Below are 57,671 nucleotides of genomic sequence, written 5' to 3'. Positions count from 1 at the left end.
GGCCATCCCTGCATTATAGGGTTTGCCCATTGTCCCGAATTGCGCCTTAAGGCCCGCCGCGCGGGTCGCCGTCAGTCCCAGCACCTGCCGCATCTGACCCGCGCTGAACCCCAGAATGCGCCCAACCGCAACCGCTGCCCCAAAGGCCCCTGCTGTCGCCGTTTGATGAAACCCGGTCTGATAGTGACCACGGCCCAGCCACAGCCCGATACGGATTGACGTCTCCATCCCAACCAAAGCCGCTTCGAGAAGATCGACCAGGATACGATCATCCCACTCTGACGCCGCCAATGCAGCGGGTAGGACAGCGACCGAAGGATGGCCGATATGGGCAAAATGGGTGTCGTCATAGTCCAACGCATGGGACACCGTTCCATTGACCAAAGCCGCAGCACGTAAGGGCGCGGCACCGCTACCGAACAGATGCGCCTGCGCTGCGCCTTTCTCATCCATCGCCATGTCGCGGACGATAGTCGAAACGGGCTCGTCAATACCGGCCCGACCGACGGCGACCCAATCCAGAACAGAAAGCGATGTGACGATGCGCGCCTGCGCGGTTGTCGTGATCGGGCCTGCGGCAAATGCCGCCAGTGTTGAGGTGAAATCTGACATGAGGCGCAGTCTAGCGTGCGCCAAGCGCGGGTAAAGCCTTAGCTGTAAAGCGCCGCGGCGCGCGCCTCGAAGGCGCGCACGATGCGCAGCATGGCTTCGTTAAAAACAACACCGATGATGCCTTGCAAGATAGCGTTCTTGAACTCAAAATCCACGTGGAATGAGACATTGCACCCACCTTCAGGCGCGTCCTCGAACTGCCAATCGGATTTCATGTATTTGAACGGGCCATCCAGATACTCGGTATCGATCTTCTTCTGATCCGGATAGAGGGTCACCCGGCTGCCAAATCGTTCACGGAACACCTTGAACGAGATGACCAGATCGGCCTCCATCACTTCAGCCTCGCCCACCGCATAGGTTTTGCGAATACGGGCAGCCGCGCACCAGGGCAGAAACTGCGGATACTGGGCGACATCCGCGACCAGATCATACATCTGTTGGGCGGTGTATGGCAGGTGGCGCGTTTCCGAGTGAATTGGCATGGCATTCAGGCATTAAAAGGTGACATTGGCGCGTCATGTCGTATGTTGCGCGCCAAAGATCAAGGGGGCAGCGATGAGCGACCGCGCATATGTGATAGATGAGATGATCTCGGCCAAGGCCATCGCGGCGCGGATCGAAGAGCTATGTCGCGAAATCACCGAAGAGTTTGGCAATACAGACAAGCTGGTTGTGGTCGGCCTGTTGCGCGGTAGTTTCGTGTTCATCGCCGATCTGGTGCGCGAGCTGGACCTACCGATCGAGGTGGATTTCCTTGAGGCCTCGTCTTACGGCGATTCGATGGAGAGCAGCCGGGAAGTTCGCATTCTCAAAGACTTGCGTGGCGCAATTGAAGGGCGTGATGTGCTGGTTGTCGAAGATATCGTCGACACCGGCCATACGCTGAACCACGTCACAAACCTGCTGCGCAGCCGCGAGCCAAATCGCCTGAAATCCATTGCTCTTCTGGATAAACCCAGCCGGCGAGAGGTCGATTTCCGCTCAGACTGGATCGGGTTTGAAATCCCGGATGAATTTGTTGTGGGCTATGGCATCGACTATGCGCAGCGCAATCGCAACCTGCCCTTTATCGGCAAGGTCAGGTTCACCGAAGACGCGTAAGCAGCGGTTTCAGCCCAGAATCTGACGGATCGCGTTCAGGAAGATATCCGTTCCGACCGGGATTAAGGCGTCCGGGAAATCGTAGTCCGGATTGTGGAGTTGCGGGTGATCGCGCCCTGCCCCCAGCCAGAACATCGCCGTTTTCGCACCTTTGCTAAACTGTCCGAAATCCTCAGAAAACCGCTGCGGTTGGTCGGTCAGGTCACAGGTAGTGTTTTGTGCGGCGCATGCATGGGATAAAATATCGACGGCATCCGCATGATTGGTGCAAGCGTCAAAGACATCTTCGTACGTGATCGAGGCGCTAAGCCCGTCGGATCGCGCGATCTTTTGCACCAGCGCTTCGGCGTCTGATACCAGCTTGTCCATGCGTTGATCAGATACCGTGCGTAACGTCACCCACAATTCGGCCTGCCCTGGGGCAACGCCAAATGTTTGCTCTCCTAAACGCGCATGGGTGATAGTCGTGAGCGCGTAGTCCTCGCTTAGGTCGCCACCCATACCAAGGCCCGTGAGCCTGGGAATCAGGGCTGATACCGCACCCGCCGGGGATACCCCATCCTGAGGCACTGCGGCGTGCGAGGTTTTACCCGTCAACCCAATTCGCATCCCGCGTGAGGCGCAATTGGCAGGGCCTTTGCACAACTCGACCCGACCAAGCGCAAGACCCGGCAAGTTGTGCAACGAAAACACATAGTCGGGCGCGACCTCGGCAAAACGCGGATCAGCGCGAAACGCTTTGGCCCCCTGCCCGGTTTCTTCGGCGGGCTGGAAGATCAGGGCAACACGACCGCGCAGTGGGCGTTGCTGTTGCAAGGCCAGCGCCAGGCCCAGAACCATCGCCATATGACCATCGTGACCGCAGAGATGCCCCTTACCCTGCACTTGTGATTGATATGGAAGATCCGAAAGCTCCTGTATCGGCAACCCATCCAACTCACACCGGATCGCAATGCAAGGACCGCTCTGGCCGCTGTTGAAGATGGCGGCAACGCCATGCCCCCCGAACCCCGTTAGAACCCTGTCCGCGCCTGCGTGCCGCAACTCATTTGCCATCCGCGCAGCGGTGGCCTGTTCCTGTCCGGACAGTTCGGGCTGTTGGTGCAGTTCGTGGCGCAGCTGCGTGAGCCGCGCCAGATGGTCTGGCGTCACGCCTGCCCCAGCTTTTCTTGCCGAGCAGCGCGCAGGCGGGCGAAATCATCACCGGCATGGTAGGAAGAGCGCGTCAGCGGTGTAGCCGAAACCATCAGGAATCCCTTCCCATAGGCCGCCTTTTCATAGGATTCGAACTCTTCGGGTGTCACGAAACGATCCACCGCGTGATGTTTAGGCGTCGGCTGCAGATACTGCCCGATGGTCAGGAAATCGATGTCGGCTGCGCGCATGTCATCCATGACCTGGGCAACCTGCTGCTTGTCTTCGCCTAGTCCAACCATGATGCCGGATTTGGTAAAAATCGACGGGTCCAATTCTTTTACCCGCTGCAACAGACGCAGAGAATGGAAATACCGCGCGCCAGGACGCACCTCGGGATAAAGGCCCGGAACGGTTTCCAGATTGTGGTTGAACACATCCGGTTTCGATTCCACCACGGTCTCCAGAACTTCCGGATCACATTTCAGGAAATCCGGCGTCAGAATTTCGATGGTTGTCTTAGGCGAACGATGACGCACCGCGCGAATGGTCTGCGCAAAATGATCGGCACCACCATCCTTGAGGTCATCTCGATCGACAGACGTGATCACCACGTGGTTTAGACCCAATTTTTCAACTGCATGCGCCACACGGCCTGGTTCGAAAACGTCCAGCGTGTCCGGACGCCCGGTGGCGATGTTACAAAAGGTGCAGCCACGGGTACAAATCTCACCCATGATCATCATGGTGGCGTGACCCTGGCTCCAGCACTCGCCCACATTGGGGCAGCCAGCCTCTTCGCAGACAGTGACCAGATTGTTTTCGCGCATGATCCGATGAGTTTCGGCATAGCCTTTACCACCGGGCGCCTTGACGCGAATCCATTTGGGTTTTTTCGGCTGCGCATTGTCCGGGCGGTGAGCTTTTTCCGGATGACGTTGTTCTGGGATCTTCAGATCTCGCACGGGCCGCTTTCCTAGCATTGGGTCAACTTTGTGTACCTATAGCATAGTGCAGTGAAGCCGGTTACGCCAGCACTGCATAGCCGCTATGCATGCACACCGCGCAAGCGCAGAATAAGACGGGAATCAAAGCAATATCGCTTTGTTTTTTCGTTTATTTCCTGCTGCTTAGAGATAACTCGCATACGCAGCATTTCTACGATTGAAGGCCCGGATCAACTGTTTTACTCCCAAGCCAATTCAATATGAATCACAGGAGATCCAGCATGAAATCCGGCGCAAAACTGCCTGATGTCACCTTTCACACTCGCGTCCGGGATGAGGCCATCGAAGGCCCCAACCCCTATCGCTGGCAGGATGTCACCACAGCGGATTACTTCGCTGGCAAGCGGGTTATCCTGTTCTCGCTGCCCGGTGCGTTTACCCCGACCTGCTCGACCTACCAACTGCCGGGTTTCGAGAATGGCCATGGCGACTTCGTCGCCAAAGGCGTTGATGCCATCTACTGTATGTCGGTCAACGACAGCTTTGTGATGAACAAATGGGCGCAGGATCAGGGGCTGAAAAACGTCAAGGTCATCCCGGACGGGTCCGGTGAATTCACCCGCAAGATGGGCATGCTGGTCGACAAAGACAATCTTGGTTTTGGCATGCGGTCCTGGCGCTATGCAGCGATCATCAATGACGGTGTGGTCGAAGCTTGGTTCGAAGAACCGGGCCTGATGGATAACTGCCCCGAAGACCCGTATGGGGTTTCCTCGCCCGAGAACCTGATGAGACACTTGGAACAGGCGGCAGAGCCTGAATTGGCCTAAGCCAACTTCAACACCCAAGAACTGGCCTGCCCATTGGCGGGCCATTTCATGTTCGGGTGGCCGTTACGATCTGTTCACCCACATCGCGGATCACGTGCTCCAGCCTTTCGGCCCAATCGGCCTTGCCGCTCGAAGCACGGTGGACCAGCCCGACAGTCCGGGCCGGTTGTGGGCTGCCAAACCGCAACAGTCGCAGGCCTGGAACGGCCTCAGCCTCCGCGTGGGCAGCGAGTTCAGGCATCAGGGTCAAGCCAAATCCTTCGGCTACCAACCGCGACAACGTCGCTAGGGATGAGGCTCCCATGTTGATCTGCCCGCTGCCTCGGTCCTGACCGCAAACCTCGAGCGCCTGATCGGTCAGGCAATGCCCATCTTCCAGCAGCATCAATTGAGCAGATTGCAGATCAAGCGGGCGCAGCATATCTGGGCTTGCTGATACCTTTTCAAGACGCGCAGCACTGCCTGCCAAAAGGAACTGATCCTGAAACAGAGGTGTTTCCCGGAATTCGGTGCCACCAACCGGCAAGGCCAGCACAGCCGCATCAATCTCTCCCGCGCGTAGCAAGGCCAACAGACGCTCGGTTCTGGCCTCACGTATCTGCACCCGCAGCGAAACATCACCCGAACGCAGACCAGCCAGAACGCCAGGCAAAAGATAAGGTGCAATCGTTGGGATAATGCCAATGGATAAGGACCTGTGCCCACCCGAATGATCACGCGCAAACTGATCCAACCGATCAGCGGCGCCAAGGATCAGCCGCGCGCGCTCTAGCACATCGCGCCCCAGTGGCGTCAGCAGAATGTCACGGGCCTGCCGTTCGAACAGAACACCGCCCATGATCTCTTCCAGCGCCTTGATCTGAAACGATAACGCGGGTTGGGACACATTGCAAACCTGAGCCGCACGACCAAAGTTGCGCTGTTCGGCGACGGCCTGAAAATACTGCAATTGTCTGAGGGTAAAGCTCATAACTCTTGCTTATCAATACCGGGCAATTCCGCAAGGGTCATATATGGCCACTATCCGATCATCTGGTCCTGTTCCGTCTGATCTTCGTAGTGGCGTTTCAAGCGCTGCAAGGCGATGCGCAGAACGATCTTGCCGGACCGTGCAGACCAACCCATTCGCTTCTCTGCTGCCTCCAGCCCTTCGAGGTAACAGCAACAGCGCAGGGCCACGTCGCTCAGCCCCGGCCCCAGATCCGACAATGCCCGCGCAACCCGATCTCGTGCGTCCGAAGATCCACGCCCGCCATGCGATTCACTGTCAAAGCTGCCTCGGCCACCCCCCGTCAGGAACCGATCCCAGTTTTGCGCGACCTGCGGCCCGATCTGTGCCAGTTCGAAGTCCTCGCGCAGGCGCTCTCCGGCGCTGACAAGGGTTTCGTCCAGAAAGGGTTTGCCATCGCGATCCCTGCGTCGCGCCAGCGCGACCAAGGGGCTTTCAGCGGCACAATAGCGAATCCGGCGCGCCCGATCCGTCTGTGTCGTTGAAGCTTTGGCCTGAAACGGCATCTGAGCCTCCGCCATTCCAAATTCATTCTTGGTGCGGGCCTCGTTCTCTGCTTCTGCCACCAGACGGTTCAGCGCCGCGCGTCCCGATGCCGAAATCCGGTATCGCGAGATGCGACCAGGATTGTCGCAGCTGATCCAATCCTGCAGCGCAAGCGCCTGCGCAATCTTGCAATCAACAACAGCCGTTCGGGTTGCCGCAGCATCGCCGGTATCCCGAACAACAACCGCCTTATCCATATCTTCCGCAACGGCAAGAACCGATCCGGTTTCGCACAGACGACGCAGGATGCGCAGCGCTTCCTGATCAAACTTCTCTGCGTCTTCTGACTCTTGCCCAACCCGGTGATCTTCCGAGATCGAGAAATGCGTTTCGGCCAGCGATTGCAACGCGGCATCCACAAGTGGATCATCCCGACGCATTTCGATACGTCTGATTTGTCGCAGAATAGTTGATGCATGGCACCCCTCGGATCGTGCGATATCTCGTATCGATCGACCGGTCTCGGTATGCGCAAGGTATCGCTGCGCCCCTTCGGGCACCCAAGCCGGTATGGTGAAAGCCATGTAGTTTTCCATATTCATTTGCCCTCGTCGACAAAATTGACTGCCACTTTTCGCCCGCGGAATTTGAGTTAACCAAATCTAACTAGAGGTGCTTTTGTTACTCGTTCGTTAACCCCAACGGTTGCTAACCAGATTTGATTCAAAAAGATAAACAGTCGTGAAACCATCGTTCGGAGGGAACCCGCACCAAGCAACACCCGCTTAGGTTGTGTGACAAACAGGCCAAATCAAAACCGCGTAAAGGAACACGGAAGATGCAGGACCTGTTGACCATGATCACGACACTTCGCCGCCCACGGCTGCTGACACGGGCGGCAAAACTCGGGGTGCAGGATTACAATCGGGACCGACATCTGCAGCGCATTCTGGGCTATGGATCGCTACCCAGTACAGGTGCGGCGCTTATGCGGCTGATGGATCTTGAGCGAGAGGTAAACACGCAACGAAAAGAAGAAGATGCCGCCTATTCACTAGTGCGGCATCTGGATCTTCTGATCGCGCTGTTGGGTGAGGCGCAGTTGTATCAGGCCAACCGCGCCTCGGCCCTGAACTGATCAGGTAAACGCATCCGGCATCGAGGCTTTCTTCTCAGCGATGTAGGCCTCAAGCGCTGCGGCTGTGTCCGGGTCCATCTGTGGCTGCTGATAGTTGGCCAGCAGATGCTCGACCCGGCTCGACGCCAGCTGCCGGGTATCGCGCGACCCTTCGTCCTGCCAGGTCTCGAACGGCTTGTAATCCAGCACGTCGGTTTTCCAGAAGGCTTCCTTGAAGTTGGCCTGCGTATGCGCGCAACCCAGATAGTGCCCGCCCGGACCAACCTCGCGGATCGCATCCATGGCCTGAGCGTTTTCATCATAAGCCACGCCTTTGGCCAGCCCATGCAAAACGCCCAACTGGTCGGCATCCATGACAAACTTCTCAAAGTCGGCCACCAGACCGCCTTCAAGCCAGCCACAGGCATGCAGCATGAAGTTCACACCAGCCATCAGACCCATGTTCAGCGAGTTCGCCGTTTCATAGGCCGCCTGCGCATCCGGCAGTTTCGAGCCGCAGAACGACCCGGCAGAGCGGTACGGCAGGTTCAGGCGGCGGGCCAATTGACCTGCGCCATAGGTGATATGCGCCGCCTCTGGTGTGCCGAATGTCGGCGCGCCCGAGTTCATGTCGATCGAGGTCACAAAGGCCCCAAAAATTGCTGGTGCGCCGGGTCGAATGATCTGGCTGTAAGAAATACCCGCCAGCACTTCTGCCAGAACCTGCGTCAGCGTGCCCGCAACCGAAACAGGCGCCATTGCACCACCCACGATAAAGGGCGAAATGATGCAGGCCTGGTTGTTCTTGGCATACACCTCCAGCGCGCCCATCATCACGTCATCAAATGTCATGGGTGAGTTGATGTTGGTCAGCGAGGTCATGACTGTGTTGTTCTGAACGAACTCTTTGCCGAACAGAATCTCGCACATCTCAACCGAATCCTGCGCCCGGCTAGGATCAGTGACTGATCCCATGAACGGCTTGTCAGACAGGGTCATATGCGCCTTAAGCATATCCAAGTGTCGCTTGTTCACCGGAATATCAGTCGGCTCGCATACAGTACCGCCCGAATGATGCAGCCACTTGGACATATAGGCCAGCTTCACGAACTTGTTGAAGTCATCCATGGTCGCATAGCGGCGGCCACCTTGGGCATCCCGCACAAACGGCGGGCCATAGACCGGAGCCAGCACCAGATTGCGGCCGCCAATCACCACCGATTTCTCGGGGTTGCGGGCGTGTTGTGTGAACTCGCTGGGGGCGGTCTTGATCAGCTCACGAGCTAATCCACGGGGGATTCGCACGCGTTCGCCGTCAATATCGGCGCCGGCATCGCGCCAGCGTTCCAATGCAGCCGGATTGTCCACGAAGTTGACGCCGATCTCTTCCAGCACGGTTTCCGCGTTGTGTTCGATGATCTCCAACGCTTCTTCGTTGAGGATCTCGAAATTCGGAATGTTGCGTTCGATATACTTCGCCGTTTCGATACGAACTGCGGTGCGCTCGGCACGGCGGGCGGCGCCACCGCCACCTCTCGCCCTGCGTCGGGTGCTTGCCTCTGCCATGAGAAAATCCCGTCTGATGTGTTTAGATTGACAGCTTAGTTACAGGATTGAGCACCCACAGGCATATGGTTTACGGCGCTCTGGGGGGAAAAGCGACATTGGGCGCAGCGTTCGCAACCATCTGTGCCGTCGCGGCGATGGCGCTATGCTTCCGAGATCGTATCCCACTCGATACTGTCGATACTTGGCTCTAACATCAGTGGGGCCACAACCTTATGCTGCAGTTCTTCGGGATGATCCTCCATCGAAACAAGAACAGCAATTGTACGCTTGCCTTCAATTGCGTCGCCTTTTTCAAAGCCCACGATCCGAACATTGTTCTGCGCCAATGCCTTGAGAACAGCGACACGCGCATCTGCCTGCGCCTCTTCCAAGCATTGAAGAACAACCTTGAACTCCTGAGTCAGAGGCACCCCGGCTCGCGTCGTGCGTTTTAGCCACTTCACCAACGGCCTGAGGCCAAGGTTCACGAAGATGACAAAGCCCGTCATCATGACGGCAAACACCCAGGCACCCGCCCCTGCCATCATTCCAACTGCTGCCGAACACCACAGCGTCGCCGCGGTATTGAGGCCATGAATCGTGAACCCGTGCCGGAAGATTATCCCGGCCCCCAAAAAGCCGATGCCCGAAACAACCTGAGCCGCAACACGCGTTGGGCTGACCTCATCGGGAAAGAGCGCTGAGAATACAACAAAGGCGGCGGCACTTAGTGCAACCAGGGCATTGGTGCGCAGCCCGGCCATTCTTTGGCGCACCTGACGCTCTGATCCGATCAAAGCGCCACAAAACAGCGCCAATCCCAGGTTCAATGCGGCTATTTCGATGGAAATCGGCAATTTCTGTCCCTTGTCTTATCGGGGCATTCCTTGACCCAGCCGAGCTGTCATATTTTCGTTACAAAACTTTTACAATTCCTTTTTTTTGGTTCGCAGAACTTACCCGAGGATCAGAGGTTGCTCTTGCGAAACTGATGCGCTTGGCCTAAGGCGCGGATATGACCCAAGACACCCATGACCGCCTTCTGATCATCGACTTCGGCAGCCAGGTGACGCAGCTGATTGCACGCCGCCTGCGCGAGCTGAATGTTTATTGCGAAATTCACCCTTATCAGAATGTCACGATGAACCTTGTGCGAGAAATGGCCCCGCGAGCCGTGATCTTCTCGGGCGGGCCCGACAGTGTGACGCGCGATGGATCACCCCGCGCCCCGCAAGAGATTTTCGACTACGGCGTTCCAATTCTGGGCATCTGCTATGGCCAGCAGGTGATGATGCAGCAACTGGGTGGGAAGGTCGAAGGTGGTAAAATTTCGGGAGGTGGAGGCACTGCGGAATTCGGCCGTGCTTTTGTCAGCCCGAAGGGTGCCTTGTCCCTACTCGACGATTGGTTTGCCGAGGGTGACGAACAGGTCTGGATGAGCCACGGTGACCATGTCAGCCAGTTGGCCCCAGGGTTCGAGGTTTACGGCACTTCACCCAATGCTCCTTATGCGATCACCGCCGACACCACACGCCATTTCTATGCGGTCCAGTTCCACCCCGAAGTGCACCACACCCCAAAGGGCGCCAAGCTGTATGAGAACTTCGTAAAGCTTGCGGGCTTCAAAGGCGATTGGACCATGGGTGCCTATCGCGAGGAAATGATCCGCAAAATCCGTGAACAGGTCGGCGACAAAAAGGTCATCTGCGGCTTGTCCGGCGGCGTCGACAGCTCGGTCGCGGCGATCCTGATTCACGAAGCCATCGGCGATCAGCTGACCTGCGTTTTTGTCGACCACGGATTGCTGCGGAAGAACGAGGCCGAAGAAGTCGTCGGCATGTTCCGCGACAATTACAATATTCAGTTGATCCACGCCGACGAATCCGAATTGTTTCTAGGCGAGTTGGACGGTCAATCCGACCCGGAAACCAAACGCAAGATCATCGGTAAGCTGTTCATCGACGTGTTCCAGAAGCATGCCGATACCATCGAAGGGGCCGAATTCCTGGCCCAGGGCACGCTGTATCCAGATGTGATCGAGTCTGTTTCTTTCTCGGGCGGCCCCTCGGTGACGATCAAATCGCACCACAACGTGGGCGGTCTTCCTGAAAAGATGGGCCTGAAACTGGTTGAACCCCTGCGGGAGCTATTCAAGGATGAGGTCCGCGCCTTGGGTCGCGAACTGGGTCTGCCCGCCAGCTTCATTGGCCGACACCCCTTCCCCGGCCCCGGTCTGGCAATCCGTTGCCCCGGCGAGATCACCCGAGAAAAGCTGGAGATTCTGCGCGAAGCAGACGCCATCTATATCGACCAGATCCGCAAACACGGGCTCTATGATGATATCTGGCAGGCCTTTGTCGCCATTCTGCCCGTGCGCACCGTGGGCGTGATGGGCGATGGCCGCACCTATGACTACGCCTGCGCGCTGCGCGCGGTCACTTCAGTCGACGGCATGACGGCGGATTATTATCCGTTCAGCCATGAGTTTCTGGGCGAAACCGCCACACGGATCATCAACGAGGTGAAGGGCATCAATCGCTGCACCTACGATATCACTTCGAAGCCGCCCGGAACGATCGAGTGGGAGTAGTCCCAGATTAAACGAACGGGAAATCGCGCTGAAAACCCTTTCGCCAGTTCGAGCAATCCACCCTCCTGAGCGCGATTTCTTGCGCTCAGGATTGGCTTGCAATCCAATCTCTGATCACTCACCTTATGAGCGGCTCATCTGGTATGTATGACCCGGCCAATTGATTTTTTGTTACTAGGTTCCGCCCAAGGCTTCGTTTATGGCACTGATCCGAAACGCTTTTCATATTCTTTTCATGACCATCTTCACACTGATCGCGCTTGAAGCGGTCCTGTTTGCCGCGTTTTCGATACGGGACATATTCAGTGGAAATGAAGCCCCCAAAACCTCCGATAATCCCAATCAAGATGAAGAGACCCGGCAGTTCCAAAAGGACGCGCAAAGCTTTCAGGGCTATCCCTATAAGGCTTTTGTGGGGTGGCAATCGCCTCAAATCTCAAGCGAGACGCTGAATATCGACGACAATCTGCGTCGGATCACAGTCAATTCGAACCCGCCGACGGATCACAAGGTGCATTTCTTTGGCGGCTCCACCATGTGGGGGCACAGTGTTTCCGACAAGAACACAATCCCATCCCATTTCAGCAATTTAACGGGAAAGACGGCGATCAACTACGGGGAACAAGCCTATAACTCGCGCCAGAGCCTCAACAGGCTTCTCAACACTCTGGACAGTATCCAACCCGGCGACAACGTCGTGTTTTTTGATGGTGTGAATGACGTCTATCACAACTGTCTCAGCCTGAACTCGCCCGACGGGCATCCGCGCGAAGGGTTTATTAAGGAGAAGCTGCGTGGGAAGTTCGGCGGAATCTCGGGGCTTGTATCATCGACCTCAACCTACCGGCTGGCCCACCGGATCAGTGAGAAGCTGGGCTCGGGAGACAATAGCAAGCGCTTTGCAGATCTGAACCAATGTGGTGATCCGGCCTATGCCGAGCGTGTCGCCGATTTCCTCGTCAGCAGCTGGGCTGCAACCGAAGCCATTGTAAATTCACGGGGGGCACGTTTCTCCTGCGTCTTGCAACCAAACCCGTATACCCTGCCCGACCGTCCGTTCAGCCACAACGAAACATATGCCGCGCAGATTCAACAGGTTTATCCGCTGATCCGTGAAAAGGCGCAAAAACTCGACTGTTTTCAGGACTATTCAGGCATCCTGCAGCAGGATTTCTATATCGATCATTGTTGCCACGTAAACGCACAGGGAAACCTGGAAATCGCCCGGCGTTTTGCGCAGGACCTCAACTAATCCAGGCATTTCTTCCTACACGGAAAGATTCAGAGTGCCAGAGCGGAAAAAATCCGGTTAGTTCCAGTTGCAACGTCAAGAAATTGCGAAGGACACCGGGTGGATAAGGGCTCAATTCAAATCGGCAAGGCGGCCCTTTGGATGACAGGGGCCATTCTGTCATTTTCCTCAATGGCAGTGGCCGGGCGAGAGCTGAGCCTGCATCACGACACGTTCGAAATCATGATGTATCGCAGCTTTGTGGGCATCGTGGTGGTCGCTCTGGTGCTGAGCGTATCCGGCAAATGGCATCAGATTACGACCCAGCGACTGGGCCTGCATGCGGTGCGCAATGTGCTGCATTTCACCGGGCAAAACCTGTGGTTCTATGCAGTCGGAGTGATTCCCTTGGCGCAGGTCTTTGCCCTGGAATTCACGCAACCGATCTGGGTGATCCTTCTGTCGCCTCTGCTGTTGAAGGAGCGTCTGACGCCGCTGAAGATGCTGGCCGCGCTTATAGGCTTTGCCGGTATCCTGATTGTCGCTCGTCCCGGCACCGCACCAATAAGCCCAGGGCTGATAACTGCTGCAGCGTCTGCAATTTTCTTCGCGTTTACAACGATTACCACGAAAAAGCTGACGCGCTTTGCTAGTATCGGCTGCATCATGTTCTGGCTGGCGGTCATGCAGGCCGCACTCGGCGCAGCAGCGGCCGGTATGGATGGTCAGATCGCACTGCCAAACGCCCAGACCGCACCGTTTCTGGTTCTGGTTGGATTGGCCGGGTTGCTGGCACATTTCTGCATTACCAATGCCTTAGCCATCGCGCCTGCAACGGTGGTCGTACCGTTCGACTTTGCCCGCCTGCCCACCATTGCGGTGGTTGGCATGCTTTTGTACCATGAGCCCATTGATCATTGGACCATGCTGGGCGCCTCAGTAATTTTTTCCGGCATCTTTCTGAATGTCTGGTCCGAAAATCGTAACAGTTTAGCAACAGTCCATAAGTCTAGTTGCAATAAGTAACGCTCCGTCACCCGTTGACCTTAAACTAACCGAAAAGAAAGTATCGGGCACTAATCAGCGGGCCAGTGTCAAACACACTCAGTTTTATTCACGAAAACCCGCATCGAAAGCAAGGGAGGACAGCAATGAAAAAGGCACTACTCGCCACATGCGCGCTGTGCGTGGGGGCAACGGCAGGCTATGCAGGTGGTCTGGACCGCAGCGGTCAAGGCATCAATCTGATCTTTGAAGAAGGGACAGTTGTTCAGTTCCGGTTGGGGTACACTGACCCAAGCGTCAGCGGCACGCTCGGTGGCGTAGATTCTGGAAATGTAAGTAACAGCTTCTTTACGCCGCATTTTGGCTACAAGACCTCGCTAAGTGAAAAGCTCGACTTTGCAATCATGTATGATCAGCCATTTGGCGCTGATATCGAATATGCTTCTACATACCCTCTGTCGATCAATCCAGCGGCACCCGGTGACACACTGAACGCCAGCGCGGATACCGATGCGATCACCGGCTTGTTCCGTTACAAGTTCGATAATGGGTTCAGTGCGCTGGCCGGGCTTCGCATTCAGCGTGTCGAAGCCAATGTGAACGTTCCGGTGGTCGCTGGCTACAACGTTCAGACCGATGCAGATACTGCATTTGGTTATGTGGTTGGCGTCGCTTGGGAGAAGCCTGAAATCGCAGCCCGTGTCGCACTGACCTACAACTCAAAAATCTCACATGATTTGTCTCAGACCGAGACCAGTCTTTTGACCGGCTCCGCCGCAACGACCACAGAGATCGAAACACCGCAGTCGGTCAATCTCGATTTCCAAACCGGGGTAGCACCAAAAACACTTTTGTTCGGATCTGTGCGCTGGGTTGACTGGCCTCAGCTGGATTTTGCGCCGCCAACCTATGTAGGCCTTACTGGAAACAGCCTTGTAGACTATGAAGATGATACATTTACCTACACGCTTGGCTTGGGTTACCAATTCAACGACGAATTCTCGGGTGCGGTAACGCTAGGATACGAATCTAAAGGCTCTGAGCCAGTTTCCAACCTTGGACCGACCAACGGCTTCTGGAGCATCGGACTGGGTGGTACGTATTCGCTTGAAAAGGCCAAGATTTCGGGCGGTGTGCGTTACACAGATATCGGAGATGCAATCGTTGACGGTGCTGGTCCCGGCGCTCGGGCCAACTTCACCGGCAACAGCGCTTGGAGCGTTGGGTTCCAGGTTACCTATCAGCTGGACTAATCAACGCAAACGAACCTTGTTAGACCCCGCCCACCCGGCGGGGTCTTTCTTTTTCGCAAGAACCGGGTCGCGGCGTCTGTCATCAAATGACAAGTTAGGGCCATGGAACCACAAAAACATCTCTCACCCCGAGCTTGGGCCGAACTTCTTTTGCTCGGCCTGATCTGGGGCGCGTCCTTTGTAGCGATCCGCATCGCTCTAGACACTATCCCGGTTATGACTTCGGTTCTGCACCGGACCTTCTGGGCCATGGCCGCGCTATGGTTGATTGTCTGGATCAAAGGCATTGAGATCCCCAAAAGCCCAAAGGTTTGGCTCGCGTTCCTGATCATGGGCCTTTTGAACAACGCCATCCCGTTTTCACTGATGGCCTGGGGGCAGCTTCATATCGACACCGGCCTGACTGCAATATTGAACGCCGCAACAGCAGTCTTCGGCGTATTGGTCGCCGCGCTGTTCTTTAAAGACGAACGGCTGACGCCAAACCGGTTGATCGGCGTGGTCCTGGGGTTTCTCGGCGTCTCAATTGCCATTGGATTAAACAGCTTCACCGGTTTCAATCTGCAAAGCCTTGCCCAATTGGCTGTACTGGCGGGCACGGTCTCTTATGCATTTGCCAGCGCGTGGGGCCGCAAACACTTGTCGGGTCTGTCTCCTATCCTCGCGGCTGCTGGAATGCTGACGGGGGCAACCTTGCTGATCCTGCCAATCAGTATAATACATGACGGGCTGCCCACACTTGCCCTTCCGGCTGTGACATGGGCTGCCATCGGATACTATGCGATCATCGCAACGGCGGCGGCCTATCTGCTCTACTACCGCGTACTTGCCATGGCAGGCAGTGGAAATCTGATGCTGGTAACCCTTGTGATCCCTCCGGTTGCCATCGTTCTTGGCTCGCTTTTGCGGGACGAAGCGCTTGGCGCAAACGCCTATATCGGCTTTGCGATCCTTGCACTGGGTCTGCTGATCTTGAACCGCCAAGGCAAGCATGATTGACGCGCCCCCTCGCCCGTTCTAGCAAAGGCGAAACAAAGGGACAGCGGATCATGATCTACGGCTCGGCAAAAGACTGGCGCACCGCTGCGCGCAAGAAAGTGCTGTTTTTCGGCATGTCGGGCTTGGGCAAAACCTACGTGTCCAACATTCTGCGCGATTCAGGCGATTGGTTCCACTACTCGATCGATTATCGGATCGGCACACGATATATGGGCGAATACATCACCGACAACGCCAAGGCCGAGGCGATGAAAGTGCCTTTTCTGCGGGACCTGCTTCTGTCGGATTCCATTTATATTGGCTCGAATATTTCGTTCGAGAATTTGACCCCCGTGGCCGCCTATTTGGGAAAACCGGGCGATCCGGCCAAGGGTGGGCTCGAAATGCCCGAATACCGGCGCCGGCAGGAACAGTTTAGATTGGCCGAAATTCACGCCTTGCTGGATACCGAATATTTTATCGATCGCGCTCAGCGCCTGTATAACTATCCTCATTTCATCTGCGACACCGGCGGCTCGATCTGCGAATGGGTCGACCCCGACGACCCTTCAGATCAGGTGATGACTGAGTTGTCAAAGCACACGTTGATGATTTGGCTCAAAGGTGATGAAGAGCACACGGCCGAGCTAATTCGCCGCTTCGACAAAGCCCCCAAGCCGATGTCCTATCAGTCCGAGTTCCTGACCCGCAGTTGGACTGAATACCTGGATCAGCAAGGCTGTTTCGAGGCTGAGGTCGATCCCGACGCCTTCATCCGCTGGACCTATGCCCAGGCGCTGGCCCACCGCCAGCCAAGATATGCCGCGATGGCCAAAAACTGGGGCATCGCCCTCACTGCAGCCGAGATCGGTGGCGTGCGTGACGCATCTGATTTCGATGAGTTGATCGAAGGCACCCTTGAGGCTCAGCCCAGGAAAGCCTAGTTAGCAGTTTCCGTTACACTTATTGAAGCCTGAACCGATGCCGATCAAAATCCCATCTGACCTGCCCGCCTATGATGTCCTGACTGAGGAAGGCGTCATGGTCATGGCCGAGGATCAGGCGATGCGGCAGGACATCCGGCCCTTACGCATCGGGTTGTTGAACTTGATGCCCAAGAAAATTCAGACTGAAAACCAATTTGCACGATTGATCGGGGCGACACCGCTGCAGATCGACCTGTCGCTGATCCGCATGACGGAACACCGGACCAAGAACACGGCTGCCGCGCATATGGCGGAGTTTTACCGCCCGTTTCAGGAGGTGAAGGATCAAAAGTTCGACGGCCTGATCATTACCGGTGCCCCGATTGAGCATCTGGAATTCAACGATGTCACCTATTGGGACGAAATCAGCGAAGTGTTCGAATGGACGCAAACCAATGTGCATTCCACCTTCGGCGTCTGCTGGGGTGGAATGGCGATGATCAACCATTTCCACGGCGTGAAGAAACACATGCTGGATGCAAAGGCCTTTGGCTGCTTTCGGCACCAGAATTTGAACCCGGCCTCGCCATTTCTGCGCGGGTTTTCAGACGATTGCGTCATCCCCGTCAGTCGCTGGACCGAGATGAAGCAGGCTGAGATAAATGCCGCACCGGGTCTGAACATCCTGTTGGGCAGCGATGATGTCGGCCCCTGCCTGGTTGAAGATCAAAAGCACCGTGCGCTCTATATCTTCAACCATTTCGAATATGACAGCGATACGCTAAAGCAGGAATATGATCGAGACGTGGCCAATGACACGCCAATCAATGTGCCGATCAACTACTACCCGGATGACGATCCTGCACAAACGCCACAGAACAGGTGGCGTAGCCATGCGCATCTTCTTTATGGCAACTGGATCAACGAAATCTACCAGACAACACCGTTCGATATGGATCAAATTGGCCGCTAAAATACTGATATCATTTGCCGTACTCCTGCTGGGCTTCGCCATTTTTACAACTTGGCGCAGCACCCAGATCGAAGCTCGAGCCGAGGCTGCCTTCCCCCCCGAAGGTCAGATACTGGATGTTGATGGGATAGCGGTGCATGCCGTTGTGATGGGCACAGGGCCGGACGTGGTGTTGATTCATGGCTCCAGCGGGAACACTCGTGATATGACCTTTGCGCTGGCTCCGATCCTTGCGCAACAGTATCGCGTGATCGTGTTCGACCGCCCCGGCCTGGGCTATTCGGCCAGCTTCAACCCGGATGGCGAAACTATCATCGAACAGGCCGAAATCCTGCAAAAGGCCGCGGCGCAGCTTGGGGCAGAGAAACCCATTGTCGCGGGGCAAAGCTATGGTGGATCGGTTTCCCTGGCCTGGGCTGTAACACAGCCCGACAACATTTCAGCCCTTGTTCTGATTGCACCTGCCGCAATGCCCTGGGAAACGCCTTTGGATGGCTTTAACCGCCTAGCCTCAACCCCAACTGGCAATGCTCTGGCCTTGCCGTTGATCACATCCTTTGTTCCAAACTGGTATGTGGACCAGGCGATGGATCAAGTCTTTGCCCCGCAATCCACGCCAGAAGGCTATGCTGCGCATTTCGGACCCGAACTGACGATGCGCCGCGCATCTATGCATGCCAATGCCAAGCAGCGAGCAAATCTACTGGACGAAGTTGCCGCGCTACAGCCGCGCTATTCAGAAATTTCGGTTCCGACCGAGATCGTGCATGGGACGGCGGATGATACGGTTGGGCTGGAGTGGCATTCACACCGTCTGATTGACCAGATACCAGGCGCTGAACTCATCGAACTTCCGGGGATTGGCCACATGCCTCAGGTGGTCGCAGCTGATGCGGTCGCAGCAGCAATTGATCGCGCTGCAAAACGCGCGGGTTTGCGTTAAACGGTCAGCTAATCCATAGTAACTTATGGATTTATCATGAGGTGAGGCATGGCCCGGACCGAAAAAGACGCGATCACGGCCTATTTCAACAAGAAAGCCCCCAAGGACGTACGTACGCTGATCAAGACGGCCGAAAAAGGCGATATCCTGAACCCGACCTACCCGTATGCTCAAAAGATTAAGTCGAAAGACTATGAGTCTCAAATCGATGCGCTGCAGATCGAACTGGTCAAGATGCAGTCTTGGGTCAAAGAAACCGGCGAACGCGTAGCGATTATCTTCGAAGGCCGTGATGCTGCGGGCAAAGGCGGCACAATCAAGCGGTTCCGCGAAAATCTAAACCCTCGGGGCGCACGCAACGTTGCGCTGTCCAAACCCTCGGACGCCGAGCGCAGCCAATGGTATTTTCAGCGCTACATCCCTCATCTGCCTGCCGCAGGCGAGATCGTGTTTTTTGATCGCAGCTGGTACAATCGCGGCGTGGTTGAAAATGTCTTTGGCTTCTGCACGCACGAAGAACGGGAACGCTTTTTTCGTCAGGTCATTCCACTGGAAACCGGTTTGGTCAATGACGGCATTCGACTGTTCAAGTTCTGGCTAAATGTCGGCCGGGCCGAGCAGCTCAACCGGTTTTTGGCACGAGAGACCGACCCGCTAAAGCAATGGAAACTCAGCCCGATCGACGTGGCCGGTCTGGACAAGTGGGATGCGTATTCTGAAGCGATCTCCGAAACCCTAACCCGTTCACATACCGAGAAAAGCCCCTGGACCATCGTCCGATCAGACGACAAAAAACGCGCTCGTATTGCGGCCATCCAGACGGTTCTGCATGCATTGGATTATGATCAAAAAGATCGCAAGGCTTTGGGTAAGGTTGACCCAAAGATCTGCGGCGGGGCAGAGATATGGGACGCTTAAACAAAAAAGCACAAATCATCGATATTCGACACCACACCAAGTAGTTGGACGGCAAGCCGCCAGTCGACTATGTCAATGGTTCTGGAATACTGAAAACAACCCTGAGGCCGGGATGACGAAACGCGGGTACCACCACGGAAACCTGAAACAAGCCTTGATCGAGGCCGCGTTGTCCCTGATCGAAGAAAAGGGACCAACTGGCTTTACCCTGTCCGAGGCTGCCAAAACCGCCGGTGTCACACCTGCCGCTGTCTATCGCCATTATCACGGGCGCGAGGACCTGATAGCCGAAGCGGCAAAACAGGGTTTTGAGATGTTCGCGGACCTAATGCAATACGCCTATGACCAGGGTCAACCTTCGGCCTTAGCGGCGTTCGAGGCCACAGGGCGCGCCTATCTGGCTTTTGCCAGAAAACATCCGGGCCACTATATTGCGATGTTCGAAAGCGGTGTTTCATTGAACCGCACGCCCGAGCTGTCGCTGGCCGCGAACCGCGCTAAATCCGTGCTGGAAAAGGCAGCTGCAGATCTGTCTCAGCATATCCCGCCCGAAAAGCGCCCGCCTGCCTCGATGTTCAGCGCACATATCTGGGCGATGAGCCACGGCGTGGTCGAGCTGTATGCCCGCAACACGGGTGCGACATCACCCTTCCCGCCCGAGGATTTGCTGGAAAGCGGCATCGGCATCTATCTGCGAGGGTTGGGTCTTGTCCCTCAGGATGATTGATTGGGTCAGATGCGCCCGCTGCTCTGAGGAACACTTAGCCCAGACGTGACATTGATCAGGTCCATGTCACCCATTCCCTTGATAGCGACACGCCCGATATCTGACACCTGGAACTCGTCAATCAGCGCGTATTTCATCTCTTCCGGAGCAACAATATGCATCGGGTTTGCAAAGACCTGAAGACGTGCAGCTGTGTTCACCGCAGGTCCGAACACGTCGTAAACATATTTCTGAATACCCACGACCGACCCGACAGCCGCGCCCATTCCCAGACCAATCCGGGCCTGCCATTTGTGCGGATGGCTTTCATTTCGACGCTCGAGATATCGCAGAAAGCGTACGGCGCAATGGGCCACAGAGGTTGCGTGATCGGGCGTAGCGTCCGGCATCCCGGAAACAGCCAGATAAGCATCGCCAATCGTCTTGATCCGCTCGCAACCGAACTGTTCGACGATCCGATCAAAGGCCGTGAAGATATCGTTTAATTCGCTGAGTGTGACAGTTGGATCGGTTTTGGCGGCGAAATCGGTGAAGCCGACAAAATCCAGCATTACCACCGAGACTTCTTTGTACAACTGAGGCGTCACAACGCCAAAGGTTTTGAACTCTTCGTAGACCGCGCGCGGCATGACGTTCAGCAGCAGACGCTCGACCCTCTCTTTTTCACGCTCCAACTCACGGGTATTGCGCTCTACCATGGTCGAGTAGCTGTCGATCATGCTTTCAAGCTCACGAATGCGAGTGATGTTCTGGCATTCAACAATCAGCAGTTGATCTGACAGTTCATTGGTCAGCGAAACGGTGACCGCAAAGACCAGTGTCCGGCGCTTTGGTTTGATCTGTAACTCAACAGAGTAGCGTAGTCCGGACTGTTTCACGTCATCCAGTTCACGCAGATCAAGGTCAGGGATAAGGTCCAAAAGCGTCTGTTTCTTTTCGGGCGTGCCAAACCATTCCGAGAAAGGACTGTTGTGAAAGACAAACTTCAGGTCTGACGCCCGCACGATCGCTACGCCGACCCCGATCGCGCGTAAAAGTTGTTCATTGATGGCATGAATGCTCATGCAGCGTGCCGAACCACTATGATCGAACGTTTGTTTTCAATCGCGCCAAGGGCCGTTTGGATATCCTGAGCGGATACACCGTGCATCTCCAAAGCTTCACCAAACAGCGCAGCCATCTCGTCAAAATCCGCATGCGTAATATTGAGATGGCTGTGAACCGCCTTGATCCTGTCATCACTGAATGACGCCGGGCCACCGATCAGAGAGGATACAAACTTGGTCTGATGATCAATCAATCGAGGCATATCGATATCTTCGAAATAGTCCCCGATCTGGTCGGACTCTAACGCCATTTCATAAAATGACATCACCACCCGGCTGATCGTTTTGAAACCACCGTATTTCTCATAAAGCGTCTGTGCCACACGAATACCCGGGTGCTACCTTTGAATAACACCATGAGGCTACATCAAATTAACGGTTTTGTTAACGTTTAACGGGTCAAAGCACTTGCAACCTGTGTATCTGCTGAAAAACGTGACATCGGATTGTGAGTCAGCGCCTATCGGGTTCCGTGTGTTCGATCATATGCGGACACAGTAGGTTGCACATGTGCTGATCGCGCTTCATCGCCCGGATCGTAGACCTCGATCAATAAGGGATAGCAGGCGGCGGTGTCCGACGAATGCTCTGACGAGCAATCCCCGCCTGGACAGGCTGACAGGCCAACGGTCAAGTCGATTTCGGCATAAAATTCAAGATAATCGCCGGGGCGCACCGGGCTGGCCTTCATGAAATACTGCCCGGTTTCCTGTGTGAATCCGGTGCACATGAAAACGTTCAGCACATCATGCACAAGCATCTCGGCTTCGTGCAAGGGCAATTCACAATGCTGGGCCAGCGCGCGTGTCAGGTTCGAATGGCAGCAATAGTGGTAGTCTTGGCCCGACAGCAAACGCCCCGTGTACGGATCGCACCGAGTGCCAATCACATCATGGACCGAGCCGCCAAAAGCGTCGAACCCGTACCAATCCAGCGTATCGTCAACGATAGTGGCTATTGGGCGCAGGAAGGGAAAGCTGGACCACATCCGGTCACCCGTCGACAAATGCGTGCCATGCAACGCGCGGGTTTTGCCGGAATAGAACCGCTCCGACAGGTTATGGGTGTTCCACAGGTTCAAATCCCCGACCTGCGGGCCTTCGACCGAAACGATGCGAAAGAAAGCACCGGCAGGCACGTCGATACAGGCAGCATCGCGCGGCGCAGCTGTCACCTCAGACGATTTACGGGCAGTTTCGCGCAGTGCCTTTAGCCCATTCAGATTTGGCTGCACCAAGCTATCAGAAGGGTAGCAAATGACCGGCTGAATGGCCTGACGCGCCGCCGCATCAAAGGGCGCTGCGTGTTTGGGATTGTCAGATTTCATAGGCTACCTCCGGACCAAGTACCGATTGTTCCTTAGATAGTTAGCTTAGTTTCTGATCGACAACCATGCCAGCATCGAACTGCCGCAAGAAACACCTACCCAACGCCGCCTGCGCGCCAATCGAAGGATCCTATCAGTAAGGGGTGGTGGCGGAGAGACAGGGATTCGAACCCTGGAGACGGTTTCCCGCCTACACACTTTCCAGGCGTGCGCCTTCGACCACTCGGCCACCTCTCCGTGAGCGGGATACTTGAACCATCGTCAGAGGATTTGCAAGGGCCGAATAGCGCGAAAACTCAACCTTTCACAGGCAGCTCTGAAATCTGGCTACAGCTCATCTCCGTCACCGTCAGACAGGTCCGCCTGAGTCAGATCGGCAGGTTTCGAAGAAGCCTGTCTGGGTTGATCCTCAGGCTTGGCGACAGGCGATTGCGCTTGCAGCACCTCAGGGTTCCGCAGCCAGAGGTCACGTTGAGCGAACGGAATCTCGATACCTGCTTCGGTGAAGCGTCGGTTGATTTCGTGGTTCATGTCGGACTTTACTGACAGCACCCAGTTTACATCCCGCAGGATCGCCCGGATTTCAAAATCCAGCGAATCCGCGCCGAACCCCTGGAAAACGACGCTGGGCGCTGGGTTCGCCAGAACCATGGGATGTGCGTTTGCAATCTCACCCAGGATCGTTTCAACCTGCTGTGTATCGGTGCCATAGGCGACACCCACCGGCACGATTACGCGGCCAATTGTATTGCCTCTTGTATAGTTGGTGACCACGCCAGAAATCAGGTCCGAGTTGGGGACGATCACATCTGTACGGTCAAATGTTTCGATCCGCGTTGACCGGACCGAGATGTCGCGCACATAGCCCATCATTCCGTTTACATCGATCCAGTCGCCTTTGGAGATCGGCCGCTCAACCAACAGGATTATGCCCGAAACGAAGTTCGACACGATAGTTTGCAGACCAAACCCAATACCGACAGACAGGGCACCCGCGACAATAGCAAGCGATGACAGATCAAAACCTGCCACCATAATTGCAACCAAAGCCGCCAAGAAAATCCCGACATAGCCCGAACCTGCGACAATCGCGTTCTGCCCACCCGGATCGATACTGGTTTTGGGCAGCAACGAGTTTCGCAGTCCGCTTTGCAGCAATCGTGTCAGTCCATACCCGATCACAAAAACGGCGACAAAGGTCAGGAAGTTACTGGGCGAAATTGTAATCCCACCGATATTGAACCCTTGCAAGAGGCGCGACCAGACTTCTAGCAAGTCCGTTTCACGCGCGCCCCAGTAAATCGCCAAAATCGGCAACGCCAATATCGACAGGGCAAACCCGACCAAAACTGCGAATAGAGAATCCCGCGCGGCATCGCCCTGCCCTGTGATCCAGCCATAAACCTGGCTGATAAAACGTTGGATGATGACCAATGCAGCGATCAGAATAAGTGTTTTAACAGCAGGAAAGACAATGGCCTCGGCTGCGTTTATATAGCCAAAAATTGCCAGAAAAGGCGTTGTGATACCCAACAAGAAAACTGCGCGGCGTAAAAACTCGATCACTTGGGTGAAACCGGCGCTACGCACCGTGCTGGCCTGATCGGAACCCTCAGACCGTATGTCATTGGTTCGAATTTGCCGAACACGTAGCAGCAAAAGTGCAGTGACCACGATCACCGGAAAACTGACAACCGCGCGGGTCGCATCAGAGGTGTTTTCAATCTGCTCGAACAGCAATGCCAACTCGTGCAGGATCAACATGATCGCTAGAAGATCAATGTAGATGCGCAACTCTGTGATTCTGGCAGGGGAAATACGCTTAAAGTCGTTCGCAGCGCTCATCACGTAAATCTGGCGGCCGATCCAATCATAAAACAGAATGATCGCAGCCCAATAGGGAATCTCATCCAGCAGCAAAGTGCCCCTCAGACCAAGAACATCGGTCATGTCGATTGCTGTCACGATAGCGACGACCCCGATCCAGGGCAGAACAATCCGAAGCAGAGAAATCACAAAGGTCCATGCGCCTGCGCCCCTGCCGCCGAGCCTGCGCAAGTAGTCCCCGCCTTTTTCGGACCAATGCTTACCAAAGATCAGCAAAACAGCGGAGAGCACCAGCAATATAAAGATGCCTAAACCACGATCGGTGACCTGTTCGCGAACAACGTCTGTTCGCATGTTCTCGACCGTTTCATTGATGAGGCTGCGGAAGGCCTCTTTGACGTCCACCCACGCCGGACCCCAATAGACCGGATTGATCGGAGACGGCCCTTTTTCAAGCAGTTGCTTTTTCTGACGCTCGCGAAGGATCTGATCAATTTCGCCGATCAGCCCGTTTGCACGACTGAATGCTTCTTCAGATATGATCCTTGGGACCCGCAGCTTGTTGAGCTGGTTTTCGAGATGCTCGCGCAACGCAGCGATGTCTTCAGGTTCTGAGGCATCGCCTTCAGGCTTGGGGCCCAGGGCCTTTAACTGGCTTTCAAGGGTCTGTATCCGCTCTGTGTTGGCGCCACGCGCCCTGTTAAAATCTTCGCGATATCCATTAATTTCCGAGCGCAGATTCTCCATTGCGGCATTCGACGCTCGGTTTGCATCGATCACCGCCTCGGCCCGGTCCGCCGTCTTGATCCAACCCTGATAATACTCACTCTGCCTGTCGGTCAGTTGCGCGGTAGCCGCGCTAACTAGCCCGAACATACAAAAGATCACCAGCGTCAGACACAGGCGGACCTGTTGCAGCATCAGATATCCTCGAACACGCCGGGGATTTTACGGGGCACTTCCGTCATCCAATCAGGCACCGGTAGCTCTTTTTCCCGCAGGAATTCCGGGTTGAACAGTTTCGACTGATAGCGCGTGCCGTAGTCGCATAGAATGGTCACAATGGTATGGCCGGGGCCCAAGTCCTTGGCCAGACGCACAGCGCCCGCCATGTTGATCGCGGTCGACCCGCCCATGACCAGACCTTCTTCGCGCAGCAGATCGAAGATATAAGGCAAGGCTTCGTTATCGGTCATCTGATACGCGAAATCGGGTTTAAACCCTTCGAGGTTCTTAGTGATGCGCACCTGCCCGATGCCTTCGGCGATCGAACCGCCCTCCATCGCGATCTCACCGGTGGTGTAGTAGGAATACAGCCCTGCGCCCATCGGATCGACCAGACCGATCTTCACGCCTTTGGGCTGCAACGCTTCGGCCACACCGGCCAATGTACCGCCCGACCCCACCGCGCAGACAAAACCATCCACCTTGCCATCGGTCTGTTCCCAAATCTCGGGCCCAGTGGTTTCCACATGCGCCTGACGGTTGGCGACGTTGTCGAACTGATTGGCCCAGATCGCGCCATTGGGTTCGGTCTTGGCCAGTTCCTCGGCTAGGCGGCGTGAATAGTGGACAAAGTTATTGGGATTGCGATACGGCGCGGCCGGAACTTGCACCAATTGCGCACCCGCAAGGCGCAGCATGTCCTTCTTTTCTTCTGATTGAGTTTCGGGGATCACGATCACCGTCTTGAACCCCATCGAAGCACCGACTAGTGCAAGGCCAATCCCGGTATTGCCCGCGGTACCTTCGACAATCGTGCCACCGGGCTTTAGTTCACCCCGGGCAACCGCATCGCGAATGATGTAAAGCGCCGCGCGGTCTTTGACGGACTGACCAGGGTTCATGAACTCGGCCTTGCCGAGGATTTCGCATCCGGTCTCTTCACTGATGCGTTTCAGCCGGATCAGCGGTGTTTTCCCGACTGCGTCGGCAAGGTCTCGTGCAATGCGCATGGCGCCCTCATGTCATTTGGTATCAGGCAAGATTTACAGCCGCGCTGCCGCAACCACAAGCGCGATAGTCACCCGCGCAGCCGGTCCCGGTGGCGGGCCAACCAATGGGCTAAGGACAGAAGCGGCAAATCCTTGAACGCATGGCTGTCTACAAGGTCGATGAATTCGGAATAAGGCACGATCCGGGTGCGGATATCTTCGCCTTCGCTCGCCAAACCGCCCGTATCTGTGGTTTGGGTCAACTCCCCTAGTCCGACATAAAGATACAGGTACTCGGTCGAGGATCCGCTGGACGAATAAGCCCCGCCTGCAAACTCCAATGCGTCAAAGGTGACACCGGCTTCCTCCAGCGCTTCGCGATATGCGGCCTGTTTCGGTGTTTCACCCGGATCGATCATCCCCGCGACTGGCTCCCACATCCAGGGTTCTGGGTCTTCGATCAGGAAAATCGGTGTCCGAAACTGTTCAACCAGCAGGACCGCATCGCGCACAGGGTCATAAGGCAAAACGACCACCGCACTGCCCTGCAACAGGCTGTTGCGGTTCAGAACTGGCCCCATTGATCCGTCATGCTGGCGATATTGGAGCCGGATCTCCTCCATTCCGAAATAGTCGACATAGGCGCGGCGGTGGCTGTGGACGATCACGTCCTGTGTGATGTCACGCGGATCACCTGTGCGTCGCTGCCGAGCGAACAGCTTAGCCCAGGCACGGGTCTGGATGGCGGGCATACTGCGGGCCATCTGCTTGGCGTCGACCCTGCCGAAATAGGCCATCTCCTCTTCGGCGGCGAGGGCCGTGACGGGGCCCAGTTTCTCGGCCCATGCTTCCAATGTCCACAAACCTGCGGGAACCCAGGTGCCGGGGGCTGGGAAGAACACTTGAGCCTCAGCCTGAACGCCATCCGGCAATTCTACATTCAGCGTTTGCAGATCATAGTCGAAACCGCCTTCGTAGAACGCAAGCCGTGCCAAATCGACCTCGCTCAGGCCGCGCACCAGCAAACCATAGGCCTGTGCGCCGGGCTTAGGCTGGATCATCGGGAAATCCTGCCCCTGCACCGCGTGAACCGTGTGATCTGCAAGGGTTGCTGGTGTGATGCGCAAATCCTCCGCGGAACGGCCCAAGACACGCTCCAGCAGCGGGACATAGCGAAGGGTGCCGTAAAAGAACAAATCTGACACGGAGAGACTTTCTATTTGGAGTGACGGGTCAGCGCCAGCGGCGGCTAGCGATTTCGGTTGCAAGCCCAGACAAAACAGACCCAACGGCTAGGGTGATCAGGATTTCAGGCACCAGCAGAAGCTTTCCATAATCGACTCCGATCACGAAGATCGCCTTTACAGCCTCGAAGGGGCCATCATACCGGTTGCGCATGGCCAGGCGGAACATCTCGTAACAGCCCTGAACAAACAACGCCCAGAACACCAGCGAGGCCACTCCGGTCAGACCATTGTTGATCCCCGCCGTCCATCCGCGCCCGGCGCGCTTGCCCATGATCTTCCACCCACAGGCAACGGCCAGCGCAATGTTCACAAGGGTGAAATAGCCATAGTCTTTGCCCTCTTCGCCATTCTCGATGATCATGGTCGACACCAGAAAGGCCACCACCACCAGGCAAAGGGCGGCAACTAGACGAGCGGCTGTGGGCATTGCGTATTCCGTTCCTTAACTGGGCTTTGCTATGGTGATCTGTGTCACATCGCAATTGCCTGTGTCAAAGGCAGCGCCACATGCGGTCAAATAATAATTCCACATGCGGCGGAAACGCTCATCAAACCCCATGTCCGAGATCTGATCCCATTTGGCGTTGAACGTGTCATACCAGCGGCGCAAAGTCAGGTCATAGCTTTTGCCGAACTCTTTCGAACGCACCAAGTTTAGTCCCGCCAGATCGATTTGCTCACGTAAAACCGTAGGCGATGGCAGCATACCGCCGGGAAAGATATATTTCTGAATGAAATCAACGCCATTCTTATAGTAGTCCCAGCGGTGATCGCCAACTGTGATAATCTGTAGCGTCGCCTGCGCTCCGGGTTTCAACCGCTCGCGCACCGTATCGAAATAGACAGGCCAGTATTTCTGCCCAACGGCCTCGAACATCTCGATCGAGGCGATACCGTCATATTGCCCGGTTTCATCCCGATAGTCCTGCAGCTTCAGATCAACCATATCGGAAAGCCCAGCCTTTTCCATGCGTTGCTGCGCAAACTTCAACTGTTCTTGACTGATAGTCAGGCCGGTGACCCGAAGGCCACGCTCTTTCGCGGCATATTCGGCAAAACCGCCCCACCCGCATCCGATCTCAAGCACATGATCACCGGGTTTCACGCCCATTTCGTCAATCAGGCTGGCATATTTGGCGGTTTGCGCCTTTTCCAGACTCTCCTGCCCGGTCTCGAACAAGGCGCTTGAATAGGTCATCGTATCATCAAGCCAAAGACCGTAGAAATCATTCCCCAGATCGTAATGATACGAGATGTTTTTCTTGGCCTGAGCCCGGTTGTTCCGATGCAACCAGAACCGCAAACGTTCATAGGCCTGAACAAGGAATTTGCCCGTAAACCCGTCATAAACCGTTTCCGAGCCCAGATGCACCAAATCCATGAAAGAACGTAGGTCCGGCGTGCTCCAATGCCCTTCTAAATAAGCGTCCGAGAATCCAAGCTCGCCTTCGCGGATCAAGCGTGCAAATACATCGGGATCATGAATTTCTACGGCGGCAATAGGGCCCGGTTTTGCACCTTCGGTCCGAAACACACGCCCGTCAGGCAGTGTGATGTCCAATCGCCCGGCCTCCATCTTGCCGAGCATTTTGAAAACTTGAGCAAAATATCTGGGCAGGTCTTTCTGCCCCTCGGTCGATGTCAGGGTCATCCGCTCTCCCCTCTGCGGTGTTTGATGCAGGCTAGGACGGGTTTTTGTTTCTTGCAAGTTTTCAGTTCCTTACTGGTTTTTTCGGCTGTCATACGCAGACAGAGCACGGGCGCGGCCTTCGGCCAGTTCAACAACAGGCGGCGGATAGGATTGCCCCGCATCCAGCCCCCAGGACCGGGGAACCGCATCGAAATATGACAGGGCAGTAGGGGTTGGGTTCGAACGATCTTCGGCGATCCAGCGATCCAGATATTTGCCTTGTGGATCAAACTTTTCCTGCTGGGTCAGCGGATTGAAGATACGGAAGAATGGCGCAGCATCGGGGCCCGATCCAGCCACCCATTGCCAGCCCATCGCGTTGCAGGCCGGGTCCCAATCAATCAGGCAATCCTCGAACCAGCGCATGCCAATCTTCCAATGGGTCATCAAATGCTTGGTCAAATAGCTTGCAACAATCATCCGGGCGCGGTTGTGCATTCGGCCTGTCACATACATCTCTCGCAGGCCTGCATCGACCACCGGAATTCCGGTTCTTGCCTTCTTCCACGCTGTAACCTCGGGGTGGTCCGCGTCTGTGTTCCACGGAAAAGCATCCCATTCAGGCCGCCAGTTTCCGCTGAGCAGATGCGGCGTGTGGTACATCAGATGATAGGCGAACTCGCGCCACACCAGTTGTCTCAAAAAGCTACCAGTGCCCGAAACCCCCAGCATTGCCGCCCGCTGCACCCTGTGCCATGCGCTCCGTGGCCCGATCTCACCCAGCGAAAGGTATTCTGACAGGTTTGAGGTCCCATCGATATCCAGCCGATCCCGGTCATCAGAATAGCGCGCGACACGGTCAAGAAACCCGTCCAAATGATCGAATGCGGCGCTTTCGCCGGGCTGGACATAGGGGCGCACAATCTGCGCACCCTGGTCCATGGGCCTCGCCAAGTTCCAGTCAGCCAGGGTGTCGCTCTGAGGCCAGTGCGACGGTGCGGTCAGGCGCGCAACGGCCGCATCAGGCTCTGGCACCTCTCGGCCCTGCACCGCGCGCCACATCGGCGTGAACACGCGAAACGGTTGTCCGGTTTTGGTGGCAACGGTCCAGGGTTCGAACAACAGATGACCTGAGAAGGACTTCGCGCATACGCCATCCTCGGTGAGCTTCGTCTTTATGTTGGTATCACGTGCAATCGCATCCGGATCGTAAGCGCGAGACCAGTAAATCTCGGACGCCCCTGTCTCGGCAATCACCGCGCGCAACTGCGCCAACACATCGCCGCGCCGAAAGATCAGACGGCTGCCAATCTGTTCTAAGCTTTGGGAAAAGGCATCCAACCCCAGACCCAAACGCCATTTAGGGGCGGCCCCCAGCGCTTCGGCCAAAGGATCAAGGATGTATACCGGCACCACTGGGCGACCTGTTTGCGCAGCAGCGGACAGCGCCGGATGATCGGACAGGCGCAAATCCCTGCGAAACCAGACGATGATCGGAGAGTGCTGTGACGACATAGCCAGCCTGTTGTTTTCTTCGCACTACGAAACAGGTCTGAAAGTGGATCACAAAACGCGGTCAAGCGCCTCCAGTAGTTGATCAATTTCCTGTTGTGAAGTGTAATGCGTGAAGCTGACCCTCAGGACACCCATAGCCGGATCGACACCCATCGCCTGTAACGGGCGCACCGCGTAGAAATCGCTTCCACCAGCCATTACACCATATTTCGCCAGCTCCGCAGCAACAGGCTCTGCTGGCCGTCCTAACGAAAGTGCAACCGTCGGTGCGCGGCGCGTTGCATCCGAGGGGCCGATCAGACGCACGGTGTTGCGGGTTTTCAAAGCATCCAAAACCGGTTGCAGCAACGCTTCTTCATGGGCGCGCATCAGGTCATGCACAAATGCACCTTGCTCTGCCGCGCCTTGTTTTGGGCCACCGTGATGCAGACAAAGCTGGTCAATGTAGTCGGCCATCCCGGCGCTCGCTGCAATCTGCGCGTGGTCCGGCCCAGCCGGTGTGAACCGTTTGTACAGGACATCACCATTGAAATAATGTGCCTGATTGGGCAACAGCTCGCCCAGCCCCCGCCGAATGACCATACAGCCCTGATGCGGGCCATAGGTCTTGTAGGCGGAAAACAGGTAGATATCCGGCCCCAGATCGCCGACATTCGGCAGCCCGTGCGGTGCATAAGACACGCCATCCACGCAGACAAATGCCCCGGCTGCATGAGCAATCGCCGTGATTTCCGTCACCGGATTGATCTCACCCACCACGTTGGAACAATGCGGAAAACAGACAAGGCGCACCTTCTCATCCAGAAGGTTCTCAAGGTCCTTAGGGTCCAGCGCGCCGGTGTTAGGATCGATCTGCCATTCCCGTACTTCGACGCCAGCCTCTGCAAGCCGCCGCCAGGGGCCGGAATTTGCCTCGTGATCCTGATTGGTGACGACAATCACCTCGCCTGGTTTCAACCACTGCCGGAACGCCTGCGCCAGAACATAGGTGTTTTGCGTGGTCGACGGGCCAAAGCTCAGCTCATCTGTCTCAACCCCCAGAATGGCGGCAAGCCGGGCGCGCGCCTCGTCCATCTCGGCGCCCGCGAGTTGACTGACCTGAAACGGCGCATATGGCTGCACTTTGCGCTGGCTATAGAACCGGGTCAGCCGGTCGATGACGGGCTGGCAGGTATAGGACCCGCCCGCGTTTTCAAAGAAAGCCTGCCCCTGCAAACCGGATTCGGAAAAGGCTGGGAATTGCGCCCGCACGAAATCAATATCCAACGGTGGCATGGTCGGTCCCTCCCCTATGTGTTTTCGATTGGTTGCGCAGCGTCAGCCTTGAACCTTAGTATAGGTCCCCTCACCGGCCAGAATGCCCCGGAACCCGCCTGGCTCATCCAGCCCAAACACGATCAACGGCAGGTTATTGTCCCGCGCCAGCGCGATGGCCGAGGCATCCATGACCCGCAAGCGTTTCGCCAGAACGTCATCATAGCTGACCGTGTCATAGCGCACGGCATCCGCGTGCTCTTTGGGGTCTTTGTCGTATACACCATCGACCCCGTTCTTGCCCATGAATATCGCCTGACAGGCCATCTCATTGGCGCGCAGGGTCGCGGCGGTGTCGGTGGTGAAATAAGGATTGCCGGTTCCGGCGGCAAAGATGCAAACCCGTTTCTTTTCCAGATGTCGCACGGCGCGACGGCGGATATAGGGCTCGCATACCTCATCCATGCGAATGGCAGAGATCACACGGGTGAACACTCCAATCTCCTCCAGCGCCGACTGCATCCCCAGCGCATTCATGACGGTGGCCAGCATGCCCATGTAGTCTGCCGTTGTCCGCTCCATCCCTTGAGCTGAGCCGCTGAGGCCGCGGAAGATGTTGCCCCCGCCGATCACCATACAAATCTCAACACCCAGATCATGAACCGACTTCACCTCTTGCGCGATGCGCTGAACAGTTGGCGGATGCAGGCCGAATCCCTGATCCCCCATCAGCGCCTCGCCAGAGATCTTCAGCATAACGCGGTTATACTTGGGTTTCGTGATGTCGGTGGATGAGGTCAGGCTCATATTGCGCTCCGGGCTGGCACGGGTTTATTTTCCGGCGCAAAATGAAGCAAAACCTCCGCAGGTTCAATGCGGTTGGTCAGGAATAAGACACCCCGGTATGGCCCAGCACACCCAAGCACAGATTTGGAACGATTTGCCCCCAATCGAAGACGGCAAACCCGTTCTGATCGCAGGCCCAACCGCATCGGGAAAATCCGAGCTTGCGTTGCGGATTGCCGAAACTTTTGGGGGGGTCATAGTCAATGCGGATGCCAGCCAGGTCTATGACTGCTGGCAAGTCATCTCGGCCAGACCATCGGCTCAGGAAGAGGCGCGCGCGCCGCACAAGCTGTATGGCCACATCGCTTATGACCAAAATTATTCCACCGGACATTGGCTGCGCGAGGTTGTTCCGCTGCTGACGAGCGATGAGCGCCCGATCATTGTTGGCGGCACCGGGCTCTATTTTAAAGCTCTGACCGAAGGCATCGCCGAAATTCCGGCCACTCCGCCCAAGGTTCGGCAACAGGCGGATCAACTGCCCATATCAGACCTGATCAATGGCCTAGATGCGGTTACCCTCGCCGGGCTCGACACCAACAACCGCGCGCGCGTCCAGCGCGCGTGGGAGGTTCAGTGTGCCACCGGTCGCAGCCTGAACTCCTGGCAGGCAGACACCCCGCCGCCGGTCTTGCAGATCGAGCACTGTACCCCCCTGGTCTTTGACGTCGATAAAGCGTGGCTGCTGAATCGGATCGTCTGTCGGTTTGATCAAATGCTGGAAAAAGGCGCTTTGGACGAAGTGGCGGCCATGCGCGAGCGCTTCAATCCTGCCTTGCCAGCCTTCAAGGCGATCGGCGTACCCGAGTTGATGTCGTTTTTAGAGGATCAGATGACCTTGGACCAAGCCCGCGAGCGCGCCACCATCTCAACCCGACAATTCGCAAAACGACAGCGCACCTGGTTTCGGGCCCGAATGAAGAACTGGAATCGGCTATATATCTCAAAGTGATATGACGCGAGTTTGTCATGGGCCTTCTCGCAGATAGAATCAGCGTCTTCCATGATGGCCCCTTAGGTCAAACGTCATCTTAAATCGACACAAGCGGCATCCAGAGCACGCTTGAATCCGGTTATTAACAAAACAATCACCTCCGCCCGTTACCGGAAACAGCCCGTTCCGAAGGGTATAGGATGTCGTTTTTGTACCTTGGATGACGAATTCGAACATTGACGCTGCCATTTTTCTGGTGCCGAATACGCCCATGGGGAGAGACAGAATCCAAAAAACGAGACCCATAGAATTACCTGACGGCGCAAAATGTGCCGCGTAATCTGAATCATCACATCCAAAAAAACTGTAACTCAGGGAGAAGAGTTAATGGCAAATCAATCAACTACCGGAGCAAATGTTCACTGGGCGGCCGAGATGCACGCTCAGGAATGCCGCGACGGTAAGCTCAGCCGCCGCGAGTTCATGGCGCGGGCAACCGCGCTGGGTGTTGCCGTACCCACAGCCTATGGCATGATCGGCCTGCAAACACCTGCGGCTGCGCAGGAACCTCCGCGCGGCGGCACCATTCGCTATCAAATGGAAGTGCGCGCGCTCAAGGATCCGCGCACATATGACTGGACACAGATCGCCACGTTCACTGCAGGTTGGTTGGAGTATCTGGTCGAATACAACAACGACGGTACGTTCAAACCCATGCTTTTGGAAAGCTGGGAAGCCAATGAGGACGCAACCGAATATACGCTGAACGTGCGTAAGGGTGTGAAGTGGAACAATGGCGACGACTTCACCGCCGAAGACGTGGCGCGCAACATCACCGCATGGTGTGATGCAACGGTCGAAGGCAACTCGATGGCCGCACGGATGGCTTCGCTGGCAAATGCGGACACACAGAAAGCAGCCGATGGCGCGATCACCGTTGTCGACAGCCATACGGTTAAGCTGAAATGTAACGCCCCGGACATCACCATCATTCCAGGCATGGCCGACTATCCAGCCGCCATCGTGCACAGCAGCTTTGACGCCAATGACATGCTGAGCAACCCTATCGGAACCGGATTTATGCTGCCGGAAAGCCACGAAGTGGGCGTGAAAGGCGTTCTGGTTCGCAACGAAGGCCATGAGTGGTGGGGCTACGAGGCCGGCAAGGGCGGCTATATCGACCGGATCGAGTTCATCGACTACGGCACCGACCCGGCCGCCTTCCTGGCCGCGTATGAGGCCGAAGAGATCGACATGAACTGGGAATCGGTTGGCGAGTTTGTCGACATCTTTGATGGCATTGGCCTGGTTCGTTCGGAAATTCCATCGGGCTTTACCATTGTCATCCGTCCCAACCAGTTGGCCGAAGATGGGAATGGCAACAAGATCTATGGCGACAAGCGGGTCCGTCAGGCCCTGGCGATGGCCGTGGACAACGAGGTTTGCCTGGAATTGGGTATGTCCGGATACGGTATCCCAGCAGACAACTGCCATGTGGGCCCGATGCACCCCGAGCATGACTCGGCCGTAACCCGCATTCCATACGATCCGGCAGGTGCCAAGGCACTGATGGACGAAGCGGGCATGGGTGATTTCGAACACGAGGTTCAATCCATCGATGACGACTGGCGCCGGAACACCACCGCTGCTGTTGTCGCTCAGCTGAACGATGCGGGCATCAAGGCCAAGCACACCGTTCTTCCGGGATCGACCTTCTGGAACGACTGGACCAAATACGCGTTCTCGTCGACCAACTGGAACCACCGTCCGTTGGGTACACAGGTTCTGGCGCTGGCCTATAAGTCAGGCGTTGCGTGGAATGAATCAGGCTTTGCCAATGAGGAGTTCGACACGCTGCTGGCCGAAGCGAACTCGATCGCTGATGTCGACAGACGTCGTGAGGTGATGGCCAAACTGCAGGCGATCATGATCGATGAAGGCGTGACTATTCAGCCTTACTGGCGAACAGCGATGCGCCACCACCGCGACAACATGGTGGGCGTCGAAAAGCATATTGCGGACCTGCCGCAGATCTACAAGTTTGGCATCCTGTCCTGAGCCAATACCAAACAAGAGGCCGCGCCACATTGGCGCGGCCTTTTCGTCCTGACAGCGACAACCATAAAACAGCTACGCGTGAAGCCAAAAGACACTCACGCCAGCCTACCAACAGGGGCTAACATGGGACTATTTATCCTAAGACGCGTTGGCATCATGCTTTTGACAGCATTGTGCCTGACGTTCTTGGTCTTCTTTCTGACGAACCTCTATCCAAACCTGGAAAAGCTTGCGAAAACGCAGGGCAATTTCCGGATGTCGGATGAGCAGGTTGAGAGTTTTCTGGAAAAAGGCGGCTATCTGCAATCCACGCCGATCAAATACGGCGAATGGCTGGGGGTTCTGCCCTCGTACCGGCATACGAATGAAGATGGCACGGTTCAAGGCCGATGCATCCAGCCTGGTCAGCCTGCGGAAGAAGCCCCCAATTTCTGCGGTATCCTGCAAGGGTATTGGGGATATTCGACGGTCTTCAAAGAAGAAGTATCAACCGTTGTTGGCACCCGTCTGGCTCTGACCGGGCGTCTGATGTTCTGGGTGATGTTGCTGATGGTCCCATCTGCGCTGATCCTGGGTATCCTGGCTGGGATGAAAGAAGGTTCGGCCACCGACCGGACACTGTCGACCTTTGCCATCACCACCACAGCGACACCAGAATATGTGTCGGGCGTGATCTTCATCGCCATTTTCACATCGTCCGCTGTTGGATTGAAATGGTTCAAGGGCACGGCCACGCAAGCGATGGAGAATCCGACGTTCGAGAACTTCTTCCTGCCGGTGTTGACCATTGCGCTTTATGGCATGGGCTATATCGCCCGAATGACCCGCGCTTCGATGACCGAGGTGATGACGGCTCAATATATCCGCACCGCGCGTCTCAAAGGTGTTTCATTCCCGAACATCGTCATGAAACACGCGCTGCGCAATGCGCTGATCGCGCCCTTCACCGTCATCATGCTGCAGTTCCCATGGCTGCTGAATGGTGTTGTGATCGTCGAGACCCTGTTCAACTACAAGGGCTTTGGCTGGGCGCTGGTACAGGCGGCGGGGAACAATGACATCCAACTGTTGCTGGCAATCTCAGTCGTGTCTGTCTTTGTGGTCCTGGTGACGCAGCTGATATCGGATATCGGCTATGTCTACCTCAACCCGCGCATCCGCATTTCTTAAGGAGGGATAGGATATGGAACCACTAACCTGGACCGGCTCTATCGCCTTCCTGAACCCGCTATTGGCTCTGGCTTTGGGGCTTATGGTGCTGTCGATTATCGTCTGGATGTTGGCCAGCATCGTGCTGCCAGAGGATCAGATGACCGTGAACCCGGATGGCACGCTGACCTCAAGTTCGGGCTTGAGAAACCTGATCGGCGCGTCGTTGCGCTATAGCTTCTTGGCCAGTGTCGGGATTGCCGTCGCCTATATTGTACTCGGCATTGTGATGGGCACAGGCGCAGGCATTATCGGCGCCATGTCTCAGCAATTTCTACCTGTCTGGCTTTCGCTGATCCTGCTTTATGCCATGTCGATTGCCTTCAAACGCAAGCTGGGCCTTTATGGCAAGCTGTTTGATAGCCCCATCGGCATGATCGGTTTCGGCCTTGTCATGTTCTGGGTCTTTACAGGGATATTCGGGGCGGTCGACATGATCGTGACCCATGATCCGCTGGCACAGGTCTCGGGGATGAAAAACAAGGTGCCCGGCACCCCATTATCCAATATCGAGGATGGCCAATACGCTTGGTACCTGCTGGGTGGCGACAATCTTGCTCGCGACGTCTTTAGCCGAATGGTCAAAGGCGCCTGGATCGTGGTGCAGATCGCGCCGCTGGCGACGATGTTTGCCTTTATGGTTGGCATCACCTTAGGCCTGCCTGCCGGGTACTATGGCGGTCGGTTGGATACTCTGCTGTCGTTCCTGGCCAACCTGATCCTGGCCTTCCCAGTAATCCTGCTGTTTTACCTGCTGGTGACGCCCGAGATCGTGGCAACCGGAGTGCCGAATTATATGGCGGCTGTGCTGTTCATCTTCCCGATCATCTTTTTGGGAGTGCTGTTGAACTCGCGCTACTACACGCGTCCAAATTTCCGCACACCTCTTCTGATCGGTGTTCTGGGTGTGGCCTTGTGGCTGTATCTGTCGCTGATTTCGACCGGCGGCTATATCATCAACACCGATAGCTATCGCATCTGGGGTCTGCCCACCTATCTGGACCTGTTCGATATTCCGGGCGGCATTCTGGTGGTGTTCGTCTCGGTGGTCTTTGTGAACTCACCCACCGTGTTCCGGATCGTTCGGGGTCTGGCGCTGGATATCAAGACCCGCGACTATGTGGCGGCGGCGCAAACTCGTGGCGAAGGTCCGTGGTATATCATGCTGTGGGAAATCCTGCCCAACGCGCGTGGTCCGCTGATCGTCGATTTCTGTCTGCGGATTGGCTATACAACCATCCTTCTGGGGACTTTGGGTTTCTTCGGGTTGGGCTTGCCGCCCGAAAGCCCGGATTGGGGCTCGACGATCAATGAGGGGCGCAAGCTTCTGTCGATCTATCTGCACCCCGCCCTACCGCCTGCGTTGGCGCTGTTGTCACTGGTTCTGGGTTTGAACCTGTTGGCGGACGGTCTGCGCGAAGAAAGTCTGAAGGACTGATGTGACTGTGGCCGGGGGGCCAGCCCCCCGGACCCCCGGGATATTTATAGCCAGATGAAGGGGACCCCCCGGACTCTCGCGAGGAGAAACACAGATGAATAAATTGGCGGATTATGACGGGCCTATCCTAGAGATCGACAAGCTTTCGATTTCGTTTTTCACCCGGCTGAGGGAAATTCCCGCCGTTATGGATTTCTCGGTCTCTGTGCAGCCTGGTGAGGCTGTCGGGCTGGTGGGTGAATCCGGCTGTGGTAAGTCTACGGTGGCGCTGGGTGTCATGCAGGATCTGGGCAAGAACGGGCGCATTGTTGGCGGATCGATCAAGTTCAAGGGGCGTGATCTGTCTGAGATGACCACCGAAGAGCTGCGCGACATTCGCGGCAACGAGATCGCGATGATCTATCAGGAGCCGATGGCCAGCCTGAACCCGGCCATGAAGATCGGCAAACAACTGATGGAAGTGCCGATGATCCATGAAGGGGTAAGCCAGGAAGAGGCTTATTCCCGTGCGCTGGAAGTTGTGACGGATGTGCGCTTGCCCGACCCCGAGCGGATGCTGAATTCCTTCCCGCATCAGCTGTCGGGCGGCCAGCAGCAGCGGATCGTGATCGCCATGGCGCTGATGTCAAAACCAGCGCTTTTGATCCTGGACGAGCCAACCACCGCTTTGGACGTGACGGTTGAGGCTGCCGTGGTCGAACTGGTCAAAGATCTGGGTAAGAAATACGGCACATCGATGCTGTTTATTTCGCACAACCTTGGTCTGGTGCTTGAGACCTGCGACCGGCTGTGTGTGATGTATTCCGGTGAAGCGGTCGAGCGTGGCTCTATCAAAGACGTGTTCGACGAGATGCAGCACCCGTATACGCAGGCGCTGTTCCGGTCGATCCCCCTGCCCGGCGCAGACAAGAACGCGCGCCCGCTTGTGGCCATTCCAGGGAACTTCCCCTTGCCGCATGAACGCCCACCGGGCTGTAATTTTGGGCCTCGCTGCGACTATTTCGAAGAAGGCCGCTGTGACGCGCAGAATATCCTGATGGAAGCGGTGCCCGGCAATGATCGGCACCACACGCGCTGCCTGAAGTTCAAAGAGATCGACTGGAACGCGCCGATCACAGTGGGCGAGCAGAAGGAAAAGGCCGAGATTGGCCGAACCGTTCTCAAGATGGACAACCTCAAGAAATACTATGAGGTGGCAGCCAACGCCCTGTTCGGAGGCGGTGAAACAAAGGTTGTGAAAGCCAACGAGACGCTGAGTTTCGAGGCACATGAATCCGAGACGCTGGCGATCGTCGGTGAATCCGGCTGTGGTAAGTCGACCTTCGCCAAGGTTCTGATGGGGCTTGAGACCGCGACAGACGGTCAAATACTGCTGGACAATCGAAATATCGAAGACGTGCCCATCGAAGAACGCGACGCGAAAACCGTGGGTGAAGTGCAGATGGTGTTCCAGAACCCATTTGACACGCTGAACCCCTCGATGACCGTTGGGCGCCAGATCATTCGCGCGCTGGAGATTTTCGGCGTCGGCAATTCCGAGGCTGAACGCAAGAAGCGCATGTTGGAACTGCTGGATCTGGTGAAACTGCCCCGCGCCTTTGCGGATCGAATGCCGCGGCAGCTCTCGGGCGGTCAAAAACAGCGCGTCGGCATCGCCCGCGCCTTTGCGGGCGATGCACGGATTGTGGTAGCGGATGAGCCGGTCTCGGCGCTGGATGTGTCAGTACAGGCGGCGGTCACCGATCTACTGATGGAGATCCAGCGCGAGCACAAGACGACACTGCTGTTCATCAGCCATGACCTGTCGATTGTGCGCTATCTCAGCGACCGGGTGATGGTCATGTATCTGGGTCATGTGGTCGAACTGGGAACAACCGATCAGGTCTTCTCGCCCCCCTATCACCCCTATACCGAAGCGCTGCTGAGCGCGGTTCCGATTGCGGATACATCCATCGAGAAAACGCATATCGTTCTGGAGGGAGACATCCCATCCGCGATGAACCCACCGCCAGGTTGCCCGTTCCAGACCCGCTGCCGCTGGAAATCCGAAGTGCCCGACGGACGGTGTGAATCGGATGTTCCACCAGTCAGAACACTGGCCGAAGGTCATCAGGTTAAATGCCACCTGGCCGAGGACATTCTGGCGCGCATGGAGCCGGTGATCAAAATCGCCGCAGAATAAACCGCTGATCAGAGTTGGAAAGGGCCGGTCATCGACCCGCCCTTTCTGTTGGCGCCGCGGTTTGTGGGGAGACAGGCGGCGCGTATTGGTATGCGTGAGTGGCGGAAGCCTTCTGACGTGACCTCAGCCGGTCATGACGTTGTTCCCGAAATGCATGAACTCCTCACTCATTCCGGTAATTTCACCAGCTTCAAGCTGAAGGCTGGCGCTGTCGAGCATCTTGTAACTCTGCTGTCCTTTGACCCAATCATCGGCAGATTGCAGTGTGGTCAGTGTGTAAGACGTGACCTCGTTCAGGTAATGGGTCGGGATGATGACCTTGGGCTTGAGCTTAGACACGATGTCGTTGCCCTGATCAAAGCTGAGAATGTGTTCTGAACCATCCACCGGCAGCGTCAGAACATCGACCTGTCCGATGGCATCCCAGAACTCCTGCGGTGGGTTATGGCGATTGTCGCCCCAGATCAGCGTACGGATGCCGCCGGTTTCGACCAGATAGACCACCATATCCATATGGCCGACATTGTTCGGCGGGCAGGCTTCCACCCCAAACTCGGCGAGCGCATTCGTCCAGTCATACCATCCAGGTGCAACGCAAGCGTGTTTATCGGCAAAGCCCGTGATCTTGACGTCGGCAAACTCGAAATTGCCCACCATCCGGTCCAACACCATGGTCGAGCTTGGACGCTCAATCGCATCATGGTCAAAATGCGCATGGGTCGACAGCGTGATGTCCACAGGGATTTGCGGGAATTCATTGCGGAACCAAAGTCCCCAGGCACCAGACGGATCATCGCGCCAAGGATCAAACAAAACAGTTGCCCCATTGGGTGAAGTGATTTTGATTGCACAATGACCGTAGTAATCGATGCCTACAGCCCCGGTGCTGGCCTGGCCGGTGGACCCCTGAAGATCAATCACATGATTGTTGTTACCCGGCTGTAGCCAGGCCTGCGATTGCGCCTCTGCTGGTTTTGCGCCAAGAACCGAAGCTGTTGCGCCGACGCCCGCTGCGCCCGCTGCCATAAAGAAAGACCGGCGCGACAACCCCGGTGCCAGATGATCCCTGTTCCCTTTCAGGAGGGTGGGTTTCAGATCTTTAGGATCCATTTTGATGTACCTCTCTGTTGGTTGTGTGCAGTTAGTCCGCACCTCTCGGCAGAGGGTAACAAGTCAAAGCATATGGGCTCAGACCGGAAAATTGAGGGTGAAATATGGGGACAAACCCCATATTCGAACATCACGAAATCGAGAGCAGATGGCTGCGTAGGTTCTTATCGCGCCCTTCAAGGCCCAGTTTGCGACGGATGTTGTTGCGGTGAAAATCGATGGTCGACGTTTCCCGCGACAGCGCTTTGGCTATGTCTTTGGTTGTCTTTCCGAACATCACCATCTGTGCGATTTCAATCTCGGTCGGAGTCATCACGGCGAAGGCATCCGTGAGTTCGTCAGAGAGTGATGACGTAATCTCGTTCAGGTTTTTCTCAGCCAATTCAAGGTATACGCATTGCGCTTCGTCCTCTGAAAGCTGAGCACGCACCTTTTCGAGATATGGCAATACGCGGCTACGCACCTGATCGACAATTTCGTGATCTCGGCTTTTACGGTCATCATCCAAACTGGACAACAAAACACGCAATGCTGTGTTCGTTTCTTGCAACTCGCGGGTGCGATCCGAAACGCGGGTTTCGAGCTGCGCCAGTGTCTCGTTCAGTTTTTCTTCCAGGGCGCGGCGCAGGTAAACCTCTTGCAACAAGGCCAAATCCGACTCGACCATACGCGCAAACTGCGTAAGACCTTCGCGGAACAACAACGCGCGCCTGTTTTGCTTGCGGTCCAGAACGCAGATTGTGCCGAACAGCGATCCATCCGGCCATTTCAACGGCAAGCCGATGTAAAATGTCATACCGTGTTCAAGGTCGTCATTGTCTGCCCAGACCGGATCGCAGGTGGCATCCTTGACCACCAGTTCTGCGTCGCGTTGTAGAACGCCGTGACAATAGAGTTTCGGATTAAGCTGAAAACTCATACCGACGGGATACGGGTTCTCTGGATGATCCGATGTGATCAATACCGCATGATCTGGCGCATCGGTTTTCATGATCAGGCTTGCTGGTACATCTGCCAGCTCTGCAACCAGATCCACAAGCTGTTGCCAGTTGGCCAGTGTTTCCTTGGGAATCTGAGGGTGATCAACAGGCATGAAGGGTCTCACCAATTGGTGGGCAATACCCTTTCAGGTTAGTTGGTCCATCGGTGAAAGATCAAGAATGGGGCGCTCTGCGTCGCAGCATCAGGGCTTAACCGCCCCAGATTACTTTTACATAGTTCTGGGTTTCCTTGTACGGCGGGATACCGCCGTGCTTTTCAACCGCTTTGGGGCCAGCGTTGTAGGCGGCTAGAGCCAAGGGCCAGGATTTGAACTTGCGATATTGCCAGGACAAATACCGCGCGCCGCCTTCCAGGTTCTGTTTGGGGTCATGCGGATTCACGCCCAGCAGTTCAGCCGTTTGTGGCATCAGCTGCGCCAGACCCAGCGCCCCTTTGTGCGACTTTGCATGCGGATTCCAGCCGCTTTCCTGTTGCACGAGACGCAAGAACAGCTCCTCGGGGATGCTATGAAGACGGGCGGCTTGCCGCGCCATGGTCAGATATTGGCCACGATAGCTACCGGTATAGCGTTTGGCGAAACTGCCTTGCGAAGTCTTGGGCTTTAGACGTTCGGACCCGCGATATTGCGTGGCAGCGCGGCCATCCAACACTTTGGATTGTTTCAGGAAAATATCCATTCGACTTTTGGTCGACAAGGTATCCGCCTGCGCAGCGCCCGACAGCAGCACAATGCCCAGAACCGTTAAACCAACACACACAGAACGCATCAAAGCTTATCCCGCTCGCTCAAAAATCAGTCGGAGTATAGGTATTCCAGTCAAAAATGAAAGCTTGGTTAAGGCCTGGGTGGGATTTCTTGCCGAACGATAGTGTGATCAATCATGTTTTAACCATGACGCAGGCGATATAGGGTCGCAAAGATATCTGGCGTCAGATTCGGCGCATTCAAAGTAATACAGAACGGGGAAATACATGGCGGGTTCAGTCAACAAGGTCATTCTGGTCGGCAATCTTGGCCGCGATCCCGAGGTGCGGTCGTTTCAGAACGGTGGCAAAGTGTGCAACCTGCGCATCGCCACATCTGAGAACTGGAAAGACCGTAACACTGGCGAGCGTCGCGAACGGACGGAATGGCACTCTGTGGCCATCTTCTCGGAACCGCTGGCTCGCATTGCCGAGCAGTATCTGCGCAAGGGCAGCAAGGTCTATATCGAAGGTCAGTTGGAAACCCGCAAATGGCAGGACCAGTCCGGGCAGGATCGTTACTCGACCGAAGTTGTTCTGCGGCCCTATCGTGGCGAACTGACCCTGCTGGACAGCCGTGGCGAAGGTGGCGGTGGTGGCCAGTCGGGTGGTTATGGCGGCGGTCAGGCCGGTGGCGGCTATGGCGATCCCTATGGCGGCCAATCCAATGCCCCTGCCCCGGCATCCGGCGGAATCGACGACGACGAGATTCCGTTCTAAGCAAAACGGAGGCACCGCATGACATGGTCCTTTTCGCTCGGCCGACTACTCGGGTCCGAACTTAGGGTCCATGTCACCTTCTTCCTTCTGCTCGCCTGGGTCGGGTTTGCGGCCTATTCCAGCGGCGGCTGGCCAGCGGCCGTCGACAATCTGCTGTTTGTGCTGGCCCTGTTTGCCTGCGTCGTTGCGCATGAGTTCGGCCACGCCTTGATGGCCCGGCGTTTTGGCATCAAAACCCCTGACATCACCCTGTTGCCCATCGGCGGTCTGGCGCGGCTGGAGCGGATGCCAGAAAAACCGATACAAGAAGTCCTCGTGGCCCTAGCAGGCCCAGCGGTGAATATCGTCATCTGGCTGGTGCTGGTTCTGCTTGGCGCAGGGATGTCGCTTGGGTCCTTCGCCGATCTGGATACGGCCAGTTCAGGGCTACTGCAGAGGTTGGCCTATATCAATCTGCTGTTGGCGGCATTCAACATGATCCCGGCCTTTCCCATGGACGGGGGGCGTGTTTTTCGCGCCCTTCTGTGTCTGCGTATGGATCGCAGCACCGCCACCCGTATCGCCGCAGTCAGCGGCCAGATCGTCGCGGTTGGCTTCGGGTTCTGGGGGCTGAGTTCAGGCAATCCGGTTCTGGTTCTGATCGCAGTCTTTGTGTTCATCGCGGCCAATTCCGAAAATCAAGACGTCGCGCTTAGGTCAGTGGCACGGCGCGTTCTGGCACGCGACGCCATGATCACCGCGTTTCGCTCTCTGTCGCCTCAGGATACTTTGAACACAACGGCCGAGGCCGTGATCCACACAACTCAGCATGAGTTTCCAGTGCTGGAATCTGACGGAGCGCTGCTGGGCTTTGTCACACGCGATCGGCTGTTTGCAGCGCTGGCCGGGGATCATCCACGATCCGACTCGGCAACATCGATCATGGAGGCTGATATCCCCCAAGTCGCGCTGACCACAGGGCTGGAAACGGTGTTGGGCGAGTTGCACAAAGGCGCGCCTGCGGTCGCGGTGATGAGCCAAACAGGGAATATGATCGGCTATATCACACGCGAGAACATTGCCGAGTTGATGATTATAGGTGGACGCTGAATAGCGCTTCAGCGCGCTGCCAACGCATCCTGCAACACCGACATCACCGCATCGCGCGGTACGTCCGAGGTGACAAAAGCCTGACCGATCCCATGCGCCAAGATAAAGCGCAACTGACCGTCGATCACTTTTTTGTCCTGCGCCATCAGGTCGACCAGAGCCTTGGCATCCGGAAGCTCTCCGGGGATATCGGACAGGTCGGTTTTCATGCCCATGGCCTTCAGATGCGCCCGAACACGGCTTGGGTCTTCCTGCGAACACAGGCCAAGACGGGATGACAGCTCAAACGCCAGTGCACAGCCCATGGCAACGCCTTCGCCATGCAGCAAACGGTCGGAATAGCCGGTCGCGGCCTCTAACGCGTGGCAGAATGTATGGCCGAGGTTCAGCAACGCCCGGTCACCCTGCTCGGTCTCATCCCGCGCGACGATGTCAGCCTTCATCTGTACCGAGCGTGTGACCGCCTTGACTCGCGCGGCCATATCACCAGTCGAAACATCTGGGCCGTTGGCCTCAAGCCAGTCAAAAAACGCGGCATCGCCCAGCAGGCCGTACTTGACGACCTCACCATATCCAGACAGGAAATCCCTCTGGGTCATTGTCCCCAGAACCGAGGTGTCGGCCAGCACAAGCGAAGGCTGATGAAACGCGCCGATCAGGTTCTTGCCCTGCGGCGCGTTGATCCCGGTTTTTCCACCCACCGAACTGTCGACCTGCGCCAACAGAGAGGTTGGGATTTGAACAAACCGTACGCCACGGCGCAACACGGCGGCGGCAAAGCCCGCAAGGTCTCCGATTACGCCACCGCCCAAGGCAACAACAACATCGCGGCGTTCGACTTTTTCGGCCAGCAGCCATTCAACGGCGCGTTCAAAATGCGGCCAGCTTTTGGTCGCCTCACCTGCGGGTAGTGCAAGCGCAGACATCTGAATCCCGGCAGCAGCCAAACCGTCACGCAGCGCATCCAGATGCAGCGCTGCCACGTTTTCATCGGTCAGAACGGCAACCTTGAGGCGATGCAGCAAAGGCGCGATCCGTGCGCCCGATTGCGCCAGCAGATCGTGGCCAATCTCGACATCATATGCGCGTTCGCCCAGCTCTACATGTACGGTTTGATGCATTTATTTTCGTTCCAAAACATCCGGGCGAGCCAACAAGGCCTCGACCACGCGGTCCACCATATTGTCGATTGAGGTTTCGCCATCCGAGTCCGCGATCAGATCGGCCTTGGCATAAATCGGAACGCGATCCTCGTACAGGGCCTTGAGCGTGGCGTATGGATCGGCGGTGTGCAACAAGGGGCGCGTATCCTTGTGACGCACCCGGTTCCAAAGCACAGTCAGATCCGCGCGCAGCCAAACCGCTGCGCCGCGTTCACTGATCATCCTGCGATTTTCGGCAGACATAAACGCGCCACCACCGGTAGAGAGTATCCCCCGCTTCTCATCCAGCAAACGACCAATGACCTGCGTTTCCTTCTGACGAAAAAACGGCTCTCCATCGCGTTCGAATATTTCGGGGATTGTCATGTTGGCCGCCGATTCGATTTCGGCATCGCTATCGAGGAACGGAACGCCCAGCCGTGCGGCCAAGGCCCGGCCCACAGCTGTCTTTCCGGCCCCCATCATCCCTACAAGCACAACCGTTTTGTGCAGATCATATGATGATCCGTCATCCGCAAGTCGCGTGTTATGCTTAATTTCGCTCATTTCATCGTGAATGACGTGATCTTAGAAAAAATGCCAGTTATAACTTGGCCAAAATCAAAAATTGAGGCAGCGTGACGCCATGGGCCGTCTGATCAAGTTCCTGATATATATAATTTGCCTGTGCTTCATCGGGCTCGTTGGCTATGCCTATATCGGCCCGTTCTTTGGGGCCGATTTCTCGGCCCCTCAAAGCGAAATCCGTGAGCCGGTTACTCTGGATGTCGACTAAGCACATTGCGGTGGCAGTGCTGTTGGCCGGGGCCGCGCACGCGCAAGAGCCCCTTTCGGCAATCGAATGGCTGACCGAACCGCCAGAAAACTTACCCGGCACAGTCCTGCTGGAACCACCAGTGACCCAGAATGGCATTCAGCCCGAGGTCGAGGTGACGCCGCTTGAGGCATTGTCTCAGCCGCTGGGTCTTGTGTCATCCTCGGTCACCGGCCTGCCGGTCGACCTATGGCAGGGCAGCGATCCCGCGCGTCTGGCTGAACTGATCGCGCGCGTTCCGGTCAAGACCAACCCGGCCATGCAGCGCCTGCTGTTTACGCTTCTGCTGTCGGAATCCCGTGCGCCTGCTGGGCCAGGTGCTGAGGAAGCCCTTTTGCTGGCCCGGCTGGATCGTTTGATACAGCTTGGCGCCGCCGATCCCGCGCAGTCGCTTGTTCAACTGGCCGGCCCTACTGACACGATGGCGCGATTTCAGCGTTGGTTCGATGCCACGCTGTTGACCGGGGATGAGGATCGCAGCTGCACCGCTCTGATCGCGCAGCCACATCTGTCTTCTGACTATGCGGCGCAGATCTTCTGCAAAGCCCGCCGGGGGGATTGGGCGTCTGCTGCTTTGACGCTTGAGGCCGCACATGCGCTGAGCCTGCTGCCGCCGGAAGAGCTGGATCTACTGGACCGGTTTCTCAGCCCCGAACTCTATGAAGACGCGGCTTATCTTCCCCAACCGGACGACCCGAACCCCCTAACCTTTCGCCTGTTCGAAGCGATCGGGGAGCGGTTGCCCTCGGCGCCGTTGCCGCGCGCCTTTGCCAATGCGGACCTGCGCGATGTGGCTGGCTGGAAAGCTCAGATCGAAGCTGCCGAGCGCCTGACCCGGATCGGCGCGCTGACTCCCAACCAGTTGCTTGGGCTTTATACCGAGCGTGACCCGGCTGCCTCGGGCGCCGTCTGGGACCGGGTTGCAGCGATCCAGCGTTTCGAAAGCGCGCTGAAAACCGGCAATGCCGAGGCTATCGGCAAGACACTGCCTCACGTCTGGGATCAGATGCGTAGCGTCGGGCTGCAGGTTCCGTTTGCCGAGCTGTTCGCCGATCAGTTGGCGCGCGTAACCCTGCCAGTGCCCGCAACAGACGCGCTGCGGTGGCGCATTCTGATGCTGTCCGAGCTTTATGAACAGGCCGCTATGTCCCCGCCAGACACATCGACCGAAACGCAGTTCCTGACCGCCCTTGCGCAAGGCGATCCGGGGCGTGCAATCTCTCCGTCACCCTTGGCGGATGCGGTGTCACAGGGGTTCCAATGGGCAGCTCCAGTTCCGCCGGATATCGACGCTTTGCTGGATCAGGGCCAGTTGGGTGAGGCGCTGCTGGAAGCCATGCAGATGTTCGCACATGGCGCACGTGGGAACCTTGTGGACCTGTCTGCCGCCATCGCTGCCTTTCGCCGTGTGGGTCTGGAGGACACGGCAAGACGCGCCGCACTGACCCTTCTGATCCTGCAACGGTGACCGTGATGAGCGCGCCAGCCTCTCATGAATTGTGGATTTCTGCCTTTCTACAGGCGCAAGCGGCCGAGCTTGGGGCAGCAACCAACACGCTGCTGGCCTATGGGCGCGACCTGAAGGATTTTGCCGCATGGCTGGAGTATCGGAAGATTGCGCTAGGTGACGCAGACCGCGACCAGATCGAAGCCTATCTGATCGATTGCGACGCTCAAGGCCTGTCGAAATCCACCCGTGCGCGCCGTCTGTCAGCGATCAAACAGCTCTTTCGGTTTGCCTTTGAGGAAGGATGGAAAGACGCCAACCCCGCAATTCAGATCAAAGGCCCCGGCCGATCTAAGAGGCTGCCAAAAACGCTGGATGTCGCTGAAGTGGATCGCCTGCTTGAGGCCGCACGTACGACCGGGCGCAGCGCATCAGACCGGATCCGGAACACCTGCCTGATGGAGTTGCTATACGCCACCGGCATGCGCGTGACCGAACTGGTTTCGCTGCCCGTCTCCTCGGCGCGCGGTGACCCGCGTATGCTGTTGGTTCTGGGCAAAGGCGGCAAGGAACGCATGGTGCCGCTGTCCCCACCCGCCCGCGACGCGCTGGCCGATTGGCTGGTGCAGCGCGATGATGCAGAAGAGAGAGCACTTGAGAAAGGCGGGCAGAAATCACGCTTCCTGTTCCCCTCGCGCGGGAAATCGGGGCACCTGACACGGCACCGCTTCTTTCTTCTAGTCAAGGACCTGGCGGTTGCTGGCGGCGTTTCCCCTGCAAAGGTCACGCCGCACACGTTGCGCCATGCGTTTGCCACGCATCTTCTGGCCAATGGGGCTGATCTGCGTTCGATCCAGACCCTGCTGGGCCATGCCGATGTCGCCACGACCGAGATTTACACCCATGTTCTGGACGAAAGACTGGCCGAACTGGTGTTAGAGCATCACCCGCTGGCGAAAGACCCCAAAGATCAGGGCTAAACCCTTGATCCATAGGGGCAGCATCCCCATAACGGGTGCAGAAACACGAACAACCAAGGACCGATGGAACCCACATCCTCTCTGATCGACGGCGCATTCTGGTTTACCACAGGCGCCATCTTACTTTTGCTTTTCCTGTCAGGCTTCTTTTCCGGCTCGGAAACCGCGCTCACGGCCTCATCCCGCGGCAAGCTGCGTGCACAGGCCGACAAAGGTTCTCGCGGGGCGAAAAAAGCGCTGGAAATCACTGAAGATAATGAACGTCTGATTGGATCGGTTCTGCTGGGCAACAACCTGGTGAATATTCTGGCGGCCTCGCTGGCCACGGCCTTGTTCACGCGACTGTTCGGCGAAAGCGGCGTGGCGCTGGCGACGCTGGTCATGACCCTGCTGGTTCTGATCTTTGCCGAGGTTCTGCCCAAGACTTATGCTATCACCAACTCGGAAAAGGCGGCCTCGGCGGTTGCGCCGATCATTGGCGTCGTTGTCACCGTCTTCTCGCCCATCGTGGCCGCTGTACGCTTGTTGGTGCGTGGGGTTCTTCGCCTGTTCGGCGTTCGGATTGACCCCGACAGCAATATCCTTGCTGTAAGGGAAGAGATCGCAGGCGCCCTGCAGCTGGGTCATTCCGAAGGTGTGGTCGAGAAAGAAGACCGCGACCGGATTCTTGGGGCACTCGACCTGGGCGACCGGGTGGTGGAAGAAATCATGCTTCATCGCTCGAACATCGAGATGATCGACGCGGATGCCGCGCCCGAGGCGATCCTGAAGCAATGTCTTGAAAGTCAGCATACGCGCTTGCCCGTCTTTCGGGACGAGCCAGAAAACATCGTGGGCGTCGTCCACGCCAAAGACCTGTTCCGCGCCATGTATGCGCAGGTTGGCGGCACCGATGGTGATGCGGATCGGTTGAAATCCTTTGATATCGCCAAGGTCGCAAATGACCCGTATTTCGTTCCGGAAACCACCACTTTAGATGACCAGATGCGTGAGTTTCTGCGGATGCACAGCCACTTCGCGCTTGTGGTGGATGAATACGGATCACTGAGAGGGTTGATCACCCTCGAAGACATCCTCGAAGAAATCGTGGGCGAGATCGCAGACGAATTCGATATCGAAGAAGATGTGCCAGTGACCCGATCCGAGGATGGGCAATACCTTGTCGAAGGGGCGATGACGATCCGCGACGCGAACCGCGCGCTGGATTGGTCCCTGCCCGACGAAGAGGCCAACACGCTGGCCGGGCTGGTGATCCATGAGGCTCAGATGATCCCTGTTGTGGGTCAGGTCTTCTCGTTCCACGGTTTCCGGTTCGAGGTGACGTCGCGCGAAGGCAATCGGATCACAGAGCTGAAGATCAGACCTCTTTCCACACTGTAACAAGCGCCAATCAGAGCGCATTGGTAAAAACTGATGCGCTCTAACCGACAAACTTTGTCGTATTTTCACATGCAGAACACCACCCTCCGATCAGACTGACCGCAATTCTGACGGAGGTATTCATGAAACTTCAAACCCGTGTGGCCGTGATCGGCGGTGGCGTTGTTGGCTGTTCGGTATTGTATCACCTGACCAAACTGGGTTGGTCAGACGTGATGCTGCTAGAACGGTCCGAGCTGACCTCGGGCTCGACCTGGCATGCGGCGGGCGGATTTCACACTCTGAACGGCGATACCAACATGGCGGCGCTGCAGGGCTATACAATTCGTCTGTACAAAGAGCTGGAAGAGATCACCGGCATGTCATGCGGGCTTCACCATGTGGGCGGGGTGACGCTGGCTGACAATCGGGATCGGTTCGACATGCTGCTGGCCGAACGCGCCAAGCACCGGTTCATGGGGCTGGAAACCGAAATCGTCGGCCCGGATGAGATCAAGAAAATCGCGCCGATCACCAATACCGACGGCATCATCGGTGCGCTCTATGATCCGCTGGACGGGCACTTGGACCCATCGGGGACAACCCATGCCTACGCCAAGGCAGCCCGAATGGGCGGCGCCACGATCGAGACCCATTGCATGGTGCGCGAAACCAACCAGCGTGCGGATGGCACCTGGGATGTAGTCACCGACAAGGGCACGATCCACGCCGAACATATTGTCAACGCAGGCGGCCTCTGGGCGCGCGAGGTCGGCGCGATGGCGGGTGTCTATTTCCCGCTGCACCCGATGGAGCATCAATATCTGGTCACCGACTCGATCCCCCAGATCGAGGCGATCATCGACGCAGGCGGAGAACATCCGCACGTCATGGACCCTGCAGGAGAGAGCTATCTGCGGCAGGAGGGGCGAGGGTTGTGCATCGGGTTCTACGAACAACCCTGCAAGCCTTGGGCCGTGGATGGAACGCCGTGGGAGTTCGGACATGAATTGCTGCCCGATGACTTTGACAAGATCACCGACAGTATTGAGTTCGCCTATAACCGCTTCCCTGTGCTGGCCGAGGCCGGGGTGAAATCGGTGATCCATGGCCCGTTCACCTTTGCGCCCGACGGGAATCCTCTGGTCGGGCCGGTGCCGGGGATGCGCAACTATTGGTCCGCTTGCGGTGTCATGGCCGGGTTCAGCCAGGGCGGAGGTGTTGGCTTGATGCTGGCGCAATGGATGATCGAGGGCGAGCCGGAGCGCGATGTGTTTGCCATGGACGTCGCCCGGTTCGGCAACTGGATCAGCCCCGGCTATACCCGCCCGAAGGTGATCGAGAACTACCAGAAACGGTTCAGTGTCGCCTACCCGAACGAGGAACTGCCCGCCGCGCGTCCGAACCGCACTACGCCGATGTATGACATCTTCAGCGAACTGGGCGCGGTCTGGGGTCAGCAATATGGGCTGGAGGTGCCGAACTATTTCGCGCATGGCGATGAGCCGGGCTTTGAGACCCCCTCTTTCCGCCGCTCGGATGCATTCGAGGCGACGGGCCGCGAGGTCCGCGCCGTCCGCAACGGTGTTGGCATCAATGAGGTGCATAATTTCGGTAAGTACCGGATCGCGGGGCCACAGGCGCGGGATTGGCTGGATCGGATAATGGCCGGGCGGATTCCGCAGCCGGGGCGCCTGTCGCTCACACCGATGTTGTCGCACAAGGGCAAGCTGATCGGGGATTTCACTGTGTCTTGCCTGAGTGAGACCGAATTCCGCCTGACCGCCTCTTATGGCAGTCAGGCCTTCCACATGCGCTGGTTCCAGCGAAACGCAATCGATGGAGTTTCCATCGACAACATCAGCGATCAACTCAACGGCTTCCAGATCGCGGGCCCGAAGGCCGCACAGGTCCTGTCGGCCTGCACACGTGAGGATATTTCGAACCTCAGATTCATGGATGTGCGCCGGATGACAATCGGCATGACCGACTGCATTGTGCAACGGGTCAGCTACACCGGCGATCTGGGATATGAAATCTATTGCGATCCGATGGCGCAAAGGCAGCTCTGGTGGACCTTGTGGCAGGCCGGGCAACCGTTTGGCATAGCACCATTTGGCATGCGCGCCATGATGTCCCTGAGGCTAGATAAATTCTTTGGCTCGTGGATGCGGGAGTTCTCGCCTGATTATACTGCAGCTGAGACCGGGTTGGATCGCTTTATCTCATTTTCGAAGAACGCCGATTTCATAGGTCGCGCTGCTGCAGAAGCGGACCGCGCAGCGGGTGCTGCACGCAAACTTGTGGCCTTCGAAGTCGACGCGGCAGATGCGGACGTCAACGCCTATGAGCCTGTCTGGCTGGAGGGCGCTGTTGTGGGGTTCTGCACCTCGGGCGGCTATTCGCACCACGCGCAAAAATCCATCGCCCTGGGGTTCCTGCCAACTGACCGTGCGCTGGACGGGCTGGAGGTTGAAATCGAAATCCTGGGGGATCTGCGCAAGGCCCGTGTGATCTCGACCCCGCTGTTTGATGCGGATGGCGCGCGCATGAGGGGATGACTTGCCGCCACTGGGGCGGCATGTTGTCCACATGATACAGATACCAATCCTGCTGCTGGCCGCCGGGCAATCAAGCCGTATGCGCGGCGCCGACAAATTGATGCAAGAGATTGACGGTATTCCCCTGTTACGACGCTCGGCTTTGACCGCGATGGCGGCTGGACCGGTCATGGTCGCGCTACCGCCACGGCCTCATCCACGATACGAGGCATTGTCAGGGCTTAATGTGCAGATCGCACCAATCCCTGATGCAGCCGAAGGTATGAATGCCAGCCTACGGGGCGCTTTGGCCCTTGTCAGCCTCGATGCGCCTGCGGCCATGATTATGCTCGCAGACCTACCGGACCTGACGCTAGACGATCTGAAGGCGGTGCTGCGCGCTCGTGAGCGGAACCCAGACCATCTGATCTGGCGAGGTGCTACCCAAAGCGGCAAACCCGGTCATCCGGTTCTGTTCGACCAGAGCCTTTTTGCCACCTTATCGCAATTGACCGGAGATACGGGTGCGCAATCCGTCATACGTTCGAACGGTGCGCGCCTGTGCTTGGTGCCCCTTCCCGGTCGAAACGCGCTGTGTGACCTGGATACACCGGAAGACTGGGCGAACTGGCAAAAAGTTCGGGACGGCAATACCCTGTCCCCCAAATAGCTGCGACCCGGTTGTTGCCAACCGGGCCGCGTACCCAATAAAGGACTACCACTTTCTTCAATCTCAAATGCGCGACCTAACGCCAAACGGGCTGGTCGACTATGCTGCGAAACCTAAACAAGACCCCCTCGTTAACATGCAACATACACTACCTGAGATTGAGAACACCGTCGGCACCCCCTAGTGCTTTCGGCTCCCCCTCACTTGGGTAAGGTTATTTACCCCGATCTGATCTCTCAAAACAATATAAAATTGGGCAAAACGAACCAGTTCAGGACTGCTCTTCTGGCTTTTGAGCAACATCCCGCTTTTGTCAACATTACTATAAGTTGTATCCGAGATCAGGCCCTTGCAACGAAACACCATTTATGAGCACGCATAATTGACCCAAAGGCAATAAAAATAGCCGGTTAGTACATGAATTTCTGCACCAGCAAATTCGACGCTCAACCCAAGGAAGATCACATAATTTTCGGATTTTGGGTGGTGCGCATTGTCCTCAAAAGAAAGGCAATGCAATAGATTTGATTGTTTGACGCCGATTTTGGCAACAATCCACTGATTCTTCGACGCGACCACTTAGGACTCAACGAATCCTCGGGCGGCGATGATCTGCACTCAACTGCTCCTTTGTGGCAAAATTAAGTTTTCTTAACGAAACCATCAGGTAACACCCAGATTATCGGCATATCTCCGGCTTTAACGCGCGGTTGCAATCGCGTGAAACACACAGGAGACCTAAATGAGCATCCGTAAATCCTCGCTTCTTTTGCCGCAGAAATCCGGCTGGATCGGCGCAAGCGCACTGGGCGCCGCGTTGCTTGCATCCACTGCCCTGCCCGCGCTGGCGGATGAAGCGCTGGCTGATCTGGTCGAAACCGTATTCCCTTCGGTCGTGACCATCATCGCCGAACAGGACCCGACCACTAGCCCTGCATCCAGCCAAGACTTTGACCTCGACACCCATCCGTTTGGTGAATTTTTCAAGCGCTTCGGTGGGCCCGAAGGCTTCCAGGCACCACAGCGCGGTCCGGCACAGGGTTTGGGATCGGGATTTGTGCTGGACGAGGCCGGGTATATCATCACCAACCACCATGTTGTTGACAATGCCACAAGCGTGACCGTGCGCCTGAACGATGATCGGAGTTTTGAGGCTGAAGTGATCGGCACCGACCCACTGACCGATATTGCCGTTCTGAAAATCGATGCGGGTGAAGCGCTGCAAGCCGTCGAACTGGGTGATAGTGACATTATCCGTGTTGGCGAAGATGTGGTGGCCATCGGCAACCCGTTCGGGCTCAGCTCGACCGTGACCACAGGGATCGTATCGGCCAAAGGCCGCAATATCTCGCAGGGGCCGTATGCCGAGTTCATCCAGACGGACGCGGCAATCAACAAAGGCAACTCGGGCGGCCCCTTGTTCAATATGGAAGGTGAAGTGGTTGGTGTGAACTCGGCCATCTATTCGCCCAGCGGTGGGTCTGTTGGCCTTGGGTTTGCGGTCACGTCGAACATCGTAGAGCACATCGCTGCCGACCTGCGCGACGATGGTCAGGTCAGCCGTGGCTGGCTGGGTGTTTCGATCCAGAATGTCAGCCCGGAACTCGCGGCTGCCCTTGGCATCGAAAAATCGACCGGTGCGCTGGTTTCAGATGTTGTGGCTGGCAGCCCAGCGGAAGGCGTCTTGCAACAAGGTGACGTTATCCTGAGCTTCAACAACGAAGCCGTTGATAACAGTGGCGATCTGCCGCTTTTGGTCGGCACCACCAAGGTCGGCACTGAAAGCACGCTGACCGTGCTGCGCAATGGGGATACTCAAGAGCTTCAATTGACAATCGGTCAGCATCAGTCGGCATCGACCGAGGCGGATATTCCGGTCGATCCCGAGGTCTCGGGCACCCAACTGGGTGTGACCGTCGCTCTGCTGACCGATACCGCACGGGCCGAGATGGGCGTGGCACAGGGTGTCGACGGCGTGGTTGTGACTGATCTGCAGCCTGATAGCCCGGCGGCTAAGGCTGGTCTGCAGCGTGGTGATGTCATTGTCAAACTGGGCAGCCAGGACACGCTGACACCCGACGCGCTTAAAGCGGCGTTGGACAGCGAAAAAACTGACCCGGCGCTGGTGCTGATCAATCGCGGCGGCAACCAGATTTTCGTTGCGGTCGAGATCGCCTGAACTCAAACCCGCGCACGCCTCATGATGGGGATATTTGGCGTGCGCCTCCCGGCTGGATTGGTTTGTCCGCAATCCGTCGGGCGTGCCGGGTGCGCGAGGCTGCACCCGGCACAGAGTTGTTGAGGCAGCCTCGTCAAAACCATGTGCTTTATACGGAAATTGTGTTTAAATTCCGATAGAAAGGAACCCGATCATGAGCCGACGCCTTCTGATTGTTGAAGATGACGAAGACACACGGGACTTCATCGCCAAGGGCTTTGGCGAAGAAGGATATGTGGTCGAGGTTGCCGCCGATGGCCGCGAGGGTCTGTACCACGCGACAGATGGTGGGTTCGACGCCGTCGTGCTGGATCGGATGCTGCCCGGGTTGGACGGGCTGTCGCTGATCAAATCCATGCGCGCAGCCGGTTTGAAGACACCGGTTTTGATGTTGACCGCGATGAGCGCGGTGGATGAGCGTGTGAAGGGGCTCAATTCGGGCGCGGATGATTATCTGGTCAAACCCTTCTCGTTTCAGGAACTACATGCTCGGATCGAGGCACTTTTGCGCCGCCCTCAGGAATCGGAAGAGACACCAACGCTGACCTGCAAAGACCTTGAAATGGACCTGCTGACCCGCAAGGTCACCCGCGACGGGCATGAGATCACCCTGACCCCGCGTGAATTCCAGATTCTGGAATTCTTCCTGCGCCGCAAGAACCGCGTCGTATCACGTACCATGCTGCTGGAAGGCGTTTGGGATTATCACTTCGACCCGAACACCAATGTTGTCGACGTTCATATCTCGAAACTGCGCCGCCAGTTGGATGAAGGCGGAGAGGCACCGTTGATTGAAACCGTCAGAGGTTCAGGCTACATGATGTCTGATGGATAACCTTCGGCTTTCTCTGAATAATTCCAGAACACGGCTGGTACTGGCCAGTATGGTGCTCAGCATTTTTCTGACGGCAACCGTACTGGCCTTAGTCTACTTCACGGCAAATCGCAGCATTGAATCCGAGACCCGCTCGGTCGTT

At 56.6% G+C, this 57,671-nt stretch carries 53 protein-coding genes and 1 tRNA gene (2 of these 54 running past the window's edge); 29 read left to right on the top strand and 25 right to left on the bottom strand.

Annotation, left to right across the window (positions count from 1 at the left end):
• A protein-coding gene (locus ACR0JX_RS08160) for an MmgE/PrpD family protein (RefSeq protein WP_480542953.1) crosses the window boundary here: on the bottom strand, positions 1–612 show its 5' portion. It extends 684 nt beyond the left edge of the window; 612 of the gene's 1,296 nt are visible here — the first part of the coding sequence; it begins with the start codon at positions 610–612; the stop codon falls past the left edge of the window.
• 38 nt (positions 613–650) lie between these two features.
• Positions 651–1,097: a type II toxin-antitoxin system RatA family toxin gene (locus tag ACR0JX_RS08155; protein ID WP_480542951.1), complete on the bottom strand. Its 447-nt coding sequence runs from the start codon at positions 1,095–1,097 to the stop codon at positions 651–653.
• Positions 1,098–1,170: 73 nt separating this feature from the next.
• On the opposite strand from ACR0JX_RS08155, the gene hpt reads away from it, so the two are divergent.
• Positions 1,171–1,716 carry a hypoxanthine phosphoribosyltransferase gene (hpt, locus tag ACR0JX_RS08150; RefSeq protein WP_480542949.1) on the top strand — a complete coding sequence of 182 codons (546 nt, stop codon included), beginning with the start codon at positions 1,171–1,173 and terminating at the stop codon, positions 1,714–1,716.
• A gap of 9 nt (positions 1,717–1,725) precedes the next feature.
• On the opposite strand, the gene ACR0JX_RS08145 is transcribed toward hpt, so the two are convergent.
• Both ACR0JX_RS08145 and lipA read right to left on the bottom strand, forming a co-directional pair.
• Complete coding sequence (locus ACR0JX_RS08145) at positions 1,726–2,868, bottom strand: amidohydrolase (protein ID WP_480542947.1); 1,143 nt, start codon at positions 2,866–2,868, stop codon at positions 1,726–1,728.
• Entirely contained in the window at positions 2,865–3,815 is a 951-nt protein-coding gene (gene lipA, locus ACR0JX_RS08140) for a lipoyl synthase (protein WP_170530077.1), read from the bottom strand. The genes ACR0JX_RS08145 and lipA overlap by 4 nt, the downstream gene beginning before the upstream one ends.
• A gap of 263 nt (positions 3,816–4,078) precedes the next feature.
• Here lipA and ACR0JX_RS08135 point away from each other — a divergent pair, with 263 nt between their 5' ends.
• A complete protein-coding gene (locus tag ACR0JX_RS08135; protein WP_480542945.1) occupies positions 4,079–4,627 on the top strand; it encodes a redoxin family protein in 549 nt (182 codons plus the stop codon).
• 46 nt (positions 4,628–4,673) lie between these two features.
• Here ACR0JX_RS08135 and ACR0JX_RS08130 read toward each other — a convergent pair whose 3' ends face one another.
• Together ACR0JX_RS08130 and ACR0JX_RS08125 are read right to left on the bottom strand one after the other, a co-directional pair.
• Positions 4,674–5,597: a LysR substrate-binding domain-containing protein gene (locus tag ACR0JX_RS08130; RefSeq protein ID WP_480542943.1), complete on the bottom strand. Its 924-nt coding sequence runs from the start codon at positions 5,595–5,597 to the stop codon at positions 4,674–4,676.
• A gap of 50 nt (positions 5,598–5,647) precedes the next feature.
• Positions 5,648–6,718 (bottom strand): DUF6456 domain-containing protein, encoded by a 1,071-nt coding sequence (locus ACR0JX_RS08125; RefSeq protein WP_480543011.1) that lies wholly within the window; start codon positions 6,716–6,718, stop codon positions 5,648–5,650.
• A 242-nt stretch (positions 6,719–6,960) separates the two neighbouring features.
• Here ACR0JX_RS08125 and ACR0JX_RS08120 point away from each other — a divergent pair, with 242 nt between their 5' ends.
• On the top strand, positions 6,961–7,260 hold the full coding sequence (locus ACR0JX_RS08120) for a DUF6477 family protein (RefSeq protein ID WP_480542941.1): 300 nt from the start codon (positions 6,961–6,963) through the stop codon (positions 7,258–7,260).
• On the opposite strand, the gene ACR0JX_RS08115 is transcribed toward ACR0JX_RS08120, so the two are convergent.
• Both ACR0JX_RS08115 and ACR0JX_RS08110 read right to left on the bottom strand, forming a co-directional pair.
• Positions 7,261–8,805 carry a trimethylamine methyltransferase family protein gene (locus tag ACR0JX_RS08115; RefSeq protein ID WP_480542939.1) on the bottom strand — a complete coding sequence of 515 codons (1,545 nt, stop codon included), beginning with the start codon at positions 8,803–8,805 and terminating at the stop codon, positions 7,261–7,263. It abuts the gene before it with no gap.
• 143 nt (positions 8,806–8,948) lie between these two features.
• Positions 8,949–9,644 (bottom strand): MgtC/SapB family protein, encoded by a 696-nt coding sequence (locus tag ACR0JX_RS08110; protein WP_170530088.1) that lies wholly within the window; start codon positions 9,642–9,644, stop codon positions 8,949–8,951.
• Positions 9,645–9,802: 158 nt separating this feature from the next.
• Between ACR0JX_RS08110 and guaA the strand changes: the two genes are divergently transcribed.
• The 10 genes from guaA to ACR0JX_RS08060 all read left to right on the top strand — a co-directional run bounded on the left by guaA (position 9,803) and on the right by ACR0JX_RS08060 (position 20,331).
• Positions 9,803–11,377 (top strand): glutamine-hydrolyzing GMP synthase, encoded by a 1,575-nt coding sequence (gene guaA, locus ACR0JX_RS08105; RefSeq protein ID WP_480542936.1) that lies wholly within the window; start codon positions 9,803–9,805, stop codon positions 11,375–11,377.
• Positions 11,378–11,576: 199 nt separating this feature from the next.
• The gene (locus ACR0JX_RS08100) at positions 11,577–12,629 is read left to right on the top strand and encodes a hypothetical protein (protein WP_480542934.1); all 1,053 of its coding nucleotides are present in this window, start codon (positions 11,577–11,579) and stop codon (positions 12,627–12,629) included.
• 99 nt (positions 12,630–12,728) lie between these two features.
• Entirely contained in the window at positions 12,729–13,634 is a 906-nt protein-coding gene (locus ACR0JX_RS08095; protein WP_480542932.1) for a DMT family transporter, read from the top strand.
• A gap of 125 nt (positions 13,635–13,759) precedes the next feature.
• The gene (locus ACR0JX_RS08090) at positions 13,760–14,866 is read left to right on the top strand and encodes an OmpP1/FadL family transporter (protein WP_480542930.1); all 1,107 of its coding nucleotides are present in this window, start codon (positions 13,760–13,762) and stop codon (positions 14,864–14,866) included.
• A 102-nt stretch (positions 14,867–14,968) separates the two neighbouring features.
• Positions 14,969–15,865, top strand: coding sequence for a DMT family transporter (locus ACR0JX_RS08085; protein WP_480542928.1), 897 nt, complete (start codon positions 14,969–14,971; stop codon positions 15,863–15,865).
• A gap of 50 nt (positions 15,866–15,915) precedes the next feature.
• Entirely contained in the window at positions 15,916–16,788 is an 873-nt protein-coding gene (locus ACR0JX_RS08080) for an ATPase (protein ID WP_480542926.1), read from the top strand.
• A gap of 37 nt (positions 16,789–16,825) precedes the next feature.
• A complete protein-coding gene (gene metA, locus ACR0JX_RS08075; protein WP_480542924.1) occupies positions 16,826–17,743 on the top strand; it encodes a homoserine O-acetyltransferase MetA in 918 nt (305 codons plus the stop codon).
• Positions 17,733–18,686: an alpha/beta fold hydrolase gene (locus ACR0JX_RS08070; protein WP_480542922.1), complete on the top strand. Its 954-nt coding sequence runs from the start codon at positions 17,733–17,735 to the stop codon at positions 18,684–18,686. The genes metA and ACR0JX_RS08070 overlap by 11 nt, the downstream gene beginning before the upstream one ends.
• A 48-nt stretch (positions 18,687–18,734) precedes the next feature.
• On the top strand, positions 18,735–19,604 hold the full coding sequence (gene ppk2, locus ACR0JX_RS08065; protein WP_480542921.1) for a polyphosphate kinase 2: 870 nt from the start codon (positions 18,735–18,737) through the stop codon (positions 19,602–19,604).
• Positions 19,605–19,716: 112 nt separating this feature from the next.
• Positions 19,717–20,331 (top strand): TetR/AcrR family transcriptional regulator, encoded by a 615-nt coding sequence (locus tag ACR0JX_RS08060; protein ID WP_170530110.1) that lies wholly within the window; start codon positions 19,717–19,719, stop codon positions 20,329–20,331.
• A gap of 5 nt (positions 20,332–20,336) precedes the next feature.
• Here ACR0JX_RS08060 and ACR0JX_RS08055 read toward each other — a convergent pair whose 3' ends face one another.
• The 12 genes from ACR0JX_RS08055 to pyrH form a co-directional block, all read right to left on the bottom strand.
• A complete protein-coding gene (locus ACR0JX_RS08055; protein ID WP_480542919.1) occupies positions 20,337–21,395 on the bottom strand; it encodes an adenylate/guanylate cyclase domain-containing protein in 1,059 nt (352 codons plus the stop codon).
• Positions 21,392–21,760: a group I truncated hemoglobin gene (locus tag ACR0JX_RS08050; protein ID WP_480542917.1), complete on the bottom strand. Its 369-nt coding sequence runs from the start codon at positions 21,758–21,760 to the stop codon at positions 21,392–21,394. The genes ACR0JX_RS08055 and ACR0JX_RS08050 overlap by 4 nt, the downstream gene beginning before the upstream one ends.
• 137 nt (positions 21,761–21,897) lie before the next feature.
• Positions 21,898–22,764, bottom strand: coding sequence for an urea carboxylase-associated family protein (locus tag ACR0JX_RS08045; protein ID WP_480542915.1), 867 nt, complete (start codon positions 22,762–22,764; stop codon positions 21,898–21,900).
• Between the two features lie 147 nt (positions 22,765–22,911).
• Positions 22,912–23,001: transfer RNA gene (locus ACR0JX_RS08040), tRNA-Ser, on the bottom strand.
• Between the two features lie 90 nt (positions 23,002–23,091).
• A complete protein-coding gene (locus ACR0JX_RS08035) occupies positions 23,092–25,512 on the bottom strand; it encodes a DUF3772 domain-containing protein (RefSeq protein ID WP_480542914.1) in 2,421 nt (806 codons plus the stop codon).
• Positions 25,512–26,546 carry a cysteine synthase A gene (locus ACR0JX_RS08030; protein WP_170530120.1) on the bottom strand — a complete coding sequence of 345 codons (1,035 nt, stop codon included), beginning with the start codon at positions 26,544–26,546 and terminating at the stop codon, positions 25,512–25,514. The genes ACR0JX_RS08035 and ACR0JX_RS08030 overlap by 1 nt, the downstream gene beginning before the upstream one ends.
• 68 nt (positions 26,547–26,614) lie before the next feature.
• A complete protein-coding gene (locus ACR0JX_RS08025; protein ID WP_480542912.1) occupies positions 26,615–27,730 on the bottom strand; it encodes an NUDIX domain-containing protein in 1,116 nt (371 codons plus the stop codon).
• A 28-nt stretch (positions 27,731–27,758) separates the two neighbouring features.
• On the bottom strand, positions 27,759–28,199 hold the full coding sequence (locus tag ACR0JX_RS08020; RefSeq protein ID WP_480542910.1) for a TrgA family protein: 441 nt from the start codon (positions 28,197–28,199) through the stop codon (positions 27,759–27,761).
• 15 nt (positions 28,200–28,214) lie between these two features.
• Positions 28,215–29,423 carry a class I SAM-dependent methyltransferase gene (locus tag ACR0JX_RS08015; RefSeq protein ID WP_480542908.1) on the bottom strand — a complete coding sequence of 403 codons (1,209 nt, stop codon included), beginning with the start codon at positions 29,421–29,423 and terminating at the stop codon, positions 28,215–28,217.
• A gap of 69 nt (positions 29,424–29,492) precedes the next feature.
• Entirely contained in the window at positions 29,493–30,917 is a 1,425-nt protein-coding gene (locus tag ACR0JX_RS08010; protein WP_480542906.1) for a cryptochrome/photolyase family protein, read from the bottom strand.
• Between the two features lie 48 nt (positions 30,918–30,965).
• Positions 30,966–32,192: an aminotransferase class V-fold PLP-dependent enzyme gene (locus ACR0JX_RS08005; protein ID WP_480542904.1), complete on the bottom strand. Its 1,227-nt coding sequence runs from the start codon at positions 32,190–32,192 to the stop codon at positions 30,966–30,968.
• Positions 32,193–32,234: 42 nt separating this feature from the next.
• Positions 32,235–32,978: a UMP kinase gene (gene pyrH / locus ACR0JX_RS08000; RefSeq protein WP_353007164.1), complete on the bottom strand. Its 744-nt coding sequence runs from the start codon at positions 32,976–32,978 to the stop codon at positions 32,235–32,237.
• A gap of 97 nt (positions 32,979–33,075) precedes the next feature.
• Here pyrH and miaA point away from each other — a divergent pair, with 97 nt between their 5' ends.
• The 5 genes from miaA (at position 33,076) to ACR0JX_RS07975 (ending at position 40,838) form a co-directional block, all read left to right on the top strand.
• Positions 33,076–33,969, top strand: coding sequence for a tRNA (adenosine(37)-N6)-dimethylallyltransferase MiaA (gene miaA / locus ACR0JX_RS07995; RefSeq protein ID WP_480542902.1), 894 nt, complete (start codon positions 33,076–33,078; stop codon positions 33,967–33,969).
• 369 nt (positions 33,970–34,338) lie between these two features.
• Positions 34,339–36,009 (top strand): ABC transporter substrate-binding protein, encoded by a 1,671-nt coding sequence (locus ACR0JX_RS07990; protein ID WP_480542900.1) that lies wholly within the window; start codon positions 34,339–34,341, stop codon positions 36,007–36,009.
• A gap of 123 nt (positions 36,010–36,132) precedes the next feature.
• Positions 36,133–37,179, top strand: a complete 1,047-nt coding sequence (locus tag ACR0JX_RS07985) for an ABC transporter permease (RefSeq protein WP_480542899.1) — start codon at positions 36,133–36,135, stop codon at positions 37,177–37,179.
• A gap of 13 nt (positions 37,180–37,192) precedes the next feature.
• Entirely contained in the window at positions 37,193–38,656 is a 1,464-nt protein-coding gene (locus ACR0JX_RS07980; RefSeq protein ID WP_170530140.1) for an ABC transporter permease, read from the top strand.
• A 94-nt stretch (positions 38,657–38,750) separates the two neighbouring features.
• On the top strand, positions 38,751–40,838 hold the full coding sequence (locus tag ACR0JX_RS07975; protein ID WP_170530142.1) for an ABC transporter ATP-binding protein: 2,088 nt from the start codon (positions 38,751–38,753) through the stop codon (positions 40,836–40,838).
• Positions 40,839–40,961: 123 nt separating this feature from the next.
• Here ACR0JX_RS07975 and ACR0JX_RS07970 read toward each other — a convergent pair whose 3' ends face one another.
• From ACR0JX_RS07970 to ACR0JX_RS07960, 3 genes are all read right to left on the bottom strand, one after another.
• Positions 40,962–41,948 (bottom strand): MBL fold metallo-hydrolase, encoded by a 987-nt coding sequence (locus ACR0JX_RS07970; RefSeq protein WP_480542897.1) that lies wholly within the window; start codon positions 41,946–41,948, stop codon positions 40,962–40,964.
• Positions 41,949–42,078: 130 nt separating this feature from the next.
• Positions 42,079–43,041 (bottom strand): LuxR C-terminal-related transcriptional regulator, encoded by a 963-nt coding sequence (locus ACR0JX_RS07965; RefSeq protein WP_480542895.1) that lies wholly within the window; start codon positions 43,039–43,041, stop codon positions 42,079–42,081.
• Between the two features lie 97 nt (positions 43,042–43,138).
• Complete coding sequence (locus ACR0JX_RS07960; protein WP_480542893.1) at positions 43,139–43,717, bottom strand: lytic transglycosylase domain-containing protein; 579 nt, start codon at positions 43,715–43,717, stop codon at positions 43,139–43,141.
• A 205-nt stretch (positions 43,718–43,922) separates the two neighbouring features.
• On the opposite strand from ACR0JX_RS07960, the gene ssb reads away from it, so the two are divergent.
• Both ssb and ACR0JX_RS07950 read left to right on the top strand, forming a co-directional pair.
• Entirely contained in the window at positions 43,923–44,414 is a 492-nt protein-coding gene (gene ssb, locus ACR0JX_RS07955) for a single-stranded DNA-binding protein (RefSeq protein ID WP_480542891.1), read from the top strand.
• An 18-nt stretch (positions 44,415–44,432) separates the two neighbouring features.
• A complete protein-coding gene (locus ACR0JX_RS07950) occupies positions 44,433–45,503 on the top strand; it encodes a site-2 protease family protein (RefSeq protein WP_480542889.1) in 1,071 nt (356 codons plus the stop codon).
• An 8-nt stretch (positions 45,504–45,511) separates the two neighbouring features.
• Here the strand turns inward: ACR0JX_RS07950 and aroB are convergent, their stop codons facing one another.
• On the bottom strand, positions 45,512–46,624 hold the full coding sequence (gene aroB, locus ACR0JX_RS07945) for a 3-dehydroquinate synthase (RefSeq protein WP_480542887.1): 1,113 nt from the start codon (positions 46,622–46,624) through the stop codon (positions 45,512–45,514).
• On the bottom strand, positions 46,625–47,212 hold the full coding sequence (locus ACR0JX_RS07940) for a shikimate kinase (RefSeq protein ID WP_480542885.1): 588 nt from the start codon (positions 47,210–47,212) through the stop codon (positions 46,625–46,627). It lies immediately after the preceding gene.
• 79 nt (positions 47,213–47,291) lie between these two features.
• On the opposite strand from ACR0JX_RS07940, the gene ACR0JX_RS07935 reads away from it, so the two are divergent.
• From ACR0JX_RS07935 to ACR0JX_RS07895, 9 genes are all read left to right on the top strand, one after another.
• Complete coding sequence (locus ACR0JX_RS07935; RefSeq protein WP_170530159.1) at positions 47,292–47,441, top strand: hypothetical protein; 150 nt, start codon at positions 47,292–47,294, stop codon at positions 47,439–47,441.
• Positions 47,431–48,948, top strand: a complete 1,518-nt coding sequence (locus ACR0JX_RS07930) for a hypothetical protein (RefSeq protein WP_480542883.1) — start codon at positions 47,431–47,433, stop codon at positions 48,946–48,948. The genes ACR0JX_RS07935 and ACR0JX_RS07930 overlap by 11 nt, the downstream gene beginning before the upstream one ends.
• 5 nt (positions 48,949–48,953) lie before the next feature.
• Positions 48,954–49,907: a site-specific tyrosine recombinase XerD gene (locus ACR0JX_RS07925; RefSeq protein WP_480542881.1), complete on the top strand. Its 954-nt coding sequence runs from the start codon at positions 48,954–48,956 to the stop codon at positions 49,905–49,907.
• A 63-nt stretch (positions 49,908–49,970) separates the two neighbouring features.
• On the top strand, positions 49,971–51,287 hold the full coding sequence (locus ACR0JX_RS07920; RefSeq protein WP_480542879.1) for an HlyC/CorC family transporter: 1,317 nt from the start codon (positions 49,971–49,973) through the stop codon (positions 51,285–51,287).
• A gap of 122 nt (positions 51,288–51,409) precedes the next feature.
• Positions 51,410–53,827, top strand: coding sequence for a GcvT family protein (locus ACR0JX_RS07915; protein ID WP_480542877.1), 2,418 nt, complete (start codon positions 51,410–51,412; stop codon positions 53,825–53,827).
• A gap of 31 nt (positions 53,828–53,858) precedes the next feature.
• A complete protein-coding gene (locus tag ACR0JX_RS07910) occupies positions 53,859–54,476 on the top strand; it encodes a nucleotidyltransferase family protein (RefSeq protein ID WP_480542875.1) in 618 nt (205 codons plus the stop codon).
• 742 nt (positions 54,477–55,218) lie between these two features.
• Positions 55,219–56,655, top strand: coding sequence for a Do family serine endopeptidase (locus ACR0JX_RS07905; RefSeq protein WP_480542873.1), 1,437 nt, complete (start codon positions 55,219–55,221; stop codon positions 56,653–56,655).
• Between the two features lie 193 nt (positions 56,656–56,848).
• Entirely contained in the window at positions 56,849–57,529 is a 681-nt protein-coding gene (locus ACR0JX_RS07900) for a response regulator transcription factor (RefSeq protein ID WP_170530173.1), read from the top strand.
• Positions 57,522–57,671 carry the beginning of a sensor histidine kinase gene (locus ACR0JX_RS07895; RefSeq protein ID WP_480542871.1) on the top strand. 1,215 nt of this gene lie beyond the right edge of the window, so only the first 150 of its 1,365 coding nucleotides appear in the window; it begins with the start codon at positions 57,522–57,524; the stop codon falls past the right edge of the window. Before ACR0JX_RS07900 ends, ACR0JX_RS07895 begins: the two co-directional genes overlap by 8 nt.

This window comes from Ruegeria sp. AH7 (genome assembly GCF_056541325.1).
The sequence above is the reverse complement of the archived record's forward strand: the minus strand, read 5'-3'. Positions and strand labels throughout refer to the sequence as shown.

Coding starts and splice junctions, on each gene's coding strand:
- ACR0JX_RS07990 (WP_480542900.1), top strand. CDS start 34,339: ATGGCAAATCAATCAACTACCGGAGCAAATGTTCACTGGGCGGCCGAG.
- ACR0JX_RS07935 (WP_170530159.1), top strand. CDS start 47,292: ATGGGCCGTCTGATCAAGTTCCTGATATATATAATTTGCCTGTGCTTC.
- ACR0JX_RS08080 (WP_480542926.1), top strand. CDS start 15,916: ATGATCTACGGCTCGGCAAAAGACTGGCGCACCGCTGCGCGCAAGAAA.
- ACR0JX_RS07970 (WP_480542897.1), bottom strand. CDS start 41,948: ATGGATCCTAAAGATCTGAAACCCACCCTCCTGAAAGGGAACAGGGAT.
- ACR0JX_RS08090 (WP_480542930.1), top strand. CDS start 13,760: ATGAAAAAGGCACTACTCGCCACATGCGCGCTGTGCGTGGGGGCAACG.
- ACR0JX_RS08035 (WP_480542914.1), bottom strand. CDS start 25,512: ATGCTGCAACAGGTCCGCCTGTGTCTGACGCTGGTGATCTTTTGTATG.
- hpt (WP_480542949.1), top strand. CDS start 1,171: ATGAGCGACCGCGCATATGTGATAGATGAGATGATCTCGGCCAAGGCC.
- ACR0JX_RS07920 (WP_480542879.1), top strand. CDS start 49,971: ATGGAACCCACATCCTCTCTGATCGACGGCGCATTCTGGTTTACCACA.
- ACR0JX_RS07985 (WP_480542899.1), top strand. CDS start 36,133: ATGGGACTATTTATCCTAAGACGCGTTGGCATCATGCTTTTGACAGCA.
- ACR0JX_RS07940 (WP_480542885.1), bottom strand. CDS start 47,212: ATGAGCGAAATTAAGCATAACACGCGACTTGCGGATGACGGATCATCA.
- ACR0JX_RS07980 (WP_170530140.1), top strand. CDS start 37,193: ATGGAACCACTAACCTGGACCGGCTCTATCGCCTTCCTGAACCCGCTA.
- pyrH (WP_353007164.1), bottom strand. CDS start 32,978: ATGAGCCTGACCTCATCCACCGACATCACGAAACCCAAGTATAACCGC.
- miaA (WP_480542902.1), top strand. CDS start 33,076: ATGGCCCAGCACACCCAAGCACAGATTTGGAACGATTTGCCCCCAATC.
- ACR0JX_RS08055 (WP_480542919.1), bottom strand. CDS start 21,395: ATGAGCATTCATGCCATCAATGAACAACTTTTACGCGCGATCGGGGTC.
- ACR0JX_RS07915 (WP_480542877.1), top strand. CDS start 51,410: ATGAAACTTCAAACCCGTGTGGCCGTGATCGGCGGTGGCGTTGTTGGC.
- ACR0JX_RS07975 (WP_170530142.1), top strand. CDS start 38,751: ATGAATAAATTGGCGGATTATGACGGGCCTATCCTAGAGATCGACAAG.
- ACR0JX_RS08100 (WP_480542934.1), top strand. CDS start 11,577: ATGGCACTGATCCGAAACGCTTTTCATATTCTTTTCATGACCATCTTC.
- ppk2 (WP_480542921.1), top strand. CDS start 18,735: ATGGCCCGGACCGAAAAAGACGCGATCACGGCCTATTTCAACAAGAAA.
- ACR0JX_RS08045 (WP_480542915.1), bottom strand. CDS start 22,764: ATGAAATCTGACAATCCCAAACACGCAGCGCCCTTTGATGCGGCGGCG.
- ACR0JX_RS08135 (WP_480542945.1), top strand. CDS start 4,079: ATGAAATCCGGCGCAAAACTGCCTGATGTCACCTTTCACACTCGCGTC.
- ACR0JX_RS07950 (WP_480542889.1), top strand. CDS start 44,433: ATGACATGGTCCTTTTCGCTCGGCCGACTACTCGGGTCCGAACTTAGG.
- ACR0JX_RS07925 (WP_480542881.1), top strand. CDS start 48,954: ATGAGCGCGCCAGCCTCTCATGAATTGTGGATTTCTGCCTTTCTACAG.
- ACR0JX_RS07900 (WP_170530173.1), top strand. CDS start 56,849: ATGAGCCGACGCCTTCTGATTGTTGAAGATGACGAAGACACACGGGAC.
- ACR0JX_RS08115 (WP_480542939.1), bottom strand. CDS start 8,805: ATGGCAGAGGCAAGCACCCGACGCAGGGCGAGAGGTGGCGGTGGCGCC.
- ACR0JX_RS07930 (WP_480542883.1), top strand. CDS start 47,431: ATGTCGACTAAGCACATTGCGGTGGCAGTGCTGTTGGCCGGGGCCGCG.
- ACR0JX_RS08030 (WP_170530120.1), bottom strand. CDS start 26,546: ATGCGCATTGCACGAGACCTTGCCGACGCAGTCGGGAAAACACCGCTG.
- ACR0JX_RS08060 (WP_170530110.1), top strand. CDS start 19,717: ATGACGAAACGCGGGTACCACCACGGAAACCTGAAACAAGCCTTGATC.
- ssb (WP_480542891.1), top strand. CDS start 43,923: ATGGCGGGTTCAGTCAACAAGGTCATTCTGGTCGGCAATCTTGGCCGC.
- aroB (WP_480542887.1), bottom strand. CDS start 46,624: ATGCATCAAACCGTACATGTAGAGCTGGGCGAACGCGCATATGATGTC.
- guaA (WP_480542936.1), top strand. CDS start 9,803: ATGACCCAAGACACCCATGACCGCCTTCTGATCATCGACTTCGGCAGC.
- ACR0JX_RS08015 (WP_480542908.1), bottom strand. CDS start 29,423: ATGACCCTGACATCGACCGAGGGGCAGAAAGACCTGCCCAGATATTTT.
- ACR0JX_RS08010 (WP_480542906.1), bottom strand. CDS start 30,917: ATGTCGTCACAGCACTCTCCGATCATCGTCTGGTTTCGCAGGGATTTG.
- ACR0JX_RS08155 (WP_480542951.1), bottom strand. CDS start 1,097: ATGCCAATTCACTCGGAAACGCGCCACCTGCCATACACCGCCCAACAG.
- ACR0JX_RS08130 (WP_480542943.1), bottom strand. CDS start 5,597: ATGAGCTTTACCCTCAGACAATTGCAGTATTTTCAGGCCGTCGCCGAA.
- ACR0JX_RS08085 (WP_480542928.1), top strand. CDS start 14,969: ATGGAACCACAAAAACATCTCTCACCCCGAGCTTGGGCCGAACTTCTT.
- ACR0JX_RS07905 (WP_480542873.1), top strand. CDS start 55,219: ATGAGCATCCGTAAATCCTCGCTTCTTTTGCCGCAGAAATCCGGCTGG.
- metA (WP_480542924.1), top strand. CDS start 16,826: ATGCCGATCAAAATCCCATCTGACCTGCCCGCCTATGATGTCCTGACT.
- ACR0JX_RS07910 (WP_480542875.1), top strand. CDS start 53,859: ATGATACAGATACCAATCCTGCTGCTGGCCGCCGGGCAATCAAGCCGT.
- ACR0JX_RS07960 (WP_480542893.1), bottom strand. CDS start 43,717: ATGCGTTCTGTGTGTGTTGGTTTAACGGTTCTGGGCATTGTGCTGCTG.
- ACR0JX_RS07965 (WP_480542895.1), bottom strand. CDS start 43,041: ATGCCTGTTGATCACCCTCAGATTCCCAAGGAAACACTGGCCAACTGG.
- ACR0JX_RS08125 (WP_480543011.1), bottom strand. CDS start 6,718: ATGGAAAACTACATGGCTTTCACCATACCGGCTTGGGTGCCCGAAGGG.
- ACR0JX_RS08120 (WP_480542941.1), top strand. CDS start 6,961: ATGCAGGACCTGTTGACCATGATCACGACACTTCGCCGCCCACGGCTG.
- ACR0JX_RS08005 (WP_480542904.1), bottom strand. CDS start 32,192: ATGCCACCGTTGGATATTGATTTCGTGCGGGCGCAATTCCCAGCCTTT.
- ACR0JX_RS08020 (WP_480542910.1), bottom strand. CDS start 28,199: ATGCCCACAGCCGCTCGTCTAGTTGCCGCCCTTTGCCTGGTGGTGGTG.